The organism is Methylobacterium sp. A54F (assembly GCF_053346035.1).
Genome location: NZ_JBKFBF010000004.1, coordinates 109,677 through 166,663 on the forward strand (window position 1 = coordinate 109,677; position 56,987 = coordinate 166,663).

Genomic DNA, 56,987 nt, shown 5'->3' on the forward strand with positions numbered 1-56,987 from the left:
GACGCTGTTCGCGGTGCTGTTCGGGTTCCTGATGGCGGCCGCCTGCGGCTACCTCGCGGGCCTGCTCGGGTCCTCGTCGAGCCCGATCTCCGGCATCGGCATCCTAACCACCATGCTGACGGCGCTCCTGGTGCCGCTCCTCGTCGCCGGGCACGGCGGGGAGGCCTTCTCGGTCGGCTTCGCACTCCTCGTCGCGGCGTTCATCGTCACGGTCGCCTCGATCGCCAACGACAACCTGCAGGACCTGAAGACCGGCCAGATCGTGGACGCGACGCCCTGGCGCCAGCAGGTCGCGCTGATTGCCGGCGTCTGCGTCGGCGCGCTCGTCATCGCGCCGCTCCTCGCCCTGCTCCACCAGGCCTACGGGTTCGTGGGCGCCCTCCCCCGCGAGGGCATGGATGCGGCGAACGCCCTGCCGGCGCCGCAGGCCGCGCTGATGACGCAGATCGCCGGCGGCATCGTGCGGCGCGAGTTGCCCTGGACCATGGTGCTGATCGGCTGCGGCCTCGGCGTGGTGTTCGTCGCGCTGGAGGCCGCGCTCCGGCGCCGCGGCCTCGTCTTCCCCGCCCTCACGGTCGGGATCGGCATGTACCTGCCCCTCGACGTGGAGATCACCATCGCGATCGGCGGCGTGCTGGGCTGGATCGCCGATCGCCGCCTGCGCCGGCAGGCGGGGACGGAGAAGGACGATTCGGATCCGCGCGAGGCAGCGCGCCGGCGCGGCGTCCTCCTCGCCTCGGGCTTCCTCGTGGGGGAGAGCTTCGTCGGGGTCCTGCTCGCCGCGGCCGACACGCTGGCGGGGCACAGCAACGCGCTGGCACTCGCGGGCCCGGGCTTCGCGCCCGTCGCCACCTGGCTCGGGGCCGGCGTGTTCGGCGTCGCGCTCGCGGTGTTCCTGCGCCTCACCGCGCGGGCGCCCGCGACCTGACGCGTCCGGTCACGGCCTGCGTCCCTCGCCGGGGACGAGGACGATGGCGAAGTAGGGGGCGGGGGCGTCGTCGGGGCGCTCGGCCAGCGGCAGGATGCGCTCGCCCGCCATGGTGCCGCGCTCGACGTAGACGGCCCGGGCGAGCAGCCCGGCCTCGGCCAGGGCGGCGCGGACCTTCGGCAGGTGGCGGCCGAGCTTCATGATAACCGCGGCGTCCGTCGCCCGCAGCCGGGCGAGCAGCGTCGCGGCCGGCAGCGTGGCGGGCAGCACGGTGAGCACGTCGTCGCCCCAGGTGATCGGCGTGCCCGCCCGCGACCAGCAGCCGGCCATGCCGGTGACGCCGGGCACCACCTCGACGGGGAAGCGGTCCTTGAGGCGCCGCCACAGGTGCATGAACGAGCCGTAGAAGAAGGGATCGCCCTCCGACAGGATGGCGACGTCGCGGCCCGCGCCGAGGTGGTCGGCGAGGGTCGTGGCGGCCGCGTCGTAGAAGGCGGCCAGCGCCGCGACGTAGTCGGGGTGCTCGGGGGGCAGCTCGGTGGTGTAGGGGTAGGCGAGCGCGAGTTCGCGGGGCGCCTGGCGCGGCGCGTCGCGCCCGAGCACGGCGTCGGCGATGGTGCGGGCGTTGCCGCGCCGGCCCTGCTTGCAGAAGTGCACGAGGACGGGGGCGCGCTGCAGGATGCGGTGGGCGCGCAGGGTGAGGTAGTCCGGGTCGCCCGGTCCCATGCCGACGCCGTAGAGCGTGCCGGTCACCACCGCCCGCGGCGCCGCGGGCTCCGCCTCCGGGCTCCCGAGGCGAAGCCGCTCGCCCGAATCCATGTCGTTTCGTCCAATCGATGGCCTCGGGGTGAGGCGCGGATGGGCACGGAACCTTGAAGGGGCCTCCGGGACCCCGTGCGATCCCTGGAGGCCTCCTTCGAGGCCCCCTCGCGGGGGCACCTCAGGATGAGGTGGGCGGATGGGATGTGCCGTCCGGGTTTCCCCGATCCACGGCCTCATCCTGAGGTGCGAAGCCTCGAAGGAGCCCTCCAGGGATCGCGCGGGCGATGGAGCCCTCCGCCCAGGTTGCGCGACGCTCCTCGGCTCAGAACACCGGAGTCTCGCGGTAGGTGCCCCAGACGTCCTTCAGCGTCTCGATGATGTCGCCCATGGTGGCGCCCGAGCGCACCAGCTCGATGGTGATCGGCATGATGTTCTGGGACGGATCCTTGGCGACCGCCACGAGCTGCTGCAGGAGCAGGTCGAACTTCACCGGGTCGCGCTCCGCGCGCACCCGCCGGGTGCGGGCGACCTGGCGCTCGGCCGTGGAGTAGTCGTAGGGGTGCGTCTCGATCTTGGGGTCGGGCGTGCCGTCGACGTTGCGGTTGACGCCGATCACCGGCTTCTCGCCGGATTGCTTGCGCAGCGCCGTCTCGTAGGCGAAGTCGGCGATGTGCTTCTGGAACCAGCCCTCCTGGATCAGCTTGAGGGTGCCGCCCCGCTCCTCGACCTCCTTGAGGATCTCGAAGATCCGGGTCTCGTACTCGGTGGTGAGTGATTCCACGAAGTAGGAGCCGCCGAGGGGGTCGATCACCTGGGTGACGTTCGTCTCGTCGGCGATCACCTGCTGGGTGCGCAGCGCCATGCGCATCGCGTCCTCGGTCGGGATCGCGAAGGCCTCGTCGTAGCCGTTGGTGTGGAGCGACTGGCAGCCCCCGAGCACGGCGGCGAGCGCCTGCATCGAGGTGCGCACCACGTTGACCATGTATTGCGGCTTCGTCAGCGAGGCGGCGGCGGTCTGGCAGTGGAAGCGCAGGCGCATCGATTCCGGGTTCTTGGCCCCGAAGCGCTCCTTCATGATCTTGGCGTAGCAGCGCCGCAGCGCGCGGAACTTCGCCACCTCCTCGAAGAAATCCGCCTGGCAGACGAAGAAGAACGCCAGCCGCGGCGCGAACTCGTCCACGTGCATGCCGGTCTTCAGCACCTCCTCGACGTAGACGATGAGGTTGGCGAGCGTGAAGGCCGCCTCGTGCAGCGGCGAGGAGCCGGCCTCCGAGATGTGGTAGCCCGAGATGTTGATCGGGTTGTAGCGCTTCATGTTCTTGGCGCAGTAGGTGATGCAGTCGCGCACGATCCGCACCGACGGATCGACCGGGAACACGTATTCCTTCTGGGCCATGTACTCCTTGAGGATGTCGGCCTGGACTGTCCCCGAGAGCTTGTTGAGATCGTAGCCCCGCTTCTCGGCGAGCACGATGTACATCGCGAGCAGGATCCAGGCGGACGGATTGATGGTCATCGACACGGAGATCGTCTCCAGGTCGATGCCCTCGAACAGCGCCTCCATGTCGGCGAGGGTGTCGATCGCCACGCCCTCGCGGCCGACCTCGCCCTCGCTCATCGGGTGGTCGGAATCGTAGCCCATCAGGGTCGGCATATCGAAGTCGGTGGAGATGCCGGTCTGGCCCTGCTGGATCAGGTACTTGAAGCGCTTGTTGGTGTCCTCGCCGGTGCCGAAGCCCGCGATCTGGCGCATCGTCCAGTTCCGGGAGCGGTACATCGTCGGGTAGGGCCCGCGGGTGAAGGGGTAGCGGCCCGGCAGCCCGATATCCTCGATGGGCGTCTCAGCGGCGTCCGCGGCGGTGTAGACGCGCTTCACCGGGATGTCGCCCAGGGTGAAGAAGGCCTCCTTGCGCTCGGCCTGCTTCTTGAGGAACGCGGCGACCTCGGTCGATTCCCAGTCGGCCACCTCGGAGCGCAGGGCGTCGACGGCCTTGGTGTCGATGATGCTGGTCATGGGAGGCTCCTAGGGGCGGGGTCCGGATGCGCCGGCCTCGGGGCCGAGCGCTTCCGCGAGGAGGGTGTTGGCGAGGCTGTAGGGGTCGCCGTCGCGGGTGCTGAGGCGCTCGGCGAGGGGACCGCTGAGGGGGCCGGCCCGGCGCAGGAAGCGCTCCATCAGGAGGTTCTCGGCGGTCTTCTCCAGCCGGAACCGGGCGATCGACCGGCGGCGCTCGGCGCCGGCCTCCGTCTCGAAGGCGACGTGCCGGTGGCGCTCGATCGCGCCGATCAGCTCCTCGAAGCCCTCGCCCTTGTAGGCGCTGAGGCCGATCACCGGGATCCGCCAGGCGGCCCGGCCGGCGGTGAGCGCGCCCAGCGTCAGCATCTGCTTGAGGTCGGTGAGCGTCCGGTTGGCGTCCGAGCGGTCGCACTTCGAGACCACGTGGATGTCGGCGATCTCCAGGATGCCGGCCTTGATCGCCTGGATCTCGTCGCCGAGGCCCGGCGCCGATACCACGATGGTGGTGTGGGAGGCCTTGGCGATCTCCACCTCGTCCTGCCCGACGCCCACGGTCTCGATGATCACAGTGTCGAAGCCCGCGACGTCGAGGATGTCCACGGCGTCGAGGGCGGCGCGGGCCATGCCGCCCATGCTGCCGCGGGTCGCCATGCTGCGGATGTAGACGCCCGGGTCGGTGACGTGCTCGGCCATGCGGATGCGGTCGCCGAGGATGGCGCCGCCCGAATACGGGCTCGACGGGTCGATCGCGACGACGCCGACCCGCTGGCCGGCCCGGCGCAGGTGCGCGGTGAGCGTCGCCACGAGGGTCGACTTGCCGCTGCCCGGCACGCCCGTGAGTCCGACGACGTGGGCGCGCCCCGCCCGGCCGTAGATCTCGGCGAGCGCGGGACGTGCCTCGGCGGAGCCCGCCTCGGCCCGGGATATCAGCCGCCCGATCGCCGGCACCGCGCCGGCCGCGACCCGGGTCACGAGGTCGAGGGAGGGGACGGGGCTCATGCCCCTCCTCCGCCGATCTGCGCGTGCATGTCCCGGAACACGGCGCGGTCGTCCACCACGCGGCGGGCCTTGAAGTCGGTGCGCGGCAGGGTGTTCGGCTCCAGGATCTCGGCCTGCGCGCGAAGCCCCAGGAGCTTCTGGATGCGGTGGCAGGCCTCGCGGCGGAAGCCCTCGACGGCCTCGGTTCCCCGCGCGACCGTCTCGGCATCCGCCTCGATGCGCAGCAGCAACTCGTCCATCGCCGCCTGACGGGTGATGACGATGCGGTGCTCGCCGCCGTAGCCGGGGGTCTCGTTCAGCGCCGCGTCGATCTCGCTCGGGTAGACGTTCTCGCCGCGGATCGTGAACATGTCGTCGATCCGCCCGAAGATCCCCTGCGGCAGGCGCGGGTAGGTGCGCCCGCAGGGCGTCGGCCCGTCCGTCCACAGGGTCAGGTCGCCGGAGGCGAGCCGGATCATCGGCTGCGAGGTGCGCTCGAGGTGGGTGTAGACCGGCGTGCCGCGGCTCCCGTAGGGGACGCGCCGCATGCTCGCCGGGTCGCAGACTTCGGTGTAGACCACGTCCTGCCAGCAGAGCAGGCCGTCCGTCTCGGCCGAGCCCGCGACGTTCATGAACGGCGACATCTCCGCCATCGAGCCGCAGTCGAACACCTGCGCGTCGAAGGATTCGGCGATGCGGTCGCGGACCCCGGGGATCGAGGCGCCGGGCTCGCCGGAGAAGAACATGTACTTCAGCCCGAAGCGGCGCGGGTCGAGCCCCTCGGCGCGGGCGGTCTCGGCGAGGTGGAGCGCGTAGGTCGGCGTGCCGTAGAAGCCCGCGGGCTTCAGGCTGTCGAGCCACTGCGCGCAGCGCGCCGTCATGCCGGGCGCGCCGGCCCCGAACGGGAAGGCCTTGGCGCCGAGGCGCTCGGCGCCCGCGAGCGCCCCCCAGCTGCCCATGTAGAGGCTGAGGATCGCCGCCACGCAGATCATGTCGCCGGGGCGCATCCCCATGCCCCACATGATGCGGGCGTGGGCGTTGGCGATGGCGTTCCAGTCCCCGCGGCCGATCGCGAAGGCGGTGGGGCGGCCGGTGGTGCCGCTCGTGCCGTGGATGTGGAAGATCTCGCGGTCCGGCACGCAGAGGTAGTCGCCGAAGGGCGGCGCGCTCGCTTGCGAGGCGCGCAGTTCCGCCTTCGTCACCACCGGCACCCGGTCCTCGAAATCCTCGAGGCTCTTGAGCTGCTCGGGGTGGAAGCCGGCCTCGTCCCAGCGGCGGCGGTAGAACGGCGCGTTGGCGTAAGCGTAGGCGCAGACCTGCTTCAGGCGCTCCAGGATGGCGGCCTCGCGCTCGCCCGCCGGCATGGTCTCGCGCTGCGGGAACCAGTAGCGGCTGCCGGCCTCCGGGAAGTAGCTGTCGTCGTAGGCGGGCGGGAAGGACCAGGCTTCCATGGGAACGCCCTCCCGCTCAGCGCTCGCCGCGTTCGGCGACGAGCCGGCGCAGCGTTTCGACGATCACCTCGGGCGGCGTGTCCTGCAGCAGGACCTCGCGCACGCCCATCTCCTTGATGGCCACCACGTCCTCGTCGGGCATGACGCCGCCGGCGATGACGATGAGGTCCTCGGCCTCCTGGTCCTTCAGGAGCTTGAAGATCTTCGGGAAGACCGTGAGCTGAACGCCCGAAAGGAGGCTGACGCCGAGAATGTCGACGTCCTCCTGCACGGCCGCCGTCACAACCTCCTCGGGGGTGCGGTGCAGGCCGGAGTAGATCACGTCCATGCCCGCATCGCGCAGGGTGCGGGCGACGACCTTCACGCCACGGTCATGACCGTCGAGGCCCACCTTGGCCAAGAGCACGCGGATCGGCTGGCTCACCTCGACCTCCCTATTGAATTCCGAATTCCTTGCTGATTTGGTAGGATGGTGCCTCGGGAGCGTCAAGGCATAATTATAGTGCACTGCAACGTCGAAACTGGTGGATGACGGCCGGCTCCGGTGGCCTCGGCTGCCTGGAGGCAGCCAAGCTGGCGCCCCGTCGCTCGCCATTGAATTCAGACGCTATCGGGGCGGCTACCGGACGCATACGGCCACAGACTGATTCGTGGGGAGGATCGCGATGAACGACGAGGACCGCGTTGCGAGCGTGATCGCCCGCTTCCTGCACAACCACGGCGTCCGCCGGGTCTACGGCCTGTGCGGCGGCCACATCATGCCGACCTGGATGGCCCTCGACGCGGCGGGCATCCGCATCGTCGACGTGCGCGACGAGCGCGCCGCGGTGCACATGGCGCAGGGGGAGGCCGAGGTGACGGGGGGGCTCGGCGTCGCGCTGGTCACCGCCGGGCCGGGCCTCACCAACGCGCTCACCGGCATCGTCAACGCCCACGTCTCCCGCACGCCGATCCTCGTCCTGTCCGGCACGCCGCCGCGGGCGCAGGAGAACCGCGGCGCGTTGCAGGACCTCGACCACGCCGCCCTGGTGCGCCCAGTAGCCCGCTACGCCCGCACGGTGCGCGAGCCGGCGCTCGTGCCGCAGGAGCTGGCGGAGGCGCTCGCCCGCGCCTTCGGCGAGGGGGGTGATCCCGGCCCCGCCTACCTCGACGTTCCGACCGACGTGCTGCGAGCCTTCGTGCCCCCGCCCGTGCAGCTTCCCGAGCTGATGACCCCCCGCGCCCGGGGCCGCGCCCGGCCGGACGAGGCGGCGGTCGCGCAGGCGGTCGACCAGCTGTTCTCCGCCCGCCGTCCCCTGGTGATCAGCGGGCGCGGCGCGAAGGAGGCGGGCCCGGCGCTCGTCGCGCTCCTCGACCGAGTCGGCTGCCCCTACCTCGACACCGGCGAGAGCCGCGGCCTCGTGCCGGACGAGCACCCCTCGGTGGTCGCTGCGATGCGCGGACGCGTCATGGGCGAGGCGGACCTCGTGGTGACGGTGGGGCGGCGCCTCGACTTCCAGCTCGCCTACGGCTCCCCCGCGGTGTTCGGCGCAGCGGCCTTCCTGCGCATCGCGGGAAGCCCGGGTGAGCTGCGCGACAACCGCGCCGGCACCGCGATCCTGGCCGATCCGGCGCAGACCCTCGGGGCGATCCTGGCGGCGGCCGGCAACCGGGCGCCCGCCACCGACCGGGCCTGGGCCGCGGCGCTGCGCGACGGCCACCGGGAGCGGTCGGCCAAGCTGCGCACGGTCCTCGCGTCGGCGCCGGACGGTGCGGACGGCCACATGCACCCGAACCGGGTGGTCGGCGCGATCCAGGAGGCGGTCGGCGCCCGGGCGATCGTCGTCACCGACGGGGGCGACTTCCTGAGCTTCGCCCGCGTCGGGCTCGCGGCGGAAACGATGCTCGACCCCGGGCCCTTCGGCTGCATCGGCGTCGGCGTGCCCTACGGTATCGCCGCCTCGCTCGCGGCGCCGGACCGGCCGGTCGTCGTCGCCACGGGTGACGGGGCCTTCGGCTTCAACGCCATGGAGATCGACACCGCCGTGCGCCACCAGGCGCCGGTGGTGATCGTGGTGGCCAACAACGGCGCCTGGCAGATCGAGGTGCACGACCAGACCGTCACCCACGGCCGGGTGGTCGGCACCCGCCTCCAGCGCGCGGACCACGCCGCGATGGCCCGAGCCTTCGGGATGCACGCCGAGCGCGTCGAGCGGGCCGAGGACCTGTCCGGCGCGCTGGAGCGGGCCCTGGCGAACCGCCCCGCTCTCCTCGACGTGCTGGTGACCACGGACGCGGTGTCCTCGGACGCCAAGACCGGCCTCGCCTGGGTGCCGGACCTGCAGCCGCTCGAAGCCTGGGACACGGCCGAGCGGGCCTGGCGGGCGGGCGACGCGTAGGCGCGAAGGCGGATCCTCGCGGGCTTGAGAGCGCGCCGCGCTCGCGGGGGGGCCGAACCCCGGCGCGAAGCGCCGGGGCGAAACCCGGGCCGTCGAAGGCCCCGCGCCCTCAGCGGTTCACGAGGCGCGCCGGGTTCAGGAAGACCAGGCAGGCGCCGATCACCAGGGTCGCGCCGAGCACCATCACGCCGTTGCCGGTGCTGCCGGTGGCGTCCTTCACCCAGCCGAGGAGGTAGGGGCTGATGAAGCCCGCGACGCTCCCCACGGAGTTCGCCACCGCGAGGCCCATGGCGGCGGCGGCGCCTGTGAGGACCGCGGGGGCGAGGGTGTAGAACTGCGGCACGCAGGTCAGCGTGCCGGCTGCCGCCACCGTGAGCGCGGCGAGCGCCAGGACGGTGTTCTGGGCGACGAGGACGCTGACGACGAGGCCGGCGGCACCGATCAGCGCGGGGATGGCGAGATGCCAGCGCCGCTCGCTCATCCGGTCGGAGCTGCGCCCGACCAGCACCATGGCGATCAGCGCCCCCGTGTAGGGAATCGCGGTGAGCAGGCCGACGTGGAACGGGTCCTTGACGCCGCTGTCCTTGATGATCGTCGGCAGCCAGAAGCTGATGCCGTAGAGGCCCATCGTGAAGAAGAAGTAGGTGAAGCTGAGGAGCCAGATCCGGCCGCTCGTCAGGCCGTCGCGGGCGGAGTGCAGCGGCTTCGAGCGGGCCTCGGCCGCGATGTCGGTCGCGATCCGCTCCTTCTCGGCCGGCGTGAGCCACTTCGCCGAGGCGACGTCGTTGTCGAGGTAGAAGAAGCACACCACCCCGAGCACCGAGGCGAACAGCCCCTCGATCAGGAACATCCACTGCCAGCCGTGCAGCCCCTGGCTCTGGTGGAAGGCGGTCATGATCCAGCCCGAGAGCGGGCCGCCGATGATCCCCGAGAGCGGGATGCCGGCGAGGAACATGGCCGAGGCCTTGCCGCGATACGCCGAGGGGAACCAGATCGTCAGGTAGTAGATGATCGCCGGGATGAAGCCCGCCTCCGCCACGCCGAGCAGGAAGCGCAGGATGTAGAAGCTCATCGGGCTCGTCGTGAACATCATCGCCGCGGAGATCAGGCCCCAGGTGACCATGATCCGGCCGATCCAGGCGCGGGCGCCGACCCGCACCATCACCATGTTGCTCGGCACTTCGAACAGCGCGTAGCCCACGAAGAAGACGCCGGCGCCGAGGCCGTAGACCGTCTCGCTGAACTTCAGGTCGTTCAGCATCTGGAGCTTGGCGAAGCCGACGTTCACGCGGTCGAGGTAGGCCGCCACGTAGCAGAGCAGCAGGAACGGGATCAGCCGTCTCAGGAGGCGCCCGTAGAGCGCGCTCGCGACCGGTACGTCCTCGGCGGATGACAGCGCGAGCCCACTCGTCATGGCAACCTCCCTGCGGCGATGTCCTGGCCGGCGCTTGGCGCGCGCCTGTTGTCTCGACGGGCAGGGACGGCGGCGAATGATGCCGGACGAGGCAGGCGCCCGGGGGACGCCGCCCGTGTTTCCTTCCCAGAACCGTTTTTTCTATCGAATTCAGTACTCCGAACACAGGCTGCAGATTGCTTGTGCTTCTGTCAAGCGCCGATCATAGTGCTGTGCAACGAAGGATGCCGGGGACCAGAGTGCAGTCGCTCGAACAATCGACCAGCCTGGTCGACCAAGCCTATTCGGTGATCCTCGACGCCCTCTGCGACGGAACGTTCAAGCCGGGGGAGCGCCTCACCCAGGAGGACATCGCCGCGCGGCTCAGCGTGTCCCGCCAGCCGGTGACCCACGCCCTCGCGGTGCTGAAGGCGCAGGGCTTCCTGGTGCAGTCCGGGCGGCGCGGCCTGATGGTGACCTCCGTCGAGCCGGACTTCTTCCAGGCGATCTACCAGTTCCGCTCGGCGGTCGAGCCGCTGGCCGTCACCCTCGCGACCCAGCGCCTGACCAAGGGCGCCATCGTGCGGGGGCGCTCGCTCGTCGAGCACGGCCGCAACCTCGTGGTGGCCGGCGACACGCGGGCGACGCTCCAGGCCGACATGGACTTCCACTCGTTCATCTACGACCTCTCCGGCAACCCGATCATCGGCGAGACCATGAGGCTGCACTGGCTGCACCTGCGCCGGGCGATGGGACAGGTGCTGCGCTACCCCGGCATGTCGATCAGCGTCTGGCAGGAGCACAGCCGCATCCTGGAGCGCATGATCTTCGGGGATGCGGCGGGCGCCGCCGACCTGATGCGCCGCCACGTCGTGGAGGCCTTCGAGCGCGTGAAGATCCCGCCGGGGCCGGAGCAGCAGGCCGGTTGAGCGCCGGACCCGGTCGGCTCAGGGGGCGATGCGCTCGTTGATCGAGACGACGCGGCCGCTGCCGGGCCAGAGCGCCAGCTCGCTCACCGAGGCAGGGGCGACGACGACGCGGTCGTAGGCGTCGCTGCCGAGGCCCAGGAGGCCGGTGAGGCCTGCGCGGATGACGTCGCCATGGCTCACGACGATCGCCGGCCCGCCCGCCTCGGCCCCGAGCTCAGCGAGGACGCGGGCCGCGCGGGCGCCGACCTCCGCCATGCACTCGCCGCCCGGCGCCCGCGCCGCGCCGCGCGTCGTGTTCCAACGCTGCCAGCCCGGGTCGGTGGCGAGGTCATCGAGGCTGCGGCCGGTCCAGCTGCCGACCGCGACCTCGTTCAGGTCCGGCACGGTCTCGATGCGGAGCCCGAGGCGCGCGGCGATGGGTGCCGCGGTCTCCTGCGTCCGCTCAAGAGGGCTCGCGAGGAGGCGCACGGCGCCCGACCCCGCGAAGCGCTCGGCGAGGGCCAGCGCCTCGGCGCGCCCGGCCTCCCCGAGGGTGACGCCCGGCATGCGGCCGCACAGGATTTTGCCGAGGCGGTCGTGGCTGCCGTGCCGGACGAGGAAGACCTGCCTCATGCGCCGCCCTCCCCGGCCCGGTCGGCACCGGTGCCCGCGAGCTCACTCGGCCGCAACGGCGTGCTCCTCCGGCACGGGTCCGGCGAACCGGATCTCGCGGGCGAACCAGGCGATCGTCGCCGCGAGCCCTGCCTCAAGGTCGACCTGGGGCGCCCAGCCGAGCAGGGTGCCGGCCCGGGTGATGTCGGGCCGCCGGCGGGTCGGATCGTCCACCGGCAGGGGGCGGCGCACCACGCGGGAGCGCGTGCCGGTGAGGGCGATCACCTCTTCGACCAGCTCGCAGACCGTGATCTCGTGCGGATTGCCGAGGTTCACCGGACCGCCGGGCGACGCCTCCCGGCGCATCAGCCGCATCAGGCCGTCGACGAGGTCACTGACGTAGCAGAAGGAGCGGGTCTGGCGGCCGTCGCCGTAGACGGTGATGTCCTCCCCCGCGAGCGCCTGGCAGACCACGTTCGAAACCACGCGGCCGTCGTCGGCCCGCATGCGCGGGCCGTAGGTGTTGAAGATCCGCGCGACGCGCACGTCCGTGCCGTGGCAGCGCTCGAAGTCGAAGGTCAGAGCCTCGGCCGAGCGCTTGCCCTCGTCGTAGCAGGCCCGCGGGCCGGTCGGGTTCACGTGGCCCCAGTAGGATTCACGCTGCGGATGCACCTCCGGGTCGCCGTAGACCTCGCTGGTGGAGGCCTGCAGGAAGCGGGCGCCGTCCGCGCGGGCGCGCTCCAGCAGGCGGTTGGTGCCCACCACGCTCGTCAGCATCGTGTGGAGCGGGTCCGCCTGGTAGTGCGGCGGCGAGGCCGCGCAGGCGAGGTTGAAGATCCGCTCGAAGCGCGGCAGGGCCGGCAGCGCCTCGGTGACGTCGGCCTCGACCAGCTCGAAGCGCGGCTCCCGGGCGAGGTGGGCGAGGTTGACCCGGCGGCCCGTCAGCAGGTTGTCGAGGCAGACGACCCGGGCGCCCTCCCCCAGGAGCGCGTCGACGAGGTGGGAGCCGATGAAGCCCGCCCCGCCCGCGACCAGCACCCGACCATCCCGTGACTGCCTCATCGTGTCCCTCCCAGGACGCTACGCGTGTTTCGCATCGGCCGCCGCGCGGCGGCGTCCGGGCTTCGTCCGGCCCGGTCGGCGTTCTGGGTGCGGATGTCCGGCGCGCCGACATCCGGCGCGGGCCGGGCGCGCGCGATCAGCGGCGGTTGCCGGAAGGGGCCGTGGGCGCCCGTGCGGGACAGGTGGCTGCGCGCCGGGCCGGCACCGGCGTCGACCGAGCGGCAGAGGGCGCGGGCCATCGGTGCACCGTACGCATCCTCCGGCCGCCGCAGGGTCGGGCCGCCCGTGCGGGAGAAGTAGCGGTCGCCGTGCGGGAGCCAAGGCCGGCTCGCGAGATTCGTGGATGCGGCGCGCCGCTTCGCGCGCGTCCCGGCAAGTGCCCGGAACAGCCCCGCCGCGGAAGCGCGCGCCGTCCGGAGTCGGGCCTCGATCCGGCACCTGCTTCCATGACTGCGCAAGATGAAGTGTGCCCCATTCCGCAGGCGGTAGCGATTAACGTATGATATGGGCCGCCTCACGCAGCCCACGACTTCGTCGGCGGCCTGTATCTCCTGCGCAAAGGTTTCGGGCAGGGCCATTGTTCCGCGAGGCCGGACCGGACGCCACGGACCGGCGCGTGCCCTACGAACATCCACCGCAGCCTACCTCTTTCGACGTAGTCGCATCCGCCGGAGGGTGGAGAATCACGGTATCGCGGCTGCTACTTGCGCTCCGGGCTTTAAAGAGGATCAACTGCGGCGGGCGGGACACGAGCGAGGCGCAATTGCATTCGCGCACTGTTTTCTCGAACGAATTCAGGACACCCGGCAACGATTACGGTCGACGATTGTCAGGCCAGATTCGATCGTGTATGCAACTCACGGTTTGAACAGATAAGAATGAAATTCGCGACAAGAGACCAATGCTGGGAAATGGGGAGCAGCCCAGATGTTGACGCACCTGAACTCGATCACCGCGTTTCTGGCTGACGGCCACCCCCTGTTCATCGCCGGCGTCCGGAATGCCCTCGCGGCCACGCCCGACGTGTGCGTGGCGGGCGTCGCGACGAGCGGCCACGCCGCCTTTTCCGAGATCGCCGGCAGCCCGATCGACGTCGCGGTGGTCGGCTGCGCGCTCGCGGACATGAGCGCGGTGGCGCTGATCCGCCGGATCGCCTTCGAGACGCCGGCCACGCGCTGCGTGATGGTCAGCGCCTGCGACGACCTCAACCTGGTGCAGCAGGCCCTCGACGCGGGCGCCCGCGGCTTCGTGACGAAGCGCTCGGCCGAGGAGTGCCTGATCCACGCCATCCACGCGGTCACCTCCGGCGGGGTGTACGTGGACCCGGCCATCGCCTCGAAGATGATCCGCCTGCGCAGCATGGACCGGCGGGGCGAGCCGATCAGCCTGCGCGGCGGCCATTCGCTTTCCAACCGCGAAGAAGACATCCTGAAGCAGATCGCCTTCGGCCTCTCGAACAAGGAGATCGCCGACAAGCTCGGCATCACCGTCAAGTCGGTCGAGACCTACAAGAACCGCGCGGCGACCAAGCTGAACCTGACCACCCGGGCCAAGATCGTCCGCCACGCGCTGATGAGCGGCTGGTTCCGCGAGATGCCGGCCTGACCTCTGCGGCAGGCGATGGGCCCGCGGAGGGCCTCGAAGGAGATTGCCGGAATCCGCCGCAATCCCTGGAGGTCTCCTTCGAGGCTTCGCTTCGCTTCGCACCTCAGGATGAGGGCGCGGGGTGGGGGAACCCGGACGGTGCCTCCCACCCTCCCACCTCATCCTGAGGCGCCCCCACAGGGGGACTCGAAGGAGGGCTCCAGCTGACGCGCCGGATCTGGAGCCCGTCGATCGACCCGATCGAACGCGGTCTCACGCCACCGGCTCGGCCTGCCCGGCGAGCCGCGCGCCCACCCCCTGGTCCCACAGGGCGTCGAGATCGGTCGGCGCGTGGCCGGCGAGGAGCGCCCCGTCGAAGTCCGCGGCGTCCCGGTGCCCCGCCAGGAAGTGGGCGTCTTCCGCGAGGCTCAGGGTGAGGATGCGCTCGCCGATCAGCTCGCTGGCGCCCCCCGTGAGGAGGGACCAGGCCTCGACCTGCACGAGCCCCAGGGCCTCGCTGCCGACGCCGGGTTGGGCCCGGAGCGCGATGCGGGTGATCAGCGTCGTGAGGAAGCCGACGAGGTAGGGGTCGAGCCAGGCCCGGCCCGGCGGGCCGCCGGCCTGCCAGCGCGCGCGCTCAACGTATGGTTGCAGAGCCTGCACCGCCGCGCGCCGGCCGCCGCGGACCCGCCACAGGTCGAGAACCGAGTTGCTTCCAAGGATTCGGCCTCCGAGCATCGTGCGCCGGCTCCTGTGCGGGGATAAGACCACCGGACCGTGTGACACGCGGCGGTCACCACCGTAAAACGGATGCATGACCCGCGCCGCGCTGCCACCGATGCCGGATTTCGCCGCCGTCGAGGCCGCGGCCTCCTCGCGCGCCGGCGATCAGCAGCAGCAACTCCTGCAGTTGATCGGCACGCTCTCGCTGACCTGGTCCAACAACGAGAGCCTGTTCATCTATGTCCTGATGATACTCCTCGACACGGACGAAGTCACCGCCGCGGTCGTGTTCTCGACCCTCAACACCACGCGCGCGAGACTCGATCTGATCACCCGCCTCGCGGCCCTGAAGGTGACCGACCGGACCGCCGCGCAAGGGCTCGCGCGCCTCGTCAAGCGATTCGACGCCGGCACCCGGGTGCGCAACGAGTTCGGCCACTGCACCTACACCATCGACGAGGCCGGCCGGATCACGCACACGCACGCCATGCGGGTGCAGCAGGCCGGGGGCCGGTTGAGCTTCGGCGAGGCCCGGCCCGTGGACGCCGCACGCCTCTCCGAGCTGTCCGACGCGATCCGGCAGATGAAGCGCCTCAACCGGGACCTCTGGGCCTTCCTGCCGCAGCTGCGAGGAGCCCTGCAGGCGCCCGCGGGGGGGTGACCCGGCGCGAATGCGGCGAAGCTGATGGCACGGAATTTGTATCGCTGTACTGGCGGATAATGCCGGGTTTATTGCATTGCAACCGAAGCCCGCGGCAATCTGCCAGCAAGTACCCAATTCTTCCATTTCTGTCAGATTTTTTCTTCAGTCCTGTCGGGTTATTCCTGACAGCCTTAACCATTTTTTAAGGCTTTCTTCACGTCGTTTTTTTGCGACGGTGATGTCACCTCGGGAGCCGAGCGTTGTGCAGTCTTCGACTGCATTCATAGTCGAGTAAGCGCTCCTTAGGTCAGTCAATCATGGCTACGTGATAGGCGACGCAGAAGATCTGCCGATCCCGTTGCACTGATGACTGTCACATTCCTCTACACGGGAGACATCATCATGTCCGAGAGAAACAACACCAGCAGCAACAGCCTGCCCTTCTTCTGGGATCCGAACCAGAGCCAGGACCAGGACCAGGGACAGGGCCAGGGTCAGGCCGAGCTGCAGGGCCAGCTCCAGGGCCAGGCCGAGCTGCAGGGACAGGGCCAGGGCCAGGCCGAGCTGCAGGGACAGGGCCAGGGCCAGGGTCAGGACCAGTCGCAGACCTCGACGAGCGATAACTTCAACGCCAACGGGAGCCTCAACGGCAACCTGAACGGCAATCTCAACGGCAACCTGAACGCCAACCTCAACGAGAACATCAACATCACCAAGGTGATGGTCGATGTCGGTGTCACCGTCGGTGACGAGTCCGCCCCGGCCGAGCCCTCCGCGCCCCCGATCGACTTCAGCGGCATCAGTGCCGCGGGCAGCTTGGTGGTCATGCCGGACTTCGGCACGCAGACCACCGGCGAAGGCGGCCACAACTTCCACCTCGATCAGGTCAACAGCCTCGTCGACAACGACGTCCTGAGCAGCCCGAGCGTCAGCATGGACATCGGCGGCATCGGCGCCGATCCGTACTTCTGTGATCCGTCGGGCGCCGGCTCCTTCAGCTTCAACCAGAACGCCACGGGCAACGGCAGCACGCTCAGCAACATCGGCGCGCAGGGCGACCATGCCGCCACCGGGGCGATCTCGGCGGCCGCCAGCGCCAGCAACGAGGCCTTCACCCAGCACATCACGATGGGTGCCAACATCCAGTACAACACGATGCCGGTCGATGTCGTCGGCGGCGACTCGCTGAGCGACGCCGTCCACAACGGCTGATCCCAGCAAGAACCCAGAAGGCGGCCCGCGCTCCGGCGCGGGCCGCGTCCTCAGGATCGGGCGCGGGGCGCGCCAGCACCTGAGTGGGGGCGATCATGAATCCAGGCGGCGTCTCCGAAGCGATCGCGCATTTCGCCGGCCACCTGCGGGTCTACGAGGATGTGGCGCGCCACGGCGAGATCTACGCCGGCGACCGGCACCTGCCGACCGTGCCGTGGGCGCCGACCTTCCGGCCCGGCCAGGATCCCGAGCGCTCGCTCGACGAGCTGCCGATCCGTCCCTTCTCCCCGGACCTCGGCAGCGAGGCACAGATCAGCTTCGGGGGCCTGAAGGGCCTCGTGCCCCGAAAGACACCGATTCCGTTCCTGCCTCAGGGCGCCGGCATCCCGAAGACGCACCCCGAGATCACGCCCTCCGTCGGCAGCGGCGCCGGCCACGGCAAGCACGCCGCGACGGACGGGCCCGACCCCTCGCCCCACCCGGTGCTGGCCGAGACGCTCCAGGTCAACGCGCTCCACGACGACGACACCATCCTGATGACGGATGACCGGGCCGTGCTGGGCCTGCACGCGCCGGACGCCGTCGCCGCGCTCCCGCACCTCGTGGACTGGGCGCACGCCCAGGTCCCCGAGAGCCTCACGGGCCTGCAGAACGGCACGGAGGCCCTGGTGCATGGCGTGAGCGCCCGCGACGCGGCGCACGCGGCCTCGGGCGGCGAGGGCCTGTCGGCGGATTTCGGCACCGGCACCGTGATCGACGGCGTGCGCCAGCCTGACGGCACCCGGCTCCACGCCGACATGCCCGAGGCGTACAGGGACGGCCCGGCGGGCCACAACGGCCTCACCGACCCGGGCCTCGATGCCGTCCTGGGGCGGAACCTCAGCGTCAACAGCGCGACGATCATCGACGACAACACCCAGCACCGCGGCCTGATCGTCTTCGGCGACGCGCACACCACCAACGCGGTGATCCAGGCGAACGTGCTCTCGAGCCGCGCCGACATCAGCATCGGCGGCTCCAGCGACCGGCTCGACCTCCTGACGGACGGCAACCTGGCGACGAACGGCGCGGCGCTGTTCCGCCACGAGACCGGCGGCGCGAGCTTCTCCCGCGGCACCTACGGCGAGCACGTCCAGGTCGATCGCATCGAGGGCGACTTCTACGACGTCCGCTCGCTGAACCAGGTGAACTGGCTGAGCGACAACGACACCGTCGTGCAGGGCACCTTCCATTCCTACTACACGGCGGTGGCGGGGGCGAACCAGCAGGTGAACGTCGTCTCCTTCGAGGAGCTGGCGCAGCGCTACGACCTCATCGTGGTCGAGGGCAGCTACCACGCCTCGAACATCGTCATCCAGACGAACGTGCTCCTCAACGACGCGGTGATCCGGGCCTACACCGGGCGCGACGACACCGTCTCCCAGACGATCACCAGCGGCGACAACACGCTGACGAACCGCGCGCAGATCGACCTCTACGGCCATTCCGCCTACGGGCAGGCCGGCCACGACATGCTGGCCGCCGCCCGCCAGCTCGGCGACGGGGTCCTCGACCAGCATCTGGCCGGACAGCTGCCGGCCAACGGCGCCCACACGCTCAACGTGCTCTACGTGACGGGCGACTTCTACAACCTCAACCTGATCGCGCAGACCAACGTCCTCGCCAACATCGACACCGCGATCCAGTACATGCCGAACCCGGGCACGACGCTGTCCCCGCTCGGCACGCCGATGACCTCGACGGAATCTGTCACCACCGGCGCCAACAGCCTGCTCAACGCCGCGCAGATCACGAGCGTCGGCACCACCACGGCGTTCCAGTACGTCGGCGGCCACCATTACGACGACGCCGTGCTGGTTCAGGCGAACCTCGTGAGCGACCACAAGGCCGTGGTGTTCGGCAACACCCAGGCGCTCGTTCCCGAGCTCATCGCCTTCACGGGCCTGCAGGATGCGCACGCGCCCGAGCCGGAGCTGCCCCACGCCCAGCCCGCGCACGACCCGAGCCTCAGCCACGACCTCTTCCACGGAATGATGACCTGAGCCGCGGCGCGGACGGGCCCGACCGAGAACACCACCGGAGACGACGCGATGGATGAGACGGCGAAGCAGGGTCAGGACGGCGGGGCGACGGCGCCCGCAGGTCCGGCGCGCGCCGCAGCGCCGCGCACGATGCCCGAGGTGCCGCCGGCCGCCAACGATGCCCAGGATGGCAGCAGGGATGGCGGCAAGGATGCGAGCAAGGTCCCGGCGAAGGAGTCGCGCCTTCAGCGCCGGCACGGCGACCAGGATTTCCGCGAGGTGCTCACCAAGGGCCTCGCGCGCTGCCGGCGCAAGCTCGTCGTCATCGCCGTGTTCTCGTTCTTCACGAACATGCTCGTGCTCGGCGTGCCGATCTACCTGTTCAACATCTCGGACCGGGTGCTGACGAGCCGCAGCGTCGACACCCTGATCATGCTGACCATGGTGATCGTCGGCGCGGTGTTCGGGCACGTGGTGCTCGACGCGACGCGGCGCTTCATCCTGATGCGCGTCGCCGTCGAGGTGGAGAGCCGCCTCGGCGCGCCGGTGCTGGCCGCGGCCGCCAAGGCGTCCCAGGCCGGGTCGAGCCGCGAGTTCCAGACGCTCGCCGACCTCCAGCACCTGCGCAACTTCATCACCGGGCCGGTGCTGCTGATCATGTTCGACGCGCCGGTGGCGCCCGTCTACCTGCTCGCCGTCTTCCTCATCCATCCGGACCTCGGCTGGATCGTCACCGCGACGGGGTCGATGCTGCTGGTCTTCGCGCTCATCAACCAGAAGCTGACGGCCGTGCCCTTCGCGCAGGCCAGCGTCTTCGCCACGCGGGCGAACCTGCAATCCGACGCCATGGCCCGCAACAGCCAGGTCATCAACGCCATGGGCATGATCCCCGAGAGCGTGATGATCTGGGGCCGCGAGACCGTGGAATCGCTGCGCGCCCAGGTGACCGCCCAGGACCGCAACATCATCATCGCGAGCCTGTCGAAGTTCGTGCGGCTCTCCACCCAGGTCGGCATGCTCGGCTGGGGCGCCTCCCTCGCCCTCGACGGCAAGCTGACCGGCGGCATGATGATCGCGGCCTCGATCATCGGCGGCCGCGCGCTCGCGCCCATCGAGGGCGTGATCGACGGCTGGCGCAGCTTCGTCCAGGCCCGCATGGCCTACCAGCGCGTGCGGGCGCTCCTCCTCAACTCGCCGCTCAACCTCGACCGCCTGCGGCTGCCGCGCCCGACCGGCCGCCTCACCGTCGAGCGCCTGCTCTACGTGCCGCCGCCGAGCAAAAAGGTGATCCTGAACGGGGTGTCGTTCCAGCTGGAGCCCGGCGAATCCCTGGCGATCGTGGGGGCGTCGGGCACCGGCAAGTCGACGCTCGCGCGCATGCTCGTCGGCTCGATCAACCCGACCGCGGGCTCGGTGCGCCTCGACATGATGGACCTGCGCAACTGGGACCCGCGCCAGTTCGGTCAGAGCATCGGCTACCTGCCGCAGGACGTTCAGCTCTTCCCCGCCTCCATCAAGGCGAACATCGCCCGGATGCAGGAGGACGCGAGCGACACGGCGGTCTACGAGGCCGCCGCGATCGCCGACGTGCACGAGCTGATCTCGGGCTTCTCGCAAGGGTACGAGACGCTCGTCGGCATGGACGGCAGCCCGCTCTCGGGCGGGCAGCGCCAGCGCATCGGGCTAGCGCGCGCCTTCTTCGGCGATCCGCGCCTCGTGGTGCTCGACGAGCCGAACTCGAACCTCGACACCCCCGGCGAGATGGCGCTCGCCCGGGCGCTCGCCTGCGCCAAGAGCCGCGGCACCACGGTCGTCGCGATCACGCAGCGCCCGGCGCTCCTCAGCAGCGTCGACAAGATCATGATCCTCAAGGACGGCGCCGTGCAGGTGATGGGCCCGCGCGAGCAGGTGCTGCCGATGATCATGGGGCAGGCGGCCCAGCAGCAGGCCGCCGGCCTCACCCCCATGCGCGCCTGAGCGGAGGGAGCACCCATGTCGAACATCGTTCCCCGTCCGGACTGGCAGGACGCCGTCCCGCACGACACGCGCCTGCACACGAGCTTCGGCTTCGGTTTCCTGGCCGCGCTCCTCCTCGGCTTCGCGGTCTGGGCGAACGGCGCCCCGATCGCCGGCGCCGTCGTCGCCTCGGGCGCCTTCGTGACGACGACCCAGAACAAGACCATCCAGCACCTTGAGGGCGGCGTGATCCGCCAGATCAAGGTGAGCGAGGGCGACCTCGTGGACGCCTCGCAGGTGCTCGTGCAACTCGACGAGACCACGCCGAAGGCGGAGCTGCGCCGCCTGCTCCTGCGCGAGGGGCGCCTGATCGCCATGGAATCGCGCCTCAGGGCCGAGGCCCGGGAGGCCAAGGAGGTGCCCTTCCCGCCCGCCCTTCTGACGCGTGCGGCCGACGACGACATCGCGATGATCCTGGCGACCCAGCGCCTCACCTTCGAGGCCCGGCGCAAGAACCTCGCGAGCGACCTCGCGGTGCTCAAGGACGGGATCGACGCGCTCAACGAGAAGATCCGCGGCAGCCAGATCCAGCGTGCCTCCCTGGTGCGCCAGCTCGACCTGTTCGGCCAGGAGATCGATGTGAAGAACCAGCTCCTCACGAACGGGCTGATCCGCCGGTCGGAGGTGCTCCAGCTCCAGCGCGCCCAGGCGAGCGCGCAGGGCGAGATCGGCCGCATCGACGGCGACATCGGCGACGCCCGCGAGCGTATCGCGCGCATCCAGGAGCAGATGATCGGCGCCCGCAACGCCGCGATCAAGACGGCGGTGGAGCAGCTCCACGAGGTGCAGGGTGAGCAGACCGACGTGCGCGAGCGCATCCGCAGCGCCCAGAGCCTCCTCGACCGCGTGAACATCGTGGCGCCGGTGCGCGGCGTCGTGGTGAAGCTGCGCTACCACACCGCCGGCGGCGTGGTGGAGGCGGGCAAGAGCATCATGGAGCTGGTGCCGGTCGATGACCGGCTGGTGATCGAGGTGCGCATCCGCCCGCAGGACATCGACCACGTCAAGCGCGGACAGATCGCCAACGTCCGCCTCACCGCGCTAAGCCAGCGCGTGACCCCGATGATCTCGGGCGAGGTCGTCTACGTCTCGGCCGACGCGCTGCCGGACGACCGGCGCAACCAGATCGCCCCGACCGACCAGTACGTCGCGCGCATCCAGCTCAGCAGCAGCGCGGTCCACGAGCTGCCGCACTTCACCGCGACGCCCGGCATGCCCGCGGAGGTCTACATCAAGACGAGCGAGCGGACGTTCTTCGAGTACCTCACCAAGCCCATCAAGGACTCGATGGTCCGGGCCTTCCGGGAGATCTAGCCGATCGCCAGCAGGCTCGCGTTCCCGCCGGCCGCCGTCGTGTTGATGCTGATGCTGCGCTCCCGCACGAGCCATTCGAGCGGGTAATCGGCCCGGCCCGTCACCGGGTCCGGCCGGGGCAGGTGGATCGGCACGATCGGCCCGGGACGCGCCGCGAGGCGCCGGGCGAGGTCGGCGAGGTCCTCCGCGCTTCCCTCGAACAGCGCCGCCGCGATATCCTCGGCCGGGTCCGCGCCCGCGGGGATGATTGCGGCGCGCAAGCTCTCCGGGAGATCGGCCAGGCAGGCGGAGCCCTGAGGGACGGAGGCCCGGTTGCCGGTCGCGAGCGCCGCGGCGACCTGGGCGAGGAGCCCGTCCTCCGTCGCGGCCCGGCACAGGAGCGTGCCCCGCGGCTCCAGGCGGTACCGGTTCGTCTCGCCGACGGGGCCGGGCAGCAGCGCGTCGTGCCCGAGGGGGCTCTGTGCCGCGATCGCCTCGCAGGCCTCGGCCGCTGCCGCGCGGTCCGTGCGGCGCAGCCAGTCGGCGAAGAGTATCAGTTCTTTCGCCCGCCCCCCGGGTGCGAGTCCGGTCGTCGCCGGGCGGGCTGCGAGGAGCCGGCGGAGGTAGAGCGGGCCGCCCGCCTTCGGCCCGGTGCCCGAGAGGCCGTGCCCGCCGAAGGGCTGGACGCCGACAACGGCGCCGACGAGGTTGCGGTTCACGTAGATGTTCCCGGCGCGCGCCCGGGCAGTGGCCCTCGCAACCGTCGCGTCGATCCGCGTGTGGATCCCGAAGGTCAGCGCATAGCCGCTCGCGTCGATCCGCCCGATCAGCGCGTCGAGGCTCCCCCGCGCGAAACGCACGACGTGCAGCACCGGGCCGAACACCTCGCGCGTCAGCTCGGTGACGTCGGACAGCTCGATGATCGTCGGCGCCACGAAGGTGCCCCGCGCACTGGCCTCGTGAAGGCGGGCCCGGTGGACCGGGCGACCGGCCGCCCGGAGGGCTTCCACGTGAGCCTCGATGCCCGCGCGGGCCTCGACGCTGATGACGGGGCCGATATCGGTGTCGAGCCGGTCGGGATTGCCGGTTCGCAGCTCTGCCAGCGCGCCCTTGAGCATCGCGAGCGTCCGGTCCGCCACGTCCTCCTGCAGGCAGAGGAGGCGGAGCGCCGAGCAGCGCTGGCCGGCCGAATCGAAGGCCGAGACCAGGGTATCGGCCACCACCTGCTCGGTGAGCGCGGAGGAATCGACCACCAGGGCGTTCTGCCCCCCGGTCTCGGCCACCAGGGGCACCGGGCGCCCGTCCGGGTCCAGGCGCTCCGCCAGGGTCGCCTGGATCTTGCGGGCGACCTCGGTCGAGCCCGTGAACAGCACGGCCCGCACCCGGGGATCCCGCGCGAGGGCGGCCCCGACCGCGCCGTCGCCCGGCAGGAGATGCAGCGCCGATCCCGGAATGCCGGCCTCGTGCAGGAGGCGCACCGCCTCGGCCGCGACGAGCGGCGTCTCCTCGGCGGGCTTGGCCAGCACCGCGTTGCCGGCGGCGAGCGCTGCGGCGACCTGACCCGTGAAGATCGCGAGGGGAAAGTTCCAGGGGCTGATGCAGAGCACCGGCCCCAGCGGGCGATGCGTGTCCGGCCCGAAGGAGCGGGCCTGGGCCGCGTAGTAGCGCAGGAAGTCCACCGCCTCGCGCACCTCGGCGACGGCGTTCGCGGCCGACTTGCCGGCCTCGCGGATCAGGAGGCCGAGGAGGTCCGGCATGCGGGCCTCCAGGCTGTCCGCGGCGCGTTCGAGATGGGCCGCGCGCTCGGCGGCGGGCGTGCGGCCCCAGGCGGCCGCGCCGGCTTCGGCGAGCGCGAGGGCCGCCTCGATGGCCGCCGCGTCGGCCGGGACCATGCTGCCGACCACGTCGCGGTTGTCGGCCGGGTTGTGGATCTGCGTGGCCGGCGCTCCGGCGGCCGGCACGCTCGCAGCCGCGACGGGCATCCGCGCCGCGCCGGCGGGCAGGCTCACGGCGAGCGCGGCGATCTGCGCCTCGTCCGCGAGGTCGAGCCCCGCCGCGTTGGCGCGGTCCGGGAACAGGGCGCGCGGATGCGCGATGCCGGGATGCGGCGCGCCGGGCGGCGTGATGGCCCGCGCCTCCGCCACCGGGTCGGCGACGAGCTCGGCGATCGGCACGGCCGGATCGGCGACGCGGTTCACGAAGGAGGCGTTGGCGCCGTTCTCGAGGAGCCGCCGGACGAGGTAGGCCAGCAGGGTCTCGTGGGTGCCGACGGGCGCGTAGATCCGGCAGGGCCGGTCAAGGCGATGGGGGCCGACGACCTCTTCGTAGAGCCCCTCCCCCATCCCGTGCAGGCACTGGAACTCGTAGTCGCCGAGGCGGAAACCGTCGCCCGCCATGGCCATGATGCTCGCCAGCGTCTGGGCGTTGTGGGTGGCGAATTGCGGGAAGACCGCGTCGCGAGCGCCGAGCAGCTTGCGGGCGCAGGCGAGGTAGGAGACGTCGGTATGAACCTTCCGGGTGAAGACCGGGTAGTCCAGCCCGTCCACCTGCGCCCGCTTGATCTCGGCGTCCCAGTAGGCGCCCTTGACGAGGCGGAGCATGATCCGCCGACCCGTGCGGCGGCCGAGGTCGATCACGAAGTCGAGTACCGCCGACGCCCGCTTCTGGTAGACCTGCACCACGAAGCCGATGCCGTCCCAGCCGGCGAGGCGCGGGTCCCCGCAGAGCGCTTCCAGGATGTCGAGGGAGAGGTCGAGCCGGTCCGCCTCCTCGGCGTCGATGTTGAGGCCGATCTCGTGGTCGCGCGCCAGGGTGGCGAGGTCCACGACTCGCGGCAGCAGCTCCGCCATCACGCGGGCCCGCTGCGCGCGGACGTAGCGCGGGTGCAGCGCCGACAGCTTGATCGAGATGCCGGGGCGCTCGTAGGGGCCGCGGCCCCGCGCCGCCCGGCCGATCGCCACGATGGCGTCGGCATAGTCCCGCCGGTAGCGCTCCGCATCCGCGGCGGTCATCGCCGCCTCGCCCAGCATGTCGAACGAGTAGCGGAAGCCCTGAGCCTCCATCCGGCGGCTGTTGTCGAGCGCCCGCCCGATGGTCTCGCCCGTCACGTACTGCTCGCCCATCATCCGCATGGCGATGTCGACGCCGCCCCGGATCACCGGCTCGCCGCCACGGGCGACGAGGCGGGTCAGGGCCGCGGCGAGGCCGGCATCGTCCGAGGGCGCGGCGAGCCGGCCCGTGACCGCGAGGCCCCAGGTCGCCGCGTTGACGAAGAGCGACGGGCTGCGGCCGAAATGGGCCAGCCAGTCGCCGGGCCCGATCTTGTCGCGGATCAGGCTGTCGCGGGTGTCGGCGTCGGGGATGCGCAGCAGCGCCTCGGCGAGGCACATCAGCGCGACACCCTCCTGGCTCGACAGGCTGTACTCGGCCACCAGCGCCTGGACCCCGCCGCGCCCGCCCTTGGCGCGCAGGGCCGCGATCAGCCGCCGGGCGAGGCGCGCGGTTGCCTCCGCCTCGCCCGCCGACATCGCGGCGGCATCGAGGAGCGGCGGCAGGCAGGCGGGCTCCGGGCGCCGGCAGGCGGCCGTGATCGCCGCGCGCAGCGGCGTCGGCGGCACGACCTCCGCGAAGGCCGAGAAGGGAGGTTCGGCGCTGGGCTCGTCCGTCATGGCGACGCTCGACCGGGGTTTGGGCCGGGGGGATGAACCGGTCCCGCCGGGGCTGCGTTGGCCCCCGACAGGGCGCCCGCGCGAGGCGGCCGTCCGACCCGGACCAGGGAGCATCATCGATGAATCCGAGCAAGGACGCACGCCCCTCGCTGCGTGAATTCGACGCCTACACGGACCGCAACGGCCAGGATCTCGGGGAGGACAGCCCCCTCGACGTCGGCCGCCCCGAAGCGATGAAGCGCGCCCGCGAGGAGGACCCGAGCTGGCAGGCGGAGACCGCGCGGGTCGCCTCGGATTTCCAGCGCGTCGATGCGGTGCAGGGCGGCAGCGTCGCCTCCGTGGAGGCGACCGAGGCCGAGACGCCGCCCGAGAACCTGCGCCACATCTCCGACGCCAGCACCACGCCGAAGGGCTGAGGCGGCGCCAGCCCGCCGCGGCGGGCTCAGCCGAGCGCCTCCGCGAGCAGGCCCGGCACCTCGCCCGAGATCTCCCGGGAGAGGAAGCCGGGGCCGCCGTAGCGGCGGGCAAGGCGGCGGCCCGCCTCGCCGTGCAGGTAGACGCCCCAGAGGGCCGCCTCGATCGGGCCGGTGCCGCGGGCCATCAGACCCGCGATCAGGCCCGCCAGCACGTCGCCGGACCCAGCGGTGGCGAGGCCGACGTGGCCTGCATCGTAGAGCCAGGCCGCGCCGCCCGGCGCGACCACGTAGGTCCCCGCCCCCTTCATCAGCGTCACCGTGCCGAAGCGCTCCGTGGCGGCGCGTGCGGCCTCCAGCGGATCGACCTCGATCGCGGTGCGCTCCTGACCCAGGAGCTGCGCCATCTCGCCGGCATGGGGCGTGATGACCGCGGGGACCTCGAGGCTGCGGGTAAGGTCCGGGGCCGGCGGCAGCGCCGACAAGGCGCCGGCGTCGAGGACGAAGCCTGTGCCGGAGGCGAGCCGCAGGAGCGTTGCCGCGATGCGCCGGGTCGCCGCGCTCGCGAACATGCCGGGCCCGATCAGCGCCGCGTCGCAGCGCTCGGCGCGGCCGGCGAGATCGCCCGCGCAGCTCTCCGAGATGCCGCCGTCGCTGGCCTGAGGCAACCCGAAGACCCGCGCCTCGGGCATCGCAAGGCCGAGGGGGATCGCGAGGTCCCGGCAGGCGGCGATCTGCACCTTGCCGGCCCCGACCCGCATCGCCGCCGTGGCGCTGAGGAGGGCCGGCCCCGGCACCTCGACGCAGCCCGCGGTGACGAGCACGCGGCCCCGCGCATCCTTGCTGTCGGCCTGCGGCGCGGGGATCGGCATCCGGCGCAGGAGGTGCGGGGTGATCGGCGCGGCGCTGCTGTCCATCCTGCCTCCTCGGGGCCGCCGGATCGTGGCGGCCGCGACCCCGCCGCGCAAGCCCGCGGAGCCTGCCCCGCCCTGCGGCACCGTGGCCGGCGAATCGACCGATCGGGCTTTTGAACACGCGGCACCCACGCAGGTTGGTTGTCGCGTGGCCGGAGCGTTTCACCGGCGCTTCGGAGCGTACGGTGCAGCCTGACAGACACGAGACCGCGTCGCCCCACGCGGGCCGTCGCGGAGCCCTGCGGGCGGTTGTGGCGATCCCGGTCTGCAACGAGGAGGAGCGGATCGCGGCCTGCCTCACGGCCATCGACGCGCAGGACGGCCTCGCCCCGGGTGACCTCGGGATCCTCCTGTTCCTCAACAACTGCACGGACGGTACGGCGGAGGCCGTCGAGGCGCTGCGCCCGCACCTGCGCTGCGAACTCCTGGTCCGCTTGCAGGACCATGCGGAGGCCACGGCGGGCTGGGCGCGGCGGGAGGCGATGGAGGCCGCGGCGGCCTGGCTCGACGCGGCCGGGGCCACCGAGGCGGCGATCCTCACGACGGACGCCGACAGCCGCGTCCCGGCGGACTGGGTGTCGGCGAACCTCGCGGCGCTCGCCGCGGGCGCCGATGCCGTCGCGGGGCAGATCGCCCTCGACAGCGGCGAGGCGGCGCGGCTGCCGGACGCGCTCCACGCCCGCGGCCGGCTGGAGGGCACTTACGAGGCGCTGCTGACCGAGCTCGAAGCCCTGATCGACCCGCTGCCGCACGACCCCTGGCCGCGCCACCGCACCACCTCGGGCGCAACCCTCGCGGTGCGCCTCGCGACCTACCGCGCCGTCGGCGGCCTGCCGGCGCTTGCCGTCGGGGAGGACCGGGCCTTCGTGTCGGTGCTCCTCGGCAGCGGCGCCCGCGTGCGCCACGACCCCGCGATCGTCGTGGTGACCTCGGGGCGCCTCGAAGGGCGGGCGCCGGGCGGGGCCGCGGACACGATGCGCCTGCGCTGCGCGGTGCCGGAAAGCCCCTGCGACGCCCGGCTGGAGCCCCTCGGGCGCGCCTTGTTGCGCTACGTCGTCCGCCGGCACCTGCGGCGCCTGCACGCGTCTCACCGGGCCGATCGCGGCGGCCTCTGGGCGCCCTTGCTCGGGGTGCCGCGGGCGGCCGCGGAGGCGATCCTCCAGTTGCCGACGCCTGCGCTCGTCTTCGCCGCGGTGGAGGCCGTCAGCCCCCGCCTCGCCGACGCGCCGCTGCGACCCCGCCAGCTCCCGCTGCGAATCGGCGGGGCGCGGCTCCTCCTCGTCGCGGTGCGGACCGCCGCGAAGCTGCGCCGGGCCCTTCGGGCGCGGCGGCCCGCGGGCCCGATCGTCCCGGTCGCGGCGACCGACCGGCCGAACCATGTCTGAGGCCGGCGCCCTCGCCTACTGCGTTCAGAAGCATGCGGCCCGGCGCCTGCACTACGATTTCCGGCTCGAACTCGGCGGCGCCCTGAAGAGCTGGGCGGTGACCCGCGGCCCGAGCCTCGTCGCCGGCGAGCGGCGCCTCGCGGTCGCGGTGGAGGATCACGCCCTCAGCTACGGCGCCTTCGAGGGCGTGATCGAGGCCGGGGCTTACGGCGCCGGGATCGTGCTGCTGTGGGACCGGGGCACCTGGGTGCCGGACGGCGATGCCGAGGCGGCGCTCGCGTCGGGCTCCTTGGCCTTCACGCTGAACGGCAGCAAGCTGACGGGCCGCTGGCGCCTGATGCGGATGAAGCCGCGGCCGCGGGAGCGTCAGCCATCCTGGCTCCTCGTGAAGTCGCGGGACGCCGCGGCCCGGGACCCGGAAGCGCCCGACATCCTTGAGGCGGAGCCGCGCTCGGTCGCCAGCGGCCGGACGCTCGAAGAGATCGCCGCCGCGGCGACCGGACGGAGAGACGATTGAACCAGCTCACCCCGCCACCCCCCGCCTCGACGAGCCCGACCCGCAGCGCGGTCGCGGCCGCCCGCGCGGTCGCCGCCGTCGCGGCGACCCGCGCCGGCGCCCTCGACCGGGACGACGGCTTCCCGGCCGAGGACGTCGCGGATCTCGCCCGCGCCGGGCTGCTGGCCGCGCCGGTCCCCCGCGCGGACGGCGGGGCCGGCCTCGGCGAGGAAGCCGGCGCGCAGGATCTTGCCGCCGTGCTGCGGCTGATCGGGTCCGGCAGCCTCCCGCTCGGGCGCCTCTACGAGGGCCACGTCAACGCGCTCCAGCTCGTTGCCCGCTACGGCTCGGCGCCGCAGCGGGAGCGCCTCTTCGCGGATGCGCACGGAGGCCACCTGTTCGGGGTGTGGAACACGGAAGTGCCGCAGGACGGGCTCACGCTCGCCGGCGACGGCGCGGTGGCGGAGCTCTCGGGCCGGAAGACCTTCGCGTCCGGCGCGGGCTTCGTGACGCGGGCCCTGGTGACGGCGCGCCGCACCCCGGACGCGCCGCCCCTGATGCTCGTGGCGTCCCTGGAGCCCGGCAGCCGGGCCGACCTGTCGCCGTGGCGGGCCCATGGCATGCGTGCGTCCGCCACCGGCACCGTCGACTTCACCGGCCTCTCCGCCGGGCCTGAGGAGATTCTGGGTGGGCCGGACGACTATCACCGCGAGCCGCACTTCTCGGGCGGCGCCTGGCGCTTCGCGGCCGTGCAGGCGGGGGGCATAGAGGCGGTGTACGAGGCTTGGCGCGGACACCTCGCCCGGGCCGGCCGCGGGGCGGATCCGCACCAGCTCGCCCGCCTCGGCGAGGGTGCGATCGCGATGGGCACCGCCCGCCACTGGGTCGAGCGCGCGGCCGCGGTCGTCGCCGCGCAGGATCTCAGCCCGGAACGGACCGTCGCCTTCGTCAACCTCGCGCGCCTCGCCGTCGAGCGGGCCGGCCTCGACGTGCTGCAGCTCGCGCAGCGCTCGGTCGGGCTCCAGGGCTTCCTGCGCGGGCATCCGCTAGAACGCCTCGTGCGCGACCTCTCCACCTACCTGCGCCAGCCGGCGCCCGACCGCGCGCTCACCACTGCCGCCGCCGAGATCCTCGCCGCGGAGGAGGCCGTGGGCGACCTCTGGGCACCCGGCGAGGCGCCGCGCTGATGCAGGCCGAAGCCTTCCTGGCCGCGGCGGAAGCGCTGCCGCTGGCGGAGCTCGACGCCATCGCCCGCGGGCGCGGCCTCGTCGTCGTCGCCCCGCACCCGGACGACGAGAGCCTCGGCTGCGGCGGCCTGATCGCCCTCGCCTGCGTGGCCGGCCTTCCGGTACGCCTCGTCGTGGTGAGCGACGGCGTCGGCTCGCACCCGAACTCGCGGCTCTACCCCCCGGAGCGCCTGCGCGCCCTGCGCGAGGCCGAGACCCGCGAGGCGGCCGCCGCCCTCGGGCTCGCGCCGCAACACGTCCGCTTCCTGCGCCTGCCCGACCGCTTCGTGCCGACGACCGGCCCCGATGCCGAGGCGGCGGTCGCCGCCATCGTCGAGGCCGTCGAGCGCTGCGAGGCGGGGACCCTGTTCGTGACCTGGCGTTACGATCCGCACTGCGACCACGAGGCCTCGGCCGAACTCGCCGCCCGCGCCCTGGCCCGCCTCCCGGGGATCCGCCTCTACGAGTACCCGGTCTGGGGCTGGAGCCTGCCGCCCGGGACGGAGGTCGGCGACCCACCCCGCGGCCTTCGCCTCGATGTCGCCGCCGCGGGCCCCGCCAAGGCGCGGGCCGTCGCCGCGCATCGCTCCCAGACGACCGCCCTCATCGCGGACGACCCGGACGGCTTCCGGCTCGAACCCGCGATGCTCGCGCGCTTCGCTGGACCGTTCGAGATCTTCCTGGAGGTGGCGCCGTGAGCCGATACACGCGCTCGATCCCCGCGAGCTATTTCGACGAGCGCTACGCCGACGACCCGGACCCGTGGCGCTTCGCGACGAGCGACTACGAGCGCGAGAAGTACGCCGCGACGCTCGCCGCGCTGCCGCGGGCCCGCTACGACGCGATTCTCGAGATCGGCTGCTCGATCGGCGTGTTCACCCGCGAGCTTGCCGCGCGCTGCGACGCCATCCTCGGCCTCGACGTCGCGGAGGCGGCGCTCGAACAGGCGCGCATCCGCTGCGCCGACCAGCCTGGAGCCCGGTTCGCGCGCATGCAGGTGCCCGGCGAATGGCCGGAGGGCCGCTTCGACCTGATACTCCTGTCCGAGGTGGTGTACTATCTCGACCGGGCGGACGTTGGGCGCCTCGTCCAGCGCGTCCGTGAGAGCCTCGCCCCGGGCGGCGACGTCGTGCTCGTGCACTGGACCGGCGAGACCCATTATCCCCTGAGCGGCGACGAGGCTGCCGAGGCGTTCCTGCAGGAGGTCGGCGACGCGCTCGACGTCCTCGCCGCCACCCGTGCCGAGGCGTATCGCCTCGACGTGCTCGGCGAGCGTCGCCTCAGCGGGCCAGGACCTGCGCCGCATCCTTCGTGACCGCGACCGCCTCGGAGACGCTGCTCACGAGCTCCGCGATGTCGCGCACGTTGCCGGAGATGGCCGCGACCGCGCCAGCGGCCTCCTGCATCGCCGCCGACATGTCGCGGGTGACGAGGCTCTGCTCCTCCACCGCCGCGGCCGTGCCCATCACGGTCCCGCGCATCGTGTCGACGCTCGCTCCGATGGTCCGCAGGGACTCCACGGCGCGGCCCGAGATCGCCCGCACGCCGTCGATCTCGGCCGTGATCTGCTCGGTTGCCCGGGCCGCCTGGTTGGCGAGGTTCTTCACCTCGGTGGCCACCACCGCGAAGCCGCGGCCGGCCTCGCCCGCGCGGGCTGCCTCGATGGTGGCGTTCAGCGCCAGGAGGTTGATCTGCCCCGCGATCGTCTGGATCAGGCCGACGATGCCGCCCATGGCCGAGGCGGCCTCCACGAGGCGCCCCGTATGGGCGCCCGCCGCCGCGACTTCGGCGTGGGCCTGGTCGGTCGCCTCACGGGCACTCGCCATGCTCTGCGAAATCTCCGCGATCGAGGCGGCGAGTTCCTCGGCCGCCGCCGCCATGGTCTGCACGGTGCCGGAGGTCTGGCCGGCGGCGGCCGCCGCCGTCGCGGCCTCGTCCCTCGAGCGGCCCGCAGCCCCCTCGATCGCCTGGAAGTTCTCGTCGATGAGCCGCCGGAGGTCGGCGAGGAGCCGGACGTGGCCGGTGATGTCGGTGGCGAACTTCACCACCTTGTAGGGCCGCCCGGCCGCATCGAGGATGGGGTTGTAGGACGCCTCGATCCAGACCGGGCGCCCGCCCTTGCCGAGCCGCTTGTACTGCCCGGCCCGGTAGGCGCCGCCGCGGAGCGCGGCCCAGAACTCGGCGTAGTCGGCGCCCGCCGCCACCTCGGGGGGCACGAACATCCGGTGGTGGCGGCCGACGATCTCCTCGCGGTCGTAGCCCGTCACCGACAGGAAGTTGCCGTTGGCGTCGAGCACGTGCCCGTCGAGGTCGAAGGCGATCATCGCCTGCGCCTTGCTGATCGCCGCGATCGTGCCGGCGCGGTCGGCGTCCTCGGCCTTCTGGCGGGTGATGTCGGTGGCGAACTTGACGATCTTCGTCACCCGGCCGCGCCCGTCGAGCACCGGGTTGTAGGACGCCTCGATCCAGACCTCGCGGCCGCCCTTGGCCAACCGCCGGTACTGGGCGGCCTGGAAACGGCCCGCCCGCAGGTCGCCCCAGAAAGTCCGGTAGGCCTCGCTCTCGGCGAAGGCCGGCTCGACGAACAGGCTGTGGTGGCGCCCCTGGATCTCGGCGAGGTCGTAGCCCACCACGGCCAGGAAGTTCGCGTTGGCGTGCAGCACGCGCCCGTCGAGATCGAACTCGATGATCCCCTGCGCCTTGTCGAGGGCCGCGAGTCTCGCGCGCGCCTCGGCTTGTCGTGCCGCTCCAAACATCGCCCGACCCCCTTCTCGACCCGAATGCCAGCCTGGTCGGCACACGCAACTGGAAGTTGCATGTATTCATCGCCGCACGGGGGTTAACATCGGATCAACGCGTGTGACGACACCGCATCGCCCGTCGCTATCGAAGGTCGGGAACGCCCCGCCCTTCCGGGCAGAAGCGGCTCAGCCCCGCGCGTCGGCGACCGCCGGGAGGCGGTCCTGCGCACGGCCCGGGATGACGACGAGGCGCTGCACCTCGCCGCGCAGGAAGGCCTGCAGGAAGCGGGCATAGTCCCGGAAGGAGACGCAGCCGTTCGAGGCGCCGCTCGGGCCGAGCATGTAGGTGTGCGCGAGGAGCCCGACGCGACCGTGCACGGCGGCGCTGCCGCCCACCGGGTTGAGCCGGATCGCCCGGACCCCGTGGAACGCCTCCTCGCGCTCGGTAAGGTCGTAGATGCCGGGCGGCGTCGCGCCGCGCATCTTCACGTGGACTTGGTTCGGGTCGTCCATGCTGGCGCCGAGGCCCGAATGGGCCTCCAGGCGCTCGCCGTTCGGCAGCGTCACGGTGCGGGCGGAGATGTCGTAGACCGCCGTCGCGGCGGTGGACTCGGTGCCGAGGGCCGGGTTGGGGCTGACGCGGGCCCGGGGGCGCACGTCGATGGAGCCGGTCTCCAGGGCCGCGTAGGCGAGCGCGGGGGTCGCCGGACGCTGGATACCGAACAGCTTCTCGAAGAAGTTCGGCTCCTCGGCCGGAGGGGCGGCCGGCGGCGCTGCCGCGACGCGGGCGGTCCGGCGTGCGCCCTCGGCGTTCCGGAGACGGCGCAGTTCCGGGGGGCGCGGCACGGGCAGCGGCACGCTCTGGGCGAGGCGCTGACCTTCCTGGGTGCCGAGATCCGCGGGCGGCGCCGCGAAGAGGCTGGAGGCGTCGAGCGGCGCCCGGAACGTCTCGGGCTCCATGCGCAGCGAGGTCGCCAGGGCCGCGCGCCAGGTCCGGCGGGCGTCGGGCGTGAGCGCCTCGATGGGATCGGGGGCCTCCGGCACCGCCTCGGCCTCGGCGATGACAGAGTCCGCGCCCTCGCCCGGCACGAACTCACGCGCGGCGATGTCGCTCGTCTCGGATTCGCGCACGGCGACATCTGCCCGGATGCTCCCCGATTCCGCGGGCGCGGGAGCCTGCGGGCTCGTGCCGGAGCCCACGTATCCGCCGAGGGCACCGAGGCCGATCAGCGTGGCGAGGACCGCCGCGGGAGCGAGGCTGCCGCGCCCACCGGCCCGGATCGGGTGCGGCGGTGCGGATTCCGGCCGGGATGCCTCAACCATGCGGACGCTGCTCGCCTCTCGTGCGGGTGCCGGACGATCATGCCCCGGCGCCGGGTGGCGCGGGCGATCGAAGCGGCACCGCTCCGACCCCATCGGTCAGGGCCAGGAAGCCGAGCCGGGCGGGCGATTTCTGGGCGACACTGTGAGCGATCTGAGATCGATTATGGTCGCGCGCCGCATTCGGCGGCCTTAATCGGGCGATATGCAATCGCTCGCGCGAGACATACTCGTATTCGCCCGACGACACGCAGCTCAGCCCATTGGCCGGTACAGGCCAGCCGGGGCCGGCTCGGGCGCGGGAGCGCCTCAGCCCTTCTTCTGCGCCTTCATGTAGCTGCCGATCGCGGACTGGCAGTTCGGCGTCAGCTTCGCGCGGTTCTCCTTGAAGCAGGCATGAACCTCCGGGCTGTCGGGCGCGAGGTCGCCGCAATAGGTCAGGTAATCGCCGGTGCAGTACTGCTTGAGCGCCGCGCGATCGGCAGTCGGCGTCGCGTTCGAGGCGGCTTGAGCGCCGAGCGTCGTGGCGACGAGGGCGATGGCGATGCGAATGAGCACGGGCTTATACTCCGGAACAACCCGGGCCTGCCGGGCGCCGTGCGTAGACCAACGGATCTGGACGAGAATGCGGCTCGCACCGTTGGGTCCCCCGGCATCCCGTGCGGTGGCGCACGGTGCCGTGCCGGCGGAACGGCAGCCCACGGCTCGCGCGTCCATAGGATGGCCATGACCCGGAAGGTCTCCGAAGCATTCGCACGAGGCTCTTCGCGAAAGCAAACAGCAGAGCCGCGGCGAGTGCTTGGCGGATGCCGCTCGCCGCGCAGATCAGGGCCATCAAGGATACCTGCCGCGACCGCGCTGAGGATTTCGAGCGCCTGCGTGTCCTCGCTCCGGGCGGCGTCGAGGCCTGCCTCAGGGCCGCCCGAACGGCCGCGCCGCGGAGGCGAGGCCGGCGGTGACGAGCGCCACGACGGCCTCCACGACGGGGTTGTGCCGCGCGCTCGACCAGACCAGCGCCGCCGCCACGATGTCGACGCGCTCCCGCAGGGGCCGGACGCGCACGCTCGCCGGGGCCAGCCGCTCGAAGCGTGACGGCACGAGCGCGAGGCCCTGCCCGCAGGCCACGAATGCGATCTGGGCGTTGATGGAGCGCACCTCGTGCAGGATGCGCGGGGAGAAGCCGGCCCCGTGGCAGGCCGCCACGACGGCGTCGAAGTAGACCGGGCTCAACCTGCGGGAGAACATCGCGAAGTCCTCGTGCGCGAGGCTTGCGAGGGGGATCTCGGCGTCGCCGGCCAGCGTGTGACCCGCGGGCAGCGCGACCGAGAGCCGGTCCTGCGCCACCGGCAGGGTGTGGATCGCCGGCCCGAGCTCGCCTTCAAGGCGCGCCAGGGCAAGGTCGATGTCCCCGGCCACGAGGGCCGGGACCGCCTCGACGCTGTCGATCTCCTTCACGGCCACCGTGAGGCCGGGGTAGTCCGCGCGCAGCCGCTCCACCAGCGGCGGCAGCTCCTCGAGCATCGCCGAGCTGATCGCACCGATCGTCAGGGTCCCGGTCTGCCCGGCGATGGCCTCGCGCACGGCGAGCTCCAGCCGCTCCAGCTGGGCCGCGAAGGTGCGAACCGCCGGCAGGATGGCCGCGCCCGCCGGCGTCAGCTGCGCGCCGCGCCGGTCGCGCGCGAGCAGCTTGACCCCGAGCGCCTGCTCGAGGGCCTGGATCTGCTCCGTCAGCGGCGGCTGCGACAGGCCGAGGCGGCGCGCCGCGCGACCGAAATGCCGCTCCTCCGCCACCGCGAGGAACGACCACAGGTGCCGGATGAGGCGGACGTTGATCATCGGCGGCGCGGCCCGGTCTGCTGATAGGTTTCGCGTATCACGGGGATCCGACCTTCGTATTTTACCTATCAGTCGCGTGGTGGGAAGAGGCGCCCGACCGCCCTCCGTGAGGCCCCATGCCCGCCCCCGCACTCCTCGCCCCGTTCCTGCTCGTGATCCTCGGCCTCGCCGTCACGCCCGGCCCGAACATGATCCACTTGCTGTCGCGCTCGATCGCGCAGGGGCCCCGCGCCGGGCTGATCTCGCTCGCCGGGGCCGCTCTCGGCTTCGTGGCCTACATGCTGTGCGCGGCGCTCGGCATCACGGCCCTGCTGATGACGGTTCCGATCGCCTACGACGTCCTGCGTCTCGGCGGTGCCGGCTACCTCCTGTACCTCGCCTGGCAGGCGGTGCGGCCCGGCGCGCGATCCCCCTTCGAGGCGGGCGTTCGGGGGCCAAGCAGCCCGCTCCGCCTCTTCCTGTCCGGCCTGGTGACGACCCTGCTGAACCCCAAGGCTGCACTCGTCTACCTCGCCCTGCTGCCGCAGTTCGTGGATCCGGGCCGCGGCAGCGTCTTCACGCAGACCCTCGTGCTCGGTGCCCTCCACATCGGCCTGAACGTCGTCGTCGGGACCGGGATCGCGCTGGCCGCCGGCCGGCTGGCCACCGTCCTGACCGGGCGCCCGGCCTGGATGCGGGCGCAGCGCTGGCTTATGGGCGGGGTGCTGGGCATGTTCTCGGTCCGACTCGTCGCGGAGGCGCATCGCTGAGGTGCCGGCCCGCGTTGATGCGCCGGGCTCCCGCCCCGGGTCGGGACGGGCGCGGCACGCGGGGAGACGAGCATGGATGCGGGACCGGCCATCGATGTCGAGCACCTGAGGTCCTGGATCGGGCGCATGCGCGAGGCCGAGGACATCGTGACGCCCCGGATCCTCGCCGAGTACGCCGCGACCCTCGCGCCCCACCTCGCGCCGGTCGAGCCCGACGCGGCACCGCCCGCCCTGCACTGGTGCCTCGCACCGGAGACGCCGCCCGCCGACGCCCTCGGGCCGGACGGGCACGCGGCGCGGGGCGGTTTCCTGCCGCCGGTCCCGCTGCCCCGGCGGATGTGGGCCGGCGGCGCGGTCGAGACCCTCGATGCCCTGCGCCGGGGGGATGCGGTGCGGCGCTGCGAGACCGTCCGGGAAATCGCCGTGAAGGCGGGGCGCAGCGGGCTCCTCTGCTTCGTCACGGTCGAGCACGCGATCAGCACCGCGCGGGGCCTCGCCATCCGCGAGCGCCAGGACATCGTCTACCGGGAGGCCGCGGGTGCCACCGGCGGCGCGGCCGAGCCAGCCCGCGGGCGGACCGCGGACTACGCCGTCGTCTGGACGGTTCCCGCCACGCCGACGCTCCTGTTCCGCTACTCCGCGATGACCTTCAACGGACACCGCTTCCACTACGACCGCCCCTACGCCGTCGCGGTGGAGGGCTACGACGACCTCGTGGTGCACGGCCCGCTCCAGGCGAGCCTGCTCATGAACCTCGCCGCCAGCCTGACGGGCGCCGTGCCGGGGCGCTTCGCCTACCGGAGCCGCGCGCCGCTGACCGCGAACCAGACGGTCCGGGTCTGCGGGCGCCTCGACCCGGCGGGACGCTTCACCGGCGTCACCCTGGCGGAGGACGACCGGATCTGCATGGAGGCCGAGGCCGGCTGAGGCGGCCCGCCGGCCTCCCCCTACGCGAAGGCTCCGGCGTTGACCTCGCTGGCGCGCACGCCCGCGAGTTCCACGGCGCCGCCGCCCGACAGCACCAGCAGGGCGTTGCCGGTGCTGCTCGTCGTCAGCGCGTAGCTCTGCCCCTGCAGGTCGAGCCGGTCCCCCTGCGCCTGGCTAAAGCCGAGGACGAGGTCGTAGCCGGCATTCGCCCCGATCACGTAGCGGTCGGCGCCGAGGTCGCCCGACAGCACGTCGTCGCCGAGATCCCCCGAGAGGATGTCGTCGCCCTGCCCCCCGTAGAGCACGTCGTTGCCCTGGCCGCCGAACAGCAGGTCGTTGCCGTCGTTGCCGAACAGGACGTCCCGGCCGATATTGCCGAGGACGAGGTCGTCGCCCTGGCCCCCGTAGATGCCGTCGTCGCCCTGGCCGCCCCAGAGCGTGTCCGCGCCCTGGTTGCCGAACAGCAGGTCGTCGCCCTGGTTGCCGTAGACGACGTCGTTGCCGCCCCCCGCCACCGCCGTGTCGTTGCCGCCGAGCAGCAGCACCTCCTGGGCGAGCGGCCCGTAGCTCACGAGGTCCGCCCCCTCCGTGCCGGTGCGCGGCTGCAGGACCGGGACGCCGACATCCGTCAGGATCGCGAGGTCGAGGTCGTTGATGACGTAGCGCGCGCCCCGGTAGACCGCGACGCCGTTCATGAGCCCGGCGAGAGGGTTGGTGCCGGGCGGCTCGGCGATGTTCCCGTAGTGGCCGTAATTGCCCACCGTGAGCGGCACGGGCCCGCCGAACACGGCCTGCGCGGTCGCGCCGTAGAAGCCGAGGCCGCCGTTGAAGCCCGTGACGTTCAGGTCGAAGGTGTTGAGGCTATTGCCCGGGAGCACGCCGGTGCCGCCGTCGCGCAGGCCGTTGAAGCCGAGGCCGTGGCCGAGGCTGTGCGTGAAGATCGAGAAGGCGTCCGTGCGGTCCAGCGGACCGTCGTAGAGCGCGGAATCCGCGGACGGATCGTACCAGAGCTCGTTGCGGGCGTAGTTCGGGTCGAGCCGGATCGTGATGTCGGGCCCCGCGCCGTTCGGATCCACGCCCGTCGCCAGCTCGAACGGCGTGCCATCCTCCAGGAGCGTGTAGCTGCCGTAGGTTCCGATCGGCACGCTGACCGTGCTGGCCGCCTGGGCGTCGCCCACCGGAGCGATGACGATCGCCACCTCGATGGCGGCGCTGCTGTTGATGAACTGCGCCCAGTAGGCGCCGGCCTGGACGGCGGTCGCGAGGATCTGCCCGCGCAGGTCCGCGACCTGGTTGTTCGGGTCGCTCAGCGTGAAGGTGAAGTTCGGATGAGGTGCCATGGGGCGGCTCCGGGAGGCGCATCCGGCCCGTGAGGCGGCATGCGGCGGTTGCGTTCGCCTCGTGCCGGCCGGGCGGAGGTTTCCGCCGCTGCGCCGTGAGGCCCTACCACAAGTTGTAGGAACGCCGTGAGCCGGGGCAATCTACCTAAGCAGTTCGCGAAGAGGAGTTGGGGCGAAGGCTTGCGTCAACGTTAACGTCGTGGGGGATCGACGCGTGCTCGACAGCCAACGCTTGTCGGCCGACCGGATAGCTTGATTGAAGCCTGCCAGCATTCCTGTTCCAATCCGACTTAGAAAAAGACCAATCTAGGCAGGAAATTTCATGCCACGGTACGAGTCCTGGAACGCGGCGCGCGCCGCCGGAATCGTAGCAGAGCACGCTCATCTCGAAGGCGCGACCCTCCCGATCCTGCACGCCCTGCAGGAGACCTTCGGCTACGTGGACGGTGAGGCGACGCAGATCATCGCCGATGCCCTGAACCTGTCGCGGGCCGAGGTCCATGGCTGCATCACCTTCTACCACGACTTCCGCAGCCACCCGGCCGCCGCCCGCACGGTGAAGCTCTGCCGTGCGGAGGCCTGCCAGGCCGTGGGGTCGAACCGCCTGCACGGCGAGATCCTGGGTCGCCTGCAGGTCGACTGGCACGGCACCAGCGCTTCGGGCGTCACCGTCGAGCCGGTCTACTGCCTCGGGCTCTGCGCCAACGGGCCCGCGGCCCTCGTCGACGGCGAGCCCGTCGCGCACCTGACGGCCGACGGCCTCGAGGCCGCCCTGGCGGAGGCCCAGTGATGAGCGTCACCGTCTTCATCCCGCGCGACGCCGTCGCCCTAGGCCTCGGCGCGAACCGCGTCGCCCGCCAGCTCTTCGCCGGAGCCGAGCGGCGCGGCCTCGACGTCACCATCGTGCGCACCGGCTCGCGCGGCCTGTTCTGGCTGGAGCCGATGGTCGAGGTCGCGACCCCGGCCGGGCGCGTGGCCTACGGGCCGGTGACGGCCGGCGACGTCGAGGCGCTGCTCGATGCCGGCCTCTGCGAGGGCGGCGCGCACCCCCTGCGCCTCGGCGATCCGGATCAGATCCCCTACCTCGCCCGCCAGCAGCGGCTCACCTTCCACCGCTGCGGCGTCGTCGATCCCGTGAGCGTCGCGGATTACCGCGCGCACGGCGGCTATCGCGGCCTCGAAGCCGCCCTGCGCCTCGACCAGGAGGGCATCGTCGGGCAGGTGCGCGATTCCGGGCTGCGCGGCCGCGGCGGCGCGGGTTTCCCGGCGGGCATCAAGTGGAACACCGTGATGCTCGCGCAGAGCGACCGGAAATACGTCGTCTGCAATGCCGATGAGGGCGATTCCGGTACCTTTGCGGACCGGATGATGATGGAAGGTGACCCCTTCTCCCTCATCGAGGGCATGACGATCGCCGGCATCGCGGTCGGCGCCACGCGGGGCTACATCTACCTGCGCTCCGAGTATCCGCAGGCCTTCGCGACCCTGAAGGAGGCGATCGCCGAGGGCGAGCGGGCGGGCGTGCTCGGCGCCGACGTGATGGGCTCGGGCAAGGCCTTCCACCTGGAGGTCCGCCTCGGGGCCGGCGCCTATATTTGCGGCGAGGAGACCTCGCTCCTCGAGAGCCTGGAGGGCCGCCGCGGCATCGTGCGGGCCAAGCCCCCGATCCCGGCGCTCAAGGGGTTCATGGGGCGCCCGACCCTCGTCAACAACGTCATGACCTTCACGGCCGTGCCCTGGATCCTGGAGAACGGCGGGGCGGCCTACGCCGCCTACGGCCAGGGCCGCTCCCTCGGCACCCTGCCGATCCAGCTCGCCGGCAACGTGCGGCACGGCGGGCTGATCGAGATCGCCTTCGGGATCACCCTGCGCGAGGTCATCGAGGGCTTCGGCGGCGGCACCCGCTCGGGCCGGCCGGTGCGGGCGGTGCAGGTGGGCGGGCCGCTCGGCGCCTACTTCCCCGACCACCTTCTCGACACGCCCCTCGACTACGAGGCCATGGCGGCCAACAAGGGCCTCGTCGGCCACGGCGGCATCGTGGTCTTCGACGACACCGTCGACATGGCCGCCCAGGCCCGCTTCGCCTTCGAGTTCTGCGCCACGGAGTCCTGCGGCAAGTGCACGCCCTGCCGGATCGGCGCGACCCGCGGCGTCGAGACCATGGACAAGGTCATCGCGGGCATCCGTCCGCGGGAGAACCTGAAGGTGGTCGAGGACCTCTGCGAGGTCATGACCGACGGATCCCTCTGCGCCATGGGCGGGCTGACGCCGATGCCCGTGATGAGCGCGATCACCCATTTCCCGGAAGATTTTTCGCGCGGCGGCGACCTGCCGGTCGCAGCGGAGTGAGGAGCGGTCCCATGGGCCTCATCAAGGAAGTCGATTTCGGCACCCCGATCCGCGTCTCGGATCAGAGCGTGACCCTGACGATCGACGGCGTGCCCGTCACGGTGCCGGCGGGCAGCTCGGTGATGGCGGCCGCCATGAGCATGGGGACGCAGATCCCGAAGCTCTGCGCCACCGACTCGCTGGAGCCCTTCGGCTCCTGCCGCCTCTGCCTCGTGGAGATCGAGGGGCGCCGGGGCACCCCCGCCTCCTGCACCACGCCCGCCGAGAACGGCATGGTGGTGCGCACGCAAGGGGACAAGCTCGCCCGCCTGCGCAAGGGCGTGATGGAGCTCTACATCTCCGACCATCCCCTCGACTGCCTGACCTGCGCGGCGAACGGCGACTGCGAGTTGCAGGACATGGCCGGTGCCGTGGGCCTGCGCGAGGTCCGCTACGGCTACGAGGGCGACAACCACGTCAAGCCGACCGCCGAGAAGTACCTGCCCAAGGACGAGTCGAACCCCTACTTCACCTACGACCCGTCGAAGTGCATCGTCTGCAACCGCTGCGTGCGCGCCTGCGAGGAGACCCAGGGCACCTTCGCGCTCACCATCGCGGGCCGCGGCTTCGACAGCCGCGTCGCGGCGGGCCCGACGAGCTTCATGGACTCGGAGTGCGTCTCCTGCGGCGCCTGCGTGCAGGCCTGCCCGACCGCGACGCTCCAGGAGAAGTCCGTCATCGCCATGGGCCAGCCGGAGCACTCGGCGGTGACGACCTGCGCCTATTGCGGCGTCGGCTGCGCCTTCAAGGCCGAGATGCAGGGCGACCGGGTGGTGCGCATGGTGCCCTACAAGGGCGGCCGCGCGAACGAGGGCCATTCCTGCGTGAAGGGCCGCTTCGCCTACGGCTACGCCACCCACAAGGACCGGATCACCAAGCCGATGATCCGGGAGAAGATCACCGATCCGTGGCGGGAGGTGAGCTGGGAGGAGGCGATCGACCGCGCAGCGTCCGAGTTCAAGCGCATCCAGGCGACCTACGGCCGGGACGCGGTCGGCGGCATCACCTCGTCCCGCTGCACCAACGAGGAGGCCTACCTCGTCCAGAAGCTCGTGCGCGCGGCCTTCGGCAACAACAACGTCGACACCTGCGCCCGCGTCTGCCACTCGCCCACCGGCTACGGGCTGATGTCGACGCTCGGCACCTCCGCGGGCACGCAGGACTTCAAGTCCGTCGAGCAGTCGGACGTGATCCTCGTGATCGGTGCGAACCCGACGGACGGTCACCCCGTCTTCGGCTCGCGCATGAAGAAGCGGCTGCGGGCCGGCGCCAAGCTGATCGTGGCCGATCCCCGCCGCATCGACCTCGTGCGCTCGCCCCACATCCGGGCCGATCACCACCTGCCGCTCAAGCCCGGCTCCAACGTCGCCTTCATCAACGCGATGGCCCACGTCATCGTCACCGAGGGCCTCGTCGACGAGGAGTACGTGCGTGCGCGCTGCGACCTCGGGGACTTCGAGTCCTGGGCCCGCTTCATCGCCGACGAGCGGCATGCGCCGGAAGCGCAGGCCGCGGTGATCGGGGTCGACCCGGCCGAGATCCGCGCCGCCGCCCGGCTCTACGCGCAAGGGGGCAACGCCGCGATCTACTACGGGCTCGGCGTCACCGAGCACAGCCAGGGCTCGACCATGGTGATGGGCATGGCCAACCTCGCCATGGCCACCGGCAACATCGGCAAGGTCGGCGCGGGCGTGAACCCGCTCCGGGGCCAGAACAACGTCCAGGGCTCCTGCGACATGGGCTCGTTCCCGCACGAGCTGCCCGGCTACCGGCACGTCTCGGACGATGCCACGCGCGACGCGTTCGAATCGCTGTGGGGCGCCAAGCTCGACTCCGCGCCGGGCCTGCGCATCACCAACATGCTCGACGAGGCCGTCGAGGGCACCTTCAAGGGGATGTACATCCAGGGCGAGGACATCGCCCAGTCCGACCCCGACACCCACCACGTCACGGCCGGCCTCACCGCGATGGAGTGCATCGTCGTCCAGGACCTGTTCCTGAACGAGACCGCCAAGTACGCCCACGTCTTCCTGCCGGGCGCCTCGTTCCTGGAGAAGGACGGCACCTTCACGAACGCCGAGCGGCGCATCAGCCGCGTGCGCAAGGTGATGGAGCCGCTCGGCGGCTACGGCGACTGGGAGGGCACGATCCTGCTCGCCGAGGCCCTCGGCTACCCGATGCGCTACAGCCACCCCTCGGAGATCATGGACGAGATCGCCGCGCTCACCCCGAGCTTCACCGGCGTCTCCTACGCAAAGCTCGACGCGCTCGGCTCGGTGCAGTGGCCCTGCAACGACGCGGCGCCGATGGGCACGCCGATGATGCACGTCGACCGCTTCGTGCGCGGCCTCGGCAAGTTCATGATCACCGAGTTCGTGGCGACCGAGGAGCGCACGGGCCCGCGCTTCCCCCTCATCCTCACCACGGGCCGCATCCTCTCGCAGTACAATGTCGGCGCGCAGACCCGGCGCACCGAGAACTCCCGCTGGCACGAGGAGGACGTGCTGGAGATCCACCCCTTCGACGCGGAGACCCGCGGGATCGTCGACGGCGACCTCGTGGCGCTGGAAAGCCGCTCGGGCGACATCGCCCTGAAGGCGCGGGTCAGCGAGCGGATGCAGCCGGGCGTCGTCTACACGACGTTCCACCACGCGAAGACCGGCGCCAACGTCATCACCACCGACTACTCGGACTGGGCCACGAACTGCCCGGAGTACAAGGTCACGGCGGTGCAGGTCCGGCGCACGAACCGGCCGTCCGACTGGCAGGCGCGCTTCTTCGAGGAGGATTTCTCGCTGACGCGCATCGCCCAGGCCCTCGACGCGGCGGAGTGAGGCGATGAGCGCGACCACGAACGCCGAGAAGCTCGCGCGGATGGCCAACCAGATCGCGAGCTTCTTCCGGTCCTACCCGGAAGCGGAGGCCGCGGCGGGCGTCCACAAGCACCTCGTCGCCTTCTGGACGCCGCGGATGCGCGAGCGCCTTCAGGCGCACGCGCTTGAGGCCGGCAACACCCTCGACGCCCTCGTCCTCCGGGCGATCCGCGAGGAGCCGCGGGCCGAGAGCCCGGTGCGGGCGGCGACCCGCGATCCGCAGCGCCTCGGGCTCGGGGCGAGCGACGCGGGCTGACCACGCAATTTTTCCCGTTGCGATCGGACTAATCTGTAGCCCAAAACGTATTCGGGCGTAGTCCGGGGCTGGCCGACTTGCTAATCCCATCCTAGAGCCGGTCCGCGTAAAGGCTGGCCTGGGAGGACCACAATGGATACGAGTGTCGCGAGCGCGGGGACACCGCGCGCGTCCAGTCCCGGCTGGCTGTCGCGCGAGAACATCGTCGCGAAACCTGGCTTCAACCGGTGGCTGGTTCCCCCGGCGGCGCTCGCCATCCACCTCTGCATCGGCATGTCCTACGGGCTGTCCGTATTCTGGCTGCCCCTGTCCCGCGCCCTCAGCACGGGCCAGCCGGCGCCGGCCGCCTGCCCGGACATGACGCTCGCCACGGCGCTGGTGACCACCACCTGCGACTGGCGCGTGAGCGACCTCGTCCTCGTCTTCTCGATCGGCATCGTGATGCTCGGCCTGTCCGCGGCGGTGTTCGGCGGCTGGCTGGAGCGGGCCGGCCCGCGCAAGGCCGGGCTCGTGGCGGCCCTCTGCTGGAGCGGCGGCTTCCTCATCGGGGCGGCCGGCGTCTACCTGCACCAGCTCTGGCTGATCTGGCTCGGCATGGGCCTCATCGGCGGCATCGGGCTCGGGCTCGGCTACATCTCCCCGGTCTCGACGCTGGTGAAGTGGTTCCCCGACCGGCGCGGCATGGCCACCGGCATGGCCATCATGGGCTTCGGCGGCGGCGCGATGATCGGCTCGCCGCTCGCCGACCTCTTGATCAACCACTTCAAGGGCCCGGGGCAGGCCGGCGTCTGGCAGGCGCTGGCCGTGATGGGCCTCGGCTACCTCGGCTTCATGATGGCGGGCGCCTTCGGCTACCGCGTGCCGCCGGACGGCTGGACCCCAGAGGGCTGGACGCCGCCGGCCGCCAAGAGCGCGATGATCGCGAGCGGCCACGTGCACCTGAGAGACGCCCACAAGACCGTGCAGTTCTGGCTCCTGTGGGCCGTGCTCTGCCTCAACGTGTCGGCCGGCATCGGCGTGCTCGCCCTCGCCTCGCCGATGCTGCAGGAGATCTTCGGCGGGGCGCTGATCGGCCGGCCGGAGCTCGGCTTCGGGCAGCTCGACGGCGTCCAGAAGGGGCAGATCGCGGCCATCGCCGCGGGCTTCGTCGGCCTCCTGTCGCTGTTCAACATCATGGGCCGGTTCTTCTGGGCCTCCCTGTCCGACCGGATCGGCCGCAAGACGACCTACTTCACGTTCTTCGCCCTCGGCTTCGCCCTCTACGCCGCGGCGCCCTTCGCGGCCGGGATCGGCTCGAAGGCGCTCTTCGTCGCGATCTTCTGCGTGATCCTCTCGATGTACGGCGGCGGCTTCGCGACGATCCCGGCCTACCTCGCCGACGTGTTCGGCACGCAGTTCGTCGGCGCCATCCACGGGCGCCTCCTCACGGCCTGGTCGACGGCCGGCATCGTCGGGCCGCTCGTCGTCACGGCGATCCGGCAGGCGCAGGTCGACGCCGGCATCCAGGGCGCGCAGCTCTACACCCGCACCCTCTACGTGCTCGCCGGGTTCCTGGCCGCGGGCTTCGTCGCGAACCTGCTGGTGCGCCCCCTGGCGCAGCGCTGGTTCATGAAGGACGGGGACCTGAAGCCCACCGGCGCCGCGATCGCCTCGCCGCGCGGCGGCTCCTTCGGCATCGGCCGGGGCGGCTTCACCGCGACCGCGGCGCTCGCCTGGGCCGCCGTCGGACTCCCCATCGCGTGGGGCGTCTGGATCACGCTCTCCAAGGCGCTGATCCTGCTGCGATAGTGACCTCGCGGAGCGGGCTCCCATAAGGAAGCCCGCTTCATATTGAGGCGTCTGCAGCGTCATTCTACCACCGGAGCGCCATGATCTGCATGGCCGCTCGGGTGGTAGTTGCTGAGCCGTGATCGAGAAGCTGGACTACCTCCTCGCCCTGTCCCGCGAGCATCACTTCGGACGCGCGGCGGAGGCCTGCCGGGTCACTCAGCAGACGCTCTCAGCGGGGGTCAAACACCTCGAGAATCGGTTCGGCGTGCAGCTCGTGCAGCGCGGCTCGCGCTTCCAGGGCTTCACGCCGGAGGGGGAGCGCGTGCTCGCCTGGGCGCGGCGCATCGTGGCCGACAGCCGCGCGATGCAGCAGGACGTCGCCACCCTGCGCCAGGGACTTTCCGGCCACCTGCGGATCGCCGCGGTGCCGACTGCGCTGCCGATGGTGGCCGCGCTCACCACGCCCTACCGGCAGCGCCACCCCGACGTCCGGCTGACGATCGAGTCGACGACCTCGTCGGACATCTTCGCGCTCCTCGAAAACCTCGAAGCCGATGCCGGGCTGACCTACCTCGACAACGAGCCCACCGGCCGCGTGACGGCGGTGCCCCTCTACCGGGAGCATTACCGCCTCCTCACCGCGACGGGCGGTCCCTATGCCGACCGCGACCGGGTGACCTGGGCGGAGGTCGGGCGGATCCCGCTCTGCCTGCTCACGCCGAACATGCAGAACCGGCGGATCATCGACGAGCAGATCCGCAGGGCCGGCGGGGAGCCGGCGCCCACCCTCGAATCCAACTCGATGATCGTCCTGATGACGCACGTCCACACCCTGCAATGGGCGAGCGTCATGCCGGCGATCCTGGCCGACGCGCTGGGTCCGCGGGACGGCGTCCGCGCGATCCCGATCGTCGATCCGGACCTCGCGCACACGATCGGCCTCGTGGCCCCGCGCCAGGACCCCGCGACCCCGATGGTGTCGGCCCTCGTCGCCATCGCCCGCGACGTGGCCCGCGACCTGCGGCGCAAGGCGGAACCGATCTCGCCACCCTGATCGCAGGCGACGCGGAGGCCCCTCAGGCCGGCGGGCGCCGCCGAGGCGAGGCCAGCACCTTGCGGAGCGCGGCGGCGATCTGCTCGGCCGAGTAGGGCTTGCGCACCAGCTCGAAGCCGTGGGCATCGTCGCGGGCGAGGACGTCGCTGTAGCCGGTCATCAGGATCACGGGCAGGTTCGGGTGGTCGGCCCGCAGGCGCCGGGCGAAGGCCACGCCGCCCATGCCGGGCATCACCACGTCCGAGAATACGGCATCGAACCGGAAGGGCGCCCGTTCGATCTCGGCGAGGGCCGCCTCGGCGTTGTGGGCCCAGACCGTCCCGTGGCCCAGGTCCTCCAGGAGCTGCGTGCAGAAGCGCCCGACCTCGAGGTTGTCCTCCACAACGAGCATGCAGAGCGCGCGCTCCGCCAGCGGATCGGGGAGCCGGGTTCGGTCGGCCTCGCCGTCCGTCCGCTCCGCATCGGCCTGGGGCAGGTAGAGCGTGAAGGTCGTCCCGCGACCGAGCGCGCTCGCGACGTCGACGTCGCCGCCTGACTGCTTGGCGAAGCCGATCACCTGGCTGAGGCCGAGCCCCGTGCCCTTGCCGACCTCCTTCGTCGTGAAGAAGGGCTCGAAGATCCGCGTGAGCAGGTCACCCGGGATGCCCTCGCCTTCGTCCGCGACGGAGACGGCCGCGAAGGGCCCCTTCGCGCCCGCGTGACCGCGGATGGGCGGCAGCGGCAGCGCGCAGGCGAGCCGGATGGTCAGGGCACCCTCCCCCGCCATGGCGTCGCGGGCGTTCACCGCGAGGTTGACGAGGGCTGTCTCGAACTGGCTCGGGTCGGCCCGCACGTGGCACGGCGTTTCGGGCAGGTCCGTGAGGATGCGGATGCGTGCGCCCGTCACCGCGCTCAGCATGTCGGAGACGCCGCGCAGCCGCTCGCCCACCTCGAACACCTCGGGCGCGAGGGCCTGTCGCCTCGCAAAGGCGAGGAGCTGGTTCGTCAGCCTGGCGGCGCGGTCGACGGTGTCCGCCACCGCTTCGAGGTAGCGGGTGCGCCGCTCTTCGGGCAGGTTCGGCCGGCGCAGGAACTCCACGGATGAGCGGATGATGGTGAGCAGGTTGTTGAAGTCGTGCGCGACGCCACCCGTCAGCTGGCCCACCGCCTCCATCTTCTGCGCGTGGCGCAGCGCCTCCTCGGCCCGCGCCAGCTGGTCCTGGCTCCGCAGCCGGTCGCTGACGTCGTGGGCGTACTGGAAGGCGCCGATCCGCCGCCCGGCAGCGTCCGTGAGCGCCGTGAACTTCAGCTCGTAATAGGGGCGCTTCCGGTCGGGCTCGCCGAACGCCTCGACCAGCGTGAACTCCTCGCCGGCGAGCGCGCGGGACCATGCGCTCCGCGCCGCGGCCCGGTCCTCCGGATGGTCGGCCAGCAGGTCGAGGAGGTTGTCTCCCACGCCGGGGCGCACGCCGTAGAGCGCCTGGAACTCGTCGGCGTAGGCGCGGTTCACGGCGAGCACCCGGAACTCCGCGTCGAGGGCGGCCACGAGGGCGTCGGTCGTCTCGAACACGTCGGCCCAGAGCTTGCGCTGCGCGAGCGCCGCGTCGACCCGGCGCTCCAGCGACTCGTTCATCTCGCGCAGCCGCTCCTCGGCGAGCTTGCGGTCGTGGACGTCCTCGACGACGCCGTACCACCGGATGATGGCGCCGGCCGCGTCGCGGCGCGGGCGGGCACGGGCGCGCATCCAGCGGTAGGTGTCCGTCCCCGCCATGCGGATCCGGTAATCGACGTCCACCGGATCGCCCGAGGCGAGGCAGTTCGCGAAGACCGTCATGGTCCAAGGCAAGTCGGCCGGGTGCAGGGCCTTGGCCCAGCCGGAACCGTCGGGCTCGCCGGGCTGCTGCCCCGTCAGCTCGAGCCAGCGATTAGAGTAGGAGGTGATGTTCCCGGCCGGGTCGCAGGTCCAGGGCACCTGCGGGTTGAGCTCCACCGTGTGGCGGAAGTGATCCTCGCTCTCGCGCAGGCGCGCCTCGCTCACGATGCGGTTCGTGGTCTCGGCGGTGACGCAGAACAGGCCGCAGACCCGGCCCGCCTCGTCGAGCACCGGCGAGTAGGTGAAGGACCACCAGCTCCGCTCCGGCGTGCCGGCGCGCGACAGGTCGAGCATGACGTCGGTGAGGGTCTGGCTCTCCCCCGCCAGGGTGGCGTCCACGAGCGGCGCGATCTCCGACCAGATGCTCGCCCAGACCTCCCGGAAGGGCCGCCCGAGCGCCGTGTCCAGCCGGTAGCCGAGGATCGGCCGGTAGGCGTCGTTGTAGAAGCAGAGGAGGTCCGGCCCCCAGGCGAGGAACATTGCCGTCGGGCAGGCAAGCATCAGCGACAGGGTGCTGCGCAGAGTGGGCGGCCAGTGCTCCGGGGGGCCGAGGGGCGTGGTCGACCAATCCCGGGCACGGATCTCGGCACCCGTGCTGCCCCCGTGGGGTAGGAACGAGAACGCGTCGGTCACGGCATCCGAAACCCGGGTGAGCGCGTCCCGCGCGATGTCTCGCGTGGGGCCCTGCCGGGCAACGTCCAACTGCGCATGGCCCTGATGAAACCTCTGAACGCTACCCCGACAGCCGGCGTGCTCGCGGGGGCTCGCGGTGTCGCTAAGCCATAACGAGATCTCGGCGCGTCGGTTGCGCGTCCGGCGTGCCACGACAGCCTTAGTTTCGCCGCCCCGAACTCTATCAGACGGAACTTTCCCGGCACTCCAAGCCTGTCTGTTCGATGCGTCGCGCTGAAACGACCGAGTCCGAGGCCGCGCGCCTGCGTGCCCTCGACCGCTACCAACTGCTCGACACGCCGCGCCAGCAGGATTTCGACGAGATCGCCGAGGCTGCGGCCGAGCTGTGCGGAACGCCGATCGCGGTGGTCAACCTGATCGGCGACGGGCGCCAGTTCTTCAAGGCGGAGGTCGGCCTCGGCGTCCGGGAGACGCCGCTCGACACCTCGTTCTGCCGCCAGGCGATCCTGCAGGAGGATTTCCTGTGCGTGCCGGACGCCAGCAGCGACGGTCGCTTCGCGGGCAATCCCCTCGTCACGGGCGAGTCGGGCCTGCGCTTCTACGCCGGCGCCGTCCTGCGGACGGCCGAGGGCTACGCGATCGGGACCGTCTGCGTCCTCGACACGAAGTCCCACGATCTGACCGACCGGCAGCGGAAGGGGCTGATGCGGCTCGGCCGCCAGACCATGGCCCAGAAGGAGCTGCGCCGGGTGCTGCGCGAGCAGGCCGAGCAGCGCCTCCTCCACGAGCGCATCCTCGACAGCGCCACCGACTACGCCATCGTGGCGACCGATCCGGAGGGGCGGGTGACGCGCTGGAACGTGGGCGCGGAGCGGATCCTCGGCTGGAGCGAGGCCGAGATGCTCGGCCGGCCGCTCGATGCCTTCTTCACGCCGGAGGATCGCGCGGCCGGGCGGCCGGAGACCGAGCGGCGGCTGGCGCTGGAGGACGGGCGCGCGGCGGACGAGCGCTGGCACCTGCGCCGGGACGGCTCCCGCTTCTGGTCGTCCGGCGAGATGATGCCGCTGCGCTCCGAGGACGGCACCCTGCAGGGTTTCCTGAAGATCCTGCGCGACGGCACGGAGCGGCGCCGGACGGACGCCGTGCTGGAAGCGAGCGAGCTGCGCTATCGCTCCCTCGTCGAGGTGAGCCCGCAGGTGGTCTGGTTCGGCGACGCCGCCGGCAACGTCACGTATTGCAACGCCTACTGGTACGACTACACGGGCCTCGCTCCCGGCGAGATAGGCGAGGCGAGCTGGATCGGCGTGATCCATCCCGATTACGGGGAGGCGACGCGCGAGACCTGGCTCGCCTCCGCCCGGTCGGGGCAGCCCTACGAGGTGGAGTTTCCGCTCCGCCGCGCGGACGGGCAGTATCGCTGGTTCCTGTCCCGGGCCCAGCCGGTGCGCGCCGCGGACGGGAGCGTGCTGAGCTGGATCGGCACCTCGCTGGATATCCACGAGCGCAAGGTGGCCGAGGAGCGCTTCGAGGCGCTGACCGAGCTCGCGCCGGCCATGATCTGGTTCGGCAATCCGGATGGCAGCCTCAGCTACTTCAACAACCGCTGGTACGCTTACACCGGACAGACCCCGGAGGAGGCGCTGCCCATGGGCTGGGACCGGCCGGTGCATCCGGACGACCTGCCCGCCCTGCTGGAGGCCTGGGAGCGGGCGCGCGCGCAGGAGACGGTCTACGACACGGAAGCGCGCCTGCGCCACCACGACGGGAGCTATCGCTGGTTCCTGATCCGGGCCGAGCCCCTGCGGGACACCAGCGGCGCGATCGTCGGCTACCTCGGCAGCAACAGCGACATCCACGACCGCCGCCGGGCCGAGGAGGAGCTCCGCCGGACGCGGGAGCAGCTGCGCCTCGCGGTCGAGGCGACCGGGACGGGCGTGTTCGACTACGACCTCCTCGCCGGCGACCTCGAATGGGACACGCGCACCCGCGCCCTGTTCGGGCTGCCGCCCGAGGCACCCGTCGATTACGGAATCTTCCTCGACGGCCTGCACCCGGACGACCGCGGCTGGGTCGACGAGGCCGTGCGCGCCGCGCTCGATCCGGCCGGCTCCGGCACCTACGACATCGCCTACCGCACCATCGGGCTGCAGGACGGCGTCGAGCGCTGGGTCGCGGCCATGGGCCAGGCCTTCGTGGTGGACGGCCGGACGGTCCGCTTCATCGGGACCGTGCGGGACGTCACCGAGCGCCGGCGCGCCGAGGAGGCCCTGCGCTCGACCGAGGAGCGCTACCGCCTCGCGGCGTGGGCGACCAACGATGCGATCTGGGACTGGGACCTCGCCGCCGACCACGTCCAGTGGAGCGAGGCGATGCAGACCCTGTTCGGCTACGCCCCGGACGCGGTCGGCCGCGACGGGGCGTGGTGGACGTCGCGCATCCACCTCGAGGACCGGGAGCGCGTGAAGGCCGGCATCTACGCGGTGATCGACGACAGCACCGAGAACTGGACGGACGAGTACCGGTTCCTGCGGGCGGACGGCACCTACGCGCACATCCTCGACCGCGGCTACGTGCTGCGCGATGCGGCCGGCGTCGGGATCCGGATGATCGGCGCGATGCTCGACATCAGCGAGCGCAAGCGCGCCGAGGAGCACCAGCGCCTGCTCGCCGGGGAATTGCAGCACCGGATCAAGAACACGCTGGCGATGGTCCAGGCCATCGCGAGCCAGACCTTCCGCAACGCCACAGACGTCGAGGCCGCCCGGGAGGCCTTCTCCGCGCGCCTGATCTCGCTCGGGCGCGCCCACGACATCCTCACCCAGGCGAGCTGGGCGCAGGCGCCCATCGCCGAGGTGGTGGAGGGCGCCCTCGCGGTCCACCGCGGCGGGGCGGCCTGCCGCATCCGCACGAGCGGGCCCGGGGTGCTGCTCGCCGCCAAGCCCGCCCTAGCCCTGGCGCTCGCCCTCCATGAGCTCGCCACCAACGCGGCGAAGTACGGCGCGCTCTCGAACGCGGAAGGCAGCGTCGACCTGCGCTGGCACGTGGTCCACGAGGGCGAGGCGCCGCGCTTCTGCCTGACCTGGTCCGAGCAGGGCGGCCCCCCGATCCTGTCGGTGCCGAGCCACCGGGGGTTCGGCTCGCGCCTGATCGAGCGCAGCTTCGCGGCCGAGGTCGGGGGCGACGTCCGGCTCACCTACGCGCCGACCGGTCTGGTCTGCCGCCTGGAGGCGCCCCTCGATGCCATGCAGGACGCGACCGGCGTCGCGGCCGCCTGACGGGACGGGTATCCACGACGTCGCCGACAACCCAGGATCGCATGACGGCGCCGCGGCCGTGCTATAGCGGGCGCGTTGCAACATCAGGCCCTTCGACCGCTCCATGGATCAACCGCTCGCCGCGCCGGTGCCGGGAGTCGGCCGGCTGACCCCGTCGGCGGCCCTGCGGCGCCCGACCCTGCGCCAGGTGCGCCTCGCCACCGGGCTCGTCCTGTTCGCCTACGTGCTCACGCACCTCGTCAACCACGCGCTCGGCAACGTGTCGCTCGCCGCCATGGATGCCGGCCTCGACGTGGCCTCGGCGATCTGGCTGACCGGCCTCGGCCTTCCGGTGCTCTACGGTGCCCTCGTCGGACACCTGCTGCTCGGCCTCTACGCCCTCTACGAGCGGCGCTTCTTCCAGTGGAAGGCGTCCGAGGCGGTCCAGCTGGTGCTCGGGCTGCTGGTGCCTGTGCTGCTCCTCAACCACGTCGTGGCGACCCGGATCGCCTACCAGACCGAGGGGCTGGAGAAGGGCTACGCGCAGGAGCTTTACGCCCTCTGGGTCGCCGCTCCGCAGAGCGGCGCCATGCAGGCGGCGCTCCTCGTCGGCGCCTGGGCGCACGGCTGCGTGGGCCTGTATTTCTGGTTGCGGCTGAAGCCCGGTTTCGCGGCGGCCGGCCCGTGGCTGCTCGCTTCCGCCATCCTGGTTCCGGTCCTGGCGCTGCTCGGCTTCGTGCAGGGCGGCCGCGGCATCGCCGTGCTGGCGCAGGATCCTGCCTGGCGGGCGGAGGCGCTTCGGCCGATCCATTTCGGGCGGCCCGAGCAGGTCGAGCGGCTCAAGGCGATCCGGGACGGCCTCCTGATGGCATATGGCGGAGCCGTCGCCCTGGTCCTCGCGGCCCGGGGCCTGCGGACGCTGACGGAGGTCCGGCACGGCACGATCCGCATCGCCTACCCGGACGGGCGCGTCGTGCGAGTTCCACGCGGCACGAACGTGCTGGAGGCGAGCCGGCGCCACAACCTGCCGCACGCGAGCGTCTGCGGCGGGCGCGGGCGCTGCTCCACCTGCCGGGTCCGTGTCTTCGACGGTGACGACGGGCGCGGCCTCCCGGCACCCTCGAAGGCCGAGCAGGCCGTGCTCAGCCGCGTCGGCGCGACGCCCGGCATCCGGCTGGCCTGCCAGCTCGTCCCGACCCGCGATCTCTCCGTGACGCCCCTGTTCCCGCCGCGGCAGGTGCCGGCGCGGCGCCTGGAGCCCGCGCAATCGGGCGAGGAGCGCTTCATCGTCGCGATGTTCGTCGATCTGCGGGACTCGACGCGGATGGCGGAGGAGCGCCTGCCCTACGACACCGTGTTCATCATCAACCGGTTCCTGGGCGCGGTCGGGGACGCCGTGCGGGAATCGGGCGGTTCGGTGAACCAGCTCCTCGGCGACGGGATGCTCGCGCTGTTCGGCTTGCAGACCGACCCCTCGACCGCCGCGCAGCAGGCCCTGCGGGGCGTCGATCTGATCACCGAGCAGGTCGCGGGCCTCAACCGGCTGCTCGCCGCCGATCTCGGCCAGACGCTGCGCTACGGCATCGGCCTCCATGCCGGCATGGCCATCGTCGGCGCGATGGGGGACCACGCGGACGCGCGCTTCACGGCCCTCGGCGACACGGTGAACGTGGCCTCCCGTCTGGAGAGCCAGACCAAGACGCTCGGCTGCATCGCCCTGGTGTCCGAGGCCGTCTACGTCGCGGCCGGGGTGGAGCTGCCGTCCCTCCGCGAGGTGGTCCTGCCTGGGCGCTCGGAGACCCTGCGCGTCAAGGCGCTCGGCCGCCAGCGCGCTGCCGCGGCGGTCGGCGGAACGGCCGGCGCCGGGCTCGTCCGCTGAACGGCAGCCCGCGCGGCATCATCGTCGCCGGAAAGGCTCCCTCACAGCTGCGCCGAGAGGATCTCGGCGAGGGTCACGTTCCGCCCTGCCTCGCGCGACAGGCGCAGCATCGTGGACTGGCTGAAGCGCGGGTCACAGGTGACCTCATGGCCGATCCAGTCCGGCAGCGTGACGGCCTGCGCCTCGTGGTCGAGTTCAACCTCGGCGAGCACCATGCCGGCCAGCGTGCCGTCGTAGACGTCCACCTCCCAGGTCAGGCCGCCGTGCGGGACGCAGTGGCGCGTCCGCTGGATCAGGCAGGTCTCGCAGACGAGGCTCAGCATCTGCTCCGCGTCGCCCCGCGGGATCTCGTACTCGAACTCGGCCCGCGCCAGGCCGGTGCGGTTGCCCTTCACCGTGAGCCAGGCCCGCTCCTCGTCGAGGCGCACCCGCACCTTGCCGGAGGCGAAGTGGCCGACGAGCCCGTCCGTGAGGCGCCGCGTGCTCGCGACCTCCCCGCGCCAGCCCTCGTGGGCCACCAGGAACTTCCGCTCGACCTCGAAACGCATCACGCCGCACTGCCCGGACGACGGGAGCGCCTGCCCGTCTCCTTCCAGGAGCGCGGCCTAATGCAATTTCCGATCGCTCGCCACCGGTCCGGTTGCACGACTGCCGCCGGAGCGTCGCGCTCCGAGGGTCCGCCCGGCTCGTCGGGCCCAGGCTTGGCGCGGCGCTTCCGCCGCAGGTTGAGCCAGGAACGGCGCTATCCCGCCTACGTTGCCCGGCGAACCCCAAGACAGCCACGGAGCAACGACGGCATGGCCAGCACGGACATCGGCACGATCTACGCGGGCGCGCTGCGCAACACCCGCGCCCTGGAGAAGCAGGGCCTGGAGCAGATGGAGCGGCAACTCTCCGGTCTCGAGCGCTACCCCGACTACGCCGCCGTCCTGCGTCGCCACGTCGAGACGACGAAGGTGCAGATCGATCGCCTCGACAAGGCGCTGGAGGCGGTCGGCGAGAGCCCGTCGTCGTTCAAGGAGGCCGTGACGAGCGTCGCCGGCTCCATCGGCGCGGCGGTGCACGCCACGGCGCAGGACGAGACGCTGAAGAACCTCTACGCGGGCTACGCCTACCAGTACGATCAGGTCGCGGCCTACCGGTCGCTCGCCGTCATCGCGGAGCGGGCCGGCAAGTCCGATCAGGTCTCCTTCTTCCGCGCCGCCGTCGACGAGGAGACGATGGCGGCCGAGGAGATCGCCGCCCTGATCGAACCGGTCACCCGGACCTACCTCGACCTGACCATGAGCGGCGAGAAGGCCGACAGCTGACGGAGCGTCGCCGTGGACGATCCGACACCGGTCGCCGTCACCGTCGAGGCCTGCGGCGAGAGCCGGGAGCGCTTTCGCTGGCACCTGACGGACCGAGACGGCGTCTCCGTCCGGGTCTCGCCGGAATCCTACGGCTCGGCCGAGGATGCGGACGAGGCCGGGCGGGAAGCCCTTGGCGCCTTCGGGGCCGCGCAGCAGGGCTGAGCCCTCCTTCTCAGCGAACCATCCCAGTGTATCGGAGCATCCCGGCGGCCGCGACGCAGGCCGCCCCCGGATGCCTCATTCAACGTCGATCTGCCGGCCGAACGGATCCTCGGCCGGCAGCAAATCAGGCCTGATCGGGTGGGTGGCCCTGAGCCCGCGGTCCGTTTTCGGGGGCCTGTCCGCGGGCGGGCTCGTCCGGCGCGGCGCCGACGAGCGTCTCGGTCCTGGCGCGCAGCGCCTGGACGCTGCGGTAGCCCACCGAGGCGGCGACCTCGCGCGGCCCCTGCCCGTCCGCGGCAAGCGCCAGCGCCCGGACCACCCGCGCCCGCACCCGCCACTGCCCGAAGCTGAGGCCCGTCTCGCGCCGGAAACCGCGCGTCAGCGTCCGGCGGCTGACGCCGGCCTGATCGGCCCATCGATCGAGGTCGAACGCGGCCGCCGGATCCGCGATGAGGCCGAGGCAGACGCGCCGAAGCCGCTCGTCGCCGGGGAGCGGCAGGGTGAGGCGGGTCTCGGGGGCC

The 56,987-nt window shown here is 71.9% G+C and carries 47 protein-coding genes (2 of these 47 cut by a window edge); 27 read left to right on the forward strand and 20 right to left on the reverse strand.

The window, feature by feature from the left end:
- A protein-coding gene (locus tag ACLBXP_RS08620) for an OPT family oligopeptide transporter (protein ID WP_447667222.1) crosses the window boundary here: on the forward strand, positions 1-928 show its 3' end. It extends 1,046 nt beyond the left edge of the window; 928 of the gene's 1,974 nt are visible here — the last part of the coding sequence; the start codon falls outside the window, past its left edge; the stop codon is at positions 926-928.
- 9 nt (positions 929-937) lie between these two features.
- Here ACLBXP_RS08620 and ACLBXP_RS08625 read toward each other — a convergent pair whose 3' ends face one another.
- From ACLBXP_RS08625 to ACLBXP_RS08645, 5 genes are all read right to left on the reverse strand, one after another.
- Positions 938-1,747: a precorrin-2 C(20)-methyltransferase gene (locus ACLBXP_RS08625; RefSeq protein WP_447667223.1), complete on the reverse strand. Its 810-nt coding sequence runs from the start codon at positions 1,745-1,747 to the stop codon at positions 938-940.
- A gap of 265 nt (positions 1,748-2,012) precedes the next feature.
- A complete protein-coding gene (locus ACLBXP_RS08630) occupies positions 2,013-3,704 on the reverse strand; it encodes a methylmalonyl-CoA mutase family protein (protein ID WP_447667224.1) in 1,692 nt (563 codons plus the stop codon).
- 9 nt (positions 3,705-3,713) lie between these two features.
- Entirely contained in the window at positions 3,714-4,703 is a 990-nt protein-coding gene (meaB, locus tag ACLBXP_RS08635; protein WP_447667225.1) for a methylmalonyl Co-A mutase-associated GTPase MeaB, read from the reverse strand.
- The gene (locus ACLBXP_RS08640) at positions 4,700-6,133 is read right to left on the reverse strand and encodes a phenylacetate--CoA ligase family protein (protein ID WP_447667226.1); all 1,434 of its coding nucleotides are present in this window, start codon (positions 6,131-6,133) and stop codon (positions 4,700-4,702) included. Before ACLBXP_RS08640 ends, meaB begins: the two co-directional genes overlap by 4 nt.
- 16 nt (positions 6,134-6,149) lie before the next feature.
- Positions 6,150-6,557: a cobalamin B12-binding domain-containing protein gene (locus ACLBXP_RS08645; protein ID WP_447667227.1), complete on the reverse strand. Its 408-nt coding sequence runs from the start codon at positions 6,555-6,557 to the stop codon at positions 6,150-6,152.
- Positions 6,558-6,798: 241 nt separating this feature from the next.
- Between ACLBXP_RS08645 and ACLBXP_RS08650 the strand changes: the two genes are divergently transcribed.
- Positions 6,799-8,511, forward strand: a complete 1,713-nt coding sequence (locus tag ACLBXP_RS08650) for a thiamine pyrophosphate-binding protein (protein WP_447667228.1) — start codon at positions 6,799-6,801, stop codon at positions 8,509-8,511.
- A gap of 109 nt (positions 8,512-8,620) precedes the next feature.
- Here the strand turns inward: ACLBXP_RS08650 and ACLBXP_RS08655 are convergent, their stop codons facing one another.
- The gene (locus tag ACLBXP_RS08655) at positions 8,621-9,925 is read right to left on the reverse strand and encodes an MFS transporter (RefSeq protein WP_447667229.1); all 1,305 of its coding nucleotides are present in this window, start codon (positions 9,923-9,925) and stop codon (positions 8,621-8,623) included.
- Between the two features lie 224 nt (positions 9,926-10,149).
- Here ACLBXP_RS08655 and ACLBXP_RS08660 point away from each other — a divergent pair, with 224 nt between their 5' ends.
- On the forward strand, positions 10,150-10,833 hold the full coding sequence (locus ACLBXP_RS08660; RefSeq protein ID WP_447667230.1) for a GntR family transcriptional regulator: 684 nt from the start codon (positions 10,150-10,152) through the stop codon (positions 10,831-10,833).
- 18 nt (positions 10,834-10,851) lie between these two features.
- On the opposite strand, the gene ACLBXP_RS08665 is transcribed toward ACLBXP_RS08660, so the two are convergent.
- The 3 genes from ACLBXP_RS08665 to ACLBXP_RS08675 are packed head-to-tail and all read right to left on the reverse strand — an operon-like array spanning position 10,852 to position 12,725.
- Positions 10,852-11,445 (reverse strand): histidine phosphatase family protein, encoded by a 594-nt coding sequence (locus tag ACLBXP_RS08665; RefSeq protein ID WP_447667231.1) that lies wholly within the window; start codon positions 11,443-11,445, stop codon positions 10,852-10,854.
- A 42-nt stretch (positions 11,446-11,487) separates the two neighbouring features.
- Positions 11,488-12,486 (reverse strand): UDP-glucuronic acid decarboxylase family protein, encoded by a 999-nt coding sequence (locus tag ACLBXP_RS08670; RefSeq protein WP_447667232.1) that lies wholly within the window; start codon positions 12,484-12,486, stop codon positions 11,488-11,490.
- Positions 12,483-12,725, reverse strand: a complete 243-nt coding sequence (locus tag ACLBXP_RS08675; RefSeq protein ID WP_447667233.1) for a hypothetical protein — start codon at positions 12,723-12,725, stop codon at positions 12,483-12,485. The genes ACLBXP_RS08670 and ACLBXP_RS08675 overlap by 4 nt, the downstream gene beginning before the upstream one ends.
- Before the next feature lie 688 nt (positions 12,726-13,413).
- Here ACLBXP_RS08675 and ACLBXP_RS08680 point away from each other — a divergent pair.
- Positions 13,414-14,091 carry a LuxR C-terminal-related transcriptional regulator gene (locus ACLBXP_RS08680; RefSeq protein WP_447667234.1) on the forward strand — a complete coding sequence of 226 codons (678 nt, stop codon included), beginning with the start codon at positions 13,414-13,416 and terminating at the stop codon, positions 14,089-14,091.
- A gap of 252 nt (positions 14,092-14,343) precedes the next feature.
- Here ACLBXP_RS08680 and ACLBXP_RS08685 read toward each other — a convergent pair whose 3' ends face one another.
- A complete protein-coding gene (locus ACLBXP_RS08685; RefSeq protein ID WP_447667235.1) occupies positions 14,344-14,808 on the reverse strand; it encodes a hypothetical protein in 465 nt (154 codons plus the stop codon).
- Positions 14,809-14,884: 76 nt separating this feature from the next.
- On the opposite strand from ACLBXP_RS08685, the gene ACLBXP_RS08690 reads away from it, so the two are divergent.
- The 5 genes from ACLBXP_RS08690 (at position 14,885) to ACLBXP_RS08710 (ending at position 21,999) form a co-directional block, all read left to right on the forward strand.
- Positions 14,885-15,454: a hypothetical protein gene (locus ACLBXP_RS08690; RefSeq protein ID WP_447667236.1), complete on the forward strand. Its 570-nt coding sequence runs from the start codon at positions 14,885-14,887 to the stop codon at positions 15,452-15,454.
- A 384-nt stretch (positions 15,455-15,838) separates the two neighbouring features.
- Positions 15,839-16,648, forward strand: coding sequence for a hypothetical protein (locus ACLBXP_RS08695; RefSeq protein WP_447667237.1), 810 nt, complete (start codon positions 15,839-15,841; stop codon positions 16,646-16,648).
- Between the two features lie 95 nt (positions 16,649-16,743).
- On the forward strand, positions 16,744-18,690 hold the full coding sequence (locus tag ACLBXP_RS08700; RefSeq protein ID WP_447667238.1) for a hypothetical protein: 1,947 nt from the start codon (positions 16,744-16,746) through the stop codon (positions 18,688-18,690).
- A gap of 48 nt (positions 18,691-18,738) precedes the next feature.
- Entirely contained in the window at positions 18,739-20,646 is a 1,908-nt protein-coding gene (locus ACLBXP_RS08705) for a type I secretion system permease/ATPase (RefSeq protein ID WP_447667239.1), read from the forward strand.
- 15 nt (positions 20,647-20,661) lie between these two features.
- Positions 20,662-21,999 (forward strand): HlyD family type I secretion periplasmic adaptor subunit, encoded by a 1,338-nt coding sequence (locus ACLBXP_RS08710; RefSeq protein WP_447667240.1) that lies wholly within the window; start codon positions 20,662-20,664, stop codon positions 21,997-21,999.
- Here the strand turns inward: ACLBXP_RS08710 and putA are convergent.
- Positions 21,996-25,646, reverse strand: a complete 3,651-nt coding sequence (gene putA / locus ACLBXP_RS08715; protein ID WP_447667241.1) for a trifunctional transcriptional regulator/proline dehydrogenase/L-glutamate gamma-semialdehyde dehydrogenase — start codon at positions 25,644-25,646, stop codon at positions 21,996-21,998. The genes ACLBXP_RS08710 and putA overlap by 4 nt on opposite strands.
- Before the next feature lie 119 nt (positions 25,647-25,765).
- On the opposite strand from putA, the gene ACLBXP_RS08720 reads away from it, so the two are divergent.
- The gene (locus ACLBXP_RS08720) at positions 25,766-26,062 is read left to right on the forward strand and encodes a hypothetical protein (RefSeq protein WP_447667242.1); all 297 of its coding nucleotides are present in this window, start codon (positions 25,766-25,768) and stop codon (positions 26,060-26,062) included.
- A gap of 26 nt (positions 26,063-26,088) precedes the next feature.
- Here the strand turns inward: ACLBXP_RS08720 and ACLBXP_RS08725 are convergent, their stop codons facing one another.
- Entirely contained in the window at positions 26,089-26,976 is an 888-nt protein-coding gene (locus ACLBXP_RS08725) for an NAD(P)H-hydrate dehydratase (RefSeq protein ID WP_447667243.1), read from the reverse strand.
- 182 nt (positions 26,977-27,158) lie between these two features.
- On the opposite strand from ACLBXP_RS08725, the gene ACLBXP_RS08730 reads away from it, so the two are divergent.
- From ACLBXP_RS08730 to ACLBXP_RS08750, 5 genes are read left to right on the forward strand one after another with little or no spacing between them, the layout of a single operon-like run.
- On the forward strand, positions 27,159-28,358 hold the full coding sequence (locus tag ACLBXP_RS08730; RefSeq protein WP_447667244.1) for a glycosyltransferase: 1,200 nt from the start codon (positions 27,159-27,161) through the stop codon (positions 28,356-28,358).
- A complete protein-coding gene (locus tag ACLBXP_RS08735) occupies positions 28,351-28,875 on the forward strand; it encodes a DNA polymerase ligase N-terminal domain-containing protein (RefSeq protein WP_447667245.1) in 525 nt (174 codons plus the stop codon). The genes ACLBXP_RS08730 and ACLBXP_RS08735 overlap by 8 nt, the downstream gene beginning before the upstream one ends.
- The gene (locus tag ACLBXP_RS08740; protein ID WP_447667246.1) at positions 28,872-30,041 is read left to right on the forward strand and encodes an acyl-CoA dehydrogenase family protein; all 1,170 of its coding nucleotides are present in this window, start codon (positions 28,872-28,874) and stop codon (positions 30,039-30,041) included. The genes ACLBXP_RS08735 and ACLBXP_RS08740 overlap by 4 nt, the downstream gene beginning before the upstream one ends.
- Positions 30,041-30,778 carry a PIG-L deacetylase family protein gene (locus ACLBXP_RS08745; protein ID WP_447667247.1) on the forward strand — a complete coding sequence of 246 codons (738 nt, stop codon included), beginning with the start codon at positions 30,041-30,043 and terminating at the stop codon, positions 30,776-30,778. The genes ACLBXP_RS08740 and ACLBXP_RS08745 overlap by 1 nt, the downstream gene beginning before the upstream one ends.
- The gene (locus ACLBXP_RS08750) at positions 30,775-31,395 is read left to right on the forward strand and encodes a class I SAM-dependent DNA methyltransferase (RefSeq protein WP_447667248.1); all 621 of its coding nucleotides are present in this window, start codon (positions 30,775-30,777) and stop codon (positions 31,393-31,395) included. The genes ACLBXP_RS08745 and ACLBXP_RS08750 overlap by 4 nt, the downstream gene beginning before the upstream one ends.
- Here ACLBXP_RS08750 and ACLBXP_RS08755 read toward each other — a convergent pair.
- From ACLBXP_RS08755 to ACLBXP_RS08770, 4 genes are all read right to left on the reverse strand, one after another.
- Complete coding sequence (locus ACLBXP_RS08755) at positions 31,361-32,836, reverse strand: methyl-accepting chemotaxis protein (protein ID WP_447667249.1); 1,476 nt, start codon at positions 32,834-32,836, stop codon at positions 31,361-31,363. The genes ACLBXP_RS08750 and ACLBXP_RS08755 overlap by 35 nt on opposite strands.
- 171 nt (positions 32,837-33,007) lie before the next feature.
- A complete protein-coding gene (locus ACLBXP_RS08760; protein WP_447667250.1) occupies positions 33,008-34,144 on the reverse strand; it encodes a DUF2778 domain-containing protein in 1,137 nt (378 codons plus the stop codon).
- Positions 34,145-34,450: 306 nt separating this feature from the next.
- Positions 34,451-34,699, reverse strand: coding sequence for a hypothetical protein (locus tag ACLBXP_RS08765; RefSeq protein ID WP_447667251.1), 249 nt, complete (start codon positions 34,697-34,699; stop codon positions 34,451-34,453).
- Between the two features lie 354 nt (positions 34,700-35,053).
- The gene (locus ACLBXP_RS08770) at positions 35,054-35,977 is read right to left on the reverse strand and encodes a LysR family transcriptional regulator (protein ID WP_447667252.1); all 924 of its coding nucleotides are present in this window, start codon (positions 35,975-35,977) and stop codon (positions 35,054-35,056) included.
- A 116-nt stretch (positions 35,978-36,093) separates the two neighbouring features.
- On the opposite strand from ACLBXP_RS08770, the gene ACLBXP_RS08775 reads away from it, so the two are divergent.
- Positions 36,094-36,726 carry a LysE family translocator gene (locus tag ACLBXP_RS08775; RefSeq protein WP_447667253.1) on the forward strand — a complete coding sequence of 211 codons (633 nt, stop codon included), beginning with the start codon at positions 36,094-36,096 and terminating at the stop codon, positions 36,724-36,726.
- Between the two features lie 72 nt (positions 36,727-36,798).
- On the forward strand, positions 36,799-37,653 hold the full coding sequence (locus ACLBXP_RS08780; protein ID WP_447667254.1) for an FAS1-like dehydratase domain-containing protein: 855 nt from the start codon (positions 36,799-36,801) through the stop codon (positions 37,651-37,653).
- A gap of 20 nt (positions 37,654-37,673) precedes the next feature.
- Here the strand turns inward: ACLBXP_RS08780 and ACLBXP_RS08785 are convergent, their stop codons facing one another.
- Positions 37,674-38,993, reverse strand: coding sequence for a calcium-binding protein (locus ACLBXP_RS08785; RefSeq protein WP_447667255.1), 1,320 nt, complete (start codon positions 38,991-38,993; stop codon positions 37,674-37,676).
- A gap of 322 nt (positions 38,994-39,315) precedes the next feature.
- On the opposite strand from ACLBXP_RS08785, the gene ACLBXP_RS08790 reads away from it, so the two are divergent.
- The 6 genes from ACLBXP_RS08790 (at position 39,316) to ACLBXP_RS08815 (ending at position 47,334) form a co-directional block, all read left to right on the forward strand.
- Positions 39,316-39,783 (forward strand): formate dehydrogenase subunit gamma, encoded by a 468-nt coding sequence (locus ACLBXP_RS08790; protein WP_447667256.1) that lies wholly within the window; start codon positions 39,316-39,318, stop codon positions 39,781-39,783.
- Positions 39,783-41,342 (forward strand): formate dehydrogenase beta subunit, encoded by a 1,560-nt coding sequence (locus ACLBXP_RS08795; RefSeq protein WP_447667257.1) that lies wholly within the window; start codon positions 39,783-39,785, stop codon positions 41,340-41,342. Before ACLBXP_RS08790 ends, ACLBXP_RS08795 begins: the two co-directional genes overlap by 1 nt.
- An 11-nt stretch (positions 41,343-41,353) precedes the next feature.
- Entirely contained in the window at positions 41,354-44,215 is a 2,862-nt protein-coding gene (gene fdhF, locus ACLBXP_RS08800) for a formate dehydrogenase subunit alpha (RefSeq protein ID WP_447667258.1), read from the forward strand.
- 4 nt (positions 44,216-44,219) lie between these two features.
- Positions 44,220-44,510 carry a formate dehydrogenase subunit delta gene (locus tag ACLBXP_RS08805; protein WP_447667259.1) on the forward strand — a complete coding sequence of 97 codons (291 nt, stop codon included), beginning with the start codon at positions 44,220-44,222 and terminating at the stop codon, positions 44,508-44,510.
- Positions 44,511-44,642: 132 nt separating this feature from the next.
- Positions 44,643-46,298: an OFA family MFS transporter gene (locus ACLBXP_RS08810; RefSeq protein WP_447667260.1), complete on the forward strand. Its 1,656-nt coding sequence runs from the start codon at positions 44,643-44,645 to the stop codon at positions 46,296-46,298.
- Between the two features lie 118 nt (positions 46,299-46,416).
- Positions 46,417-47,334, forward strand: a complete 918-nt coding sequence (locus ACLBXP_RS08815; protein ID WP_447667261.1) for a LysR family transcriptional regulator — start codon at positions 46,417-46,419, stop codon at positions 47,332-47,334.
- Positions 47,335-47,356: 22 nt separating this feature from the next.
- Here ACLBXP_RS08815 and ACLBXP_RS08820 read toward each other — a convergent pair whose 3' ends face one another.
- Positions 47,357-49,819 (reverse strand): PAS domain-containing protein, encoded by a 2,463-nt coding sequence (locus ACLBXP_RS08820; protein ID WP_447667262.1) that lies wholly within the window; start codon positions 49,817-49,819, stop codon positions 47,357-47,359.
- Between the two features lie 263 nt (positions 49,820-50,082).
- Between ACLBXP_RS08820 and ACLBXP_RS08825 the strand changes: the two genes are divergently transcribed.
- Both ACLBXP_RS08825 and ACLBXP_RS08830 read left to right on the forward strand, forming a co-directional pair.
- Positions 50,083-53,094 carry a PAS domain S-box protein gene (locus ACLBXP_RS08825; RefSeq protein ID WP_447667263.1) on the forward strand — a complete coding sequence of 1,004 codons (3,012 nt, stop codon included), beginning with the start codon at positions 50,083-50,085 and terminating at the stop codon, positions 53,092-53,094.
- Positions 53,095-53,197: 103 nt separating this feature from the next.
- Positions 53,198-54,952 (forward strand): adenylate/guanylate cyclase domain-containing protein, encoded by a 1,755-nt coding sequence (locus tag ACLBXP_RS08830; protein WP_447667264.1) that lies wholly within the window; start codon positions 53,198-53,200, stop codon positions 54,950-54,952.
- 41 nt (positions 54,953-54,993) lie between these two features.
- Here ACLBXP_RS08830 and ACLBXP_RS08835 read toward each other — a convergent pair whose 3' ends face one another.
- Entirely contained in the window at positions 54,994-55,500 is a 507-nt protein-coding gene (locus ACLBXP_RS08835; protein WP_447667265.1) for a CYTH domain-containing protein, read from the reverse strand.
- A gap of 249 nt (positions 55,501-55,749) precedes the next feature.
- Between ACLBXP_RS08835 and ACLBXP_RS08840 the strand changes: the two genes are divergently transcribed.
- Both ACLBXP_RS08840 and ACLBXP_RS08845 read left to right on the forward strand, forming a co-directional pair.
- Positions 55,750-56,262 (forward strand): DUF892 family protein, encoded by a 513-nt coding sequence (locus ACLBXP_RS08840; RefSeq protein WP_447667266.1) that lies wholly within the window; start codon positions 55,750-55,752, stop codon positions 56,260-56,262.
- Between the two features lie 12 nt (positions 56,263-56,274).
- Positions 56,275-56,466, forward strand: a complete 192-nt coding sequence (locus ACLBXP_RS08845; RefSeq protein ID WP_447667267.1) for a hypothetical protein — start codon at positions 56,275-56,277, stop codon at positions 56,464-56,466.
- A gap of 124 nt (positions 56,467-56,590) precedes the next feature.
- On the opposite strand, the gene ACLBXP_RS08850 is transcribed toward ACLBXP_RS08845, so the two are convergent.
- Positions 56,591-56,987, reverse strand: the 3' portion of a protein-coding gene (locus tag ACLBXP_RS08850) for an AraC family transcriptional regulator (protein WP_447667268.1). It continues 422 nt past the right edge of the window; only the last 397 of its 819 coding nucleotides appear in the window; its start codon lies beyond the right edge, outside the window; it ends in the stop codon at positions 56,591-56,593.

Coding starts and splice junctions, on each gene's coding strand:
- ACLBXP_RS08795 (WP_447667257.1), top strand. CDS start 39,783: ATGAGCGTCACCGTCTTCATCCCGCGCGACGCCGTCGCCCTAGGCCTC.
- ACLBXP_RS08725 (WP_447667243.1), bottom strand. CDS start 26,976: ATGGACAGCAGCGCCGCGCCGATCACCCCGCACCTCCTGCGCCGGATG.
- putA (WP_447667241.1), bottom strand. CDS start 25,646: ATGACGGACGAGCCCAGCGCCGAACCTCCCTTCTCGGCCTTCGCGGAG.
- ACLBXP_RS08670 (WP_447667232.1), bottom strand. CDS start 12,486: ATGAGGCAGTCACGGGATGGTCGGGTGCTGGTCGCGGGCGGGGCGGGC.
- ACLBXP_RS08640 (WP_447667226.1), bottom strand. CDS start 6,133: ATGGAAGCCTGGTCCTTCCCGCCCGCCTACGACGACAGCTACTTCCCG.
- ACLBXP_RS08625 (WP_447667223.1), bottom strand. CDS start 1,747: ATGGATTCGGGCGAGCGGCTTCGCCTCGGGAGCCCGGAGGCGGAGCCC.
- ACLBXP_RS08790 (WP_447667256.1), top strand. CDS start 39,316: ATGCCACGGTACGAGTCCTGGAACGCGGCGCGCGCCGCCGGAATCGTA.
- ACLBXP_RS08835 (WP_447667265.1), bottom strand. CDS start 55,500: ATGCGTTTCGAGGTCGAGCGGAAGTTCCTGGTGGCCCACGAGGGCTGG.
- ACLBXP_RS08700 (WP_447667238.1), top strand. CDS start 16,744: ATGAATCCAGGCGGCGTCTCCGAAGCGATCGCGCATTTCGCCGGCCAC.
- ACLBXP_RS08685 (WP_447667235.1), bottom strand. CDS start 14,808: ATGCTCGGAGGCCGAATCCTTGGAAGCAACTCGGTTCTCGACCTGTGG.
- ACLBXP_RS08840 (WP_447667266.1), top strand. CDS start 55,750: ATGGCCAGCACGGACATCGGCACGATCTACGCGGGCGCGCTGCGCAAC.
- ACLBXP_RS08735 (WP_447667245.1), top strand. CDS start 28,351: ATGTCTGAGGCCGGCGCCCTCGCCTACTGCGTTCAGAAGCATGCGGCC.
- ACLBXP_RS08720 (WP_447667242.1), top strand. CDS start 25,766: ATGAATCCGAGCAAGGACGCACGCCCCTCGCTGCGTGAATTCGACGCC.
- ACLBXP_RS08760 (WP_447667250.1), bottom strand. CDS start 34,144: ATGGTTGAGGCATCCCGGCCGGAATCCGCACCGCCGCACCCGATCCGG.
- ACLBXP_RS08780 (WP_447667254.1), top strand. CDS start 36,799: ATGGATGCGGGACCGGCCATCGATGTCGAGCACCTGAGGTCCTGGATC.
- ACLBXP_RS08705 (WP_447667239.1), top strand. CDS start 18,739: ATGGATGAGACGGCGAAGCAGGGTCAGGACGGCGGGGCGACGGCGCCC.
- ACLBXP_RS08655 (WP_447667229.1), bottom strand. CDS start 9,925: ATGACGAGTGGGCTCGCGCTGTCATCCGCCGAGGACGTACCGGTCGCG.
- ACLBXP_RS08695 (WP_447667237.1), top strand. CDS start 15,839: ATGTCCGAGAGAAACAACACCAGCAGCAACAGCCTGCCCTTCTTCTGG.
- ACLBXP_RS08650 (WP_447667228.1), top strand. CDS start 6,799: ATGAACGACGAGGACCGCGTTGCGAGCGTGATCGCCCGCTTCCTGCAC.
- ACLBXP_RS08810 (WP_447667260.1), top strand. CDS start 44,643: ATGGATACGAGTGTCGCGAGCGCGGGGACACCGCGCGCGTCCAGTCCC.
- meaB (WP_447667225.1), bottom strand. CDS start 4,703: ATGAGCCCCGTCCCCTCCCTCGACCTCGTGACCCGGGTCGCGGCCGGC.
- ACLBXP_RS08805 (WP_447667259.1), top strand. CDS start 44,220: ATGAGCGCGACCACGAACGCCGAGAAGCTCGCGCGGATGGCCAACCAG.
- ACLBXP_RS08660 (WP_447667230.1), top strand. CDS start 10,150: ATGCCGGGGACCAGAGTGCAGTCGCTCGAACAATCGACCAGCCTGGTC.
- ACLBXP_RS08690 (WP_447667236.1), top strand. CDS start 14,885: ATGACCCGCGCCGCGCTGCCACCGATGCCGGATTTCGCCGCCGTCGAG.
- ACLBXP_RS08630 (WP_447667224.1), bottom strand. CDS start 3,704: ATGACCAGCATCATCGACACCAAGGCCGTCGACGCCCTGCGCTCCGAG.
- ACLBXP_RS08665 (WP_447667231.1), bottom strand. CDS start 11,445: ATGAGGCAGGTCTTCCTCGTCCGGCACGGCAGCCACGACCGCCTCGGC.
- ACLBXP_RS08825 (WP_447667263.1), top strand. CDS start 50,083: ATGCGTCGCGCTGAAACGACCGAGTCCGAGGCCGCGCGCCTGCGTGCC.
- ACLBXP_RS08785 (WP_447667255.1), bottom strand. CDS start 38,993: ATGGCACCTCATCCGAACTTCACCTTCACGCTGAGCGACCCGAACAAC.
- ACLBXP_RS08755 (WP_447667249.1), bottom strand. CDS start 32,836: ATGTTTGGAGCGGCACGACAAGCCGAGGCGCGCGCGAGACTCGCGGCC.
- fdhF (WP_447667258.1), top strand. CDS start 41,354: ATGGGCCTCATCAAGGAAGTCGATTTCGGCACCCCGATCCGCGTCTCG.
- ACLBXP_RS08710 (WP_447667240.1), top strand. CDS start 20,662: ATGTCGAACATCGTTCCCCGTCCGGACTGGCAGGACGCCGTCCCGCAC.
- ACLBXP_RS08745 (WP_447667247.1), top strand. CDS start 30,041: ATGCAGGCCGAAGCCTTCCTGGCCGCGGCGGAAGCGCTGCCGCTGGCG.
- ACLBXP_RS08675 (WP_447667233.1), bottom strand. CDS start 12,725: ATGGCCCGCGCCCTCTGCCGCTCGGTCGACGCCGGTGCCGGCCCGGCG.
- ACLBXP_RS08830 (WP_447667264.1), top strand. CDS start 53,198: ATGGATCAACCGCTCGCCGCGCCGGTGCCGGGAGTCGGCCGGCTGACC.
- ACLBXP_RS08770 (WP_447667252.1), bottom strand. CDS start 35,977: ATGATCAACGTCCGCCTCATCCGGCACCTGTGGTCGTTCCTCGCGGTG.
- ACLBXP_RS08680 (WP_447667234.1), top strand. CDS start 13,414: ATGTTGACGCACCTGAACTCGATCACCGCGTTTCTGGCTGACGGCCAC.
- ACLBXP_RS08775 (WP_447667253.1), top strand. CDS start 36,094: ATGCCCGCCCCCGCACTCCTCGCCCCGTTCCTGCTCGTGATCCTCGGC.